Source organism: Microcystis aeruginosa NIES-4325 (assembly GCF_008974145.1).
Taxonomy (GTDB): Bacteria; Cyanobacteriota; Cyanobacteriia; order Cyanobacteriales; family Microcystaceae; genus Microcystis; species Microcystis aeruginosa_G.
On the sequence record NZ_BJKP01000008.1, the window covers coordinates 1 to 57,671 of the forward strand.

Annotated in this window: 44 protein-coding genes and 1 pseudogene; 18 read left to right on the top strand and 27 right to left on the bottom strand. The window is 44.7% G+C overall.

Annotated elements, in window-relative coordinates; genetic code table 11:
• Window positions 1–405 precede the first annotated feature (405 nt).
• The 9 genes from ppc to MiAbW_RS06120 all read right to left on the bottom strand — a co-directional run bounded on the left by ppc (window position 406) and on the right by MiAbW_RS06120 (window position 11,254).
• Complete coding sequence (ppc, locus tag MiAbW_RS06080; RefSeq protein ID WP_151695356.1) at window positions 406–3,462, bottom strand: phosphoenolpyruvate carboxylase; 3,057 nt, start codon at window positions 3,460–3,462, stop codon at window positions 406–408.
• Window positions 3,463–3,776: 314 nt separating this feature from the next.
• Window positions 3,777–3,965: a hypothetical protein gene (locus MiAbW_RS06085; RefSeq protein ID WP_151695357.1), complete on the bottom strand. Its 189-nt coding sequence runs from the start codon at window positions 3,963–3,965 to the stop codon at window positions 3,777–3,779.
• The gene (gene minE / locus MiAbW_RS06090; RefSeq protein ID WP_151695358.1) at window positions 3,962–4,249 is read right to left on the bottom strand and encodes a cell division topological specificity factor MinE; all 288 of its coding nucleotides are present in this window, start codon (window positions 4,247–4,249) and stop codon (window positions 3,962–3,964) included. The genes MiAbW_RS06085 and minE overlap by 4 nt, the downstream gene beginning before the upstream one ends.
• Before the next feature lie 29 nt (window positions 4,250–4,278).
• On the bottom strand, window positions 4,279–5,079 hold the full coding sequence (gene minD / locus MiAbW_RS06095) for a septum site-determining protein MinD (RefSeq protein ID WP_151695359.1): 801 nt from the start codon (window positions 5,077–5,079) through the stop codon (window positions 4,279–4,281).
• A 151-nt stretch (window positions 5,080–5,230) separates the two neighbouring features.
• Window positions 5,231–6,058: a septum site-determining protein MinC gene (gene minC, locus MiAbW_RS06100; protein ID WP_151695360.1), complete on the bottom strand. Its 828-nt coding sequence runs from the start codon at window positions 6,056–6,058 to the stop codon at window positions 5,231–5,233.
• A gap of 176 nt (window positions 6,059–6,234) precedes the next feature.
• Window positions 6,235–7,143 carry a LysM peptidoglycan-binding domain-containing M23 family metallopeptidase gene (locus MiAbW_RS06105; RefSeq protein WP_151695361.1) on the bottom strand — a complete coding sequence of 303 codons (909 nt, stop codon included), beginning with the start codon at window positions 7,141–7,143 and terminating at the stop codon, window positions 6,235–6,237.
• Between the two features lie 19 nt (window positions 7,144–7,162).
• On the bottom strand, window positions 7,163–8,461 hold the full coding sequence (locus MiAbW_RS06110; protein ID WP_151695362.1) for a homoserine dehydrogenase: 1,299 nt from the start codon (window positions 8,459–8,461) through the stop codon (window positions 7,163–7,165).
• A 141-nt stretch (window positions 8,462–8,602) separates the two neighbouring features.
• Complete coding sequence (locus MiAbW_RS06115; protein WP_151695363.1) at window positions 8,603–9,958, bottom strand: (Fe-S)-binding protein; 1,356 nt, start codon at window positions 9,956–9,958, stop codon at window positions 8,603–8,605.
• A 9-nt stretch (window positions 9,959–9,967) separates the two neighbouring features.
• Window positions 9,968–11,254 (bottom strand): FAD-binding oxidoreductase, encoded by a 1,287-nt coding sequence (locus tag MiAbW_RS06120; RefSeq protein ID WP_151695364.1) that lies wholly within the window; start codon window positions 11,252–11,254, stop codon window positions 9,968–9,970.
• A gap of 370 nt (window positions 11,255–11,624) precedes the next feature.
• On the opposite strand from MiAbW_RS06120, the gene MiAbW_RS06125 reads away from it, so the two are divergent.
• From MiAbW_RS06125 to MiAbW_RS06140, 4 genes are all read left to right on the top strand, one after another.
• Window positions 11,625–12,812, top strand: a complete 1,188-nt coding sequence (locus MiAbW_RS06125) for an aspartate aminotransferase (RefSeq protein ID WP_151695365.1) — start codon at window positions 11,625–11,627, stop codon at window positions 12,810–12,812.
• 97 nt (window positions 12,813–12,909) lie between these two features.
• Window positions 12,910–13,641: a RadC family protein gene (gene radC / locus MiAbW_RS06130; RefSeq protein ID WP_151695366.1), complete on the top strand. Its 732-nt coding sequence runs from the start codon at window positions 12,910–12,912 to the stop codon at window positions 13,639–13,641.
• Window positions 13,642–13,745: 104 nt separating this feature from the next.
• The gene (gene purM / locus MiAbW_RS06135) at window positions 13,746–14,771 is read left to right on the top strand and encodes a phosphoribosylformylglycinamidine cyclo-ligase (protein ID WP_151695464.1); all 1,026 of its coding nucleotides are present in this window, start codon (window positions 13,746–13,748) and stop codon (window positions 14,769–14,771) included.
• A 442-nt stretch (window positions 14,772–15,213) separates the two neighbouring features.
• The gene (locus MiAbW_RS06140) at window positions 15,214–18,216 is read left to right on the top strand and encodes an MGH1-like glycoside hydrolase domain-containing protein (protein ID WP_151695367.1); all 3,003 of its coding nucleotides are present in this window, start codon (window positions 15,214–15,216) and stop codon (window positions 18,214–18,216) included.
• A 94-nt stretch (window positions 18,217–18,310) separates the two neighbouring features.
• Here the strand turns inward: MiAbW_RS06140 and cofH are convergent, their stop codons facing one another.
• Both cofH and psb29 read right to left on the bottom strand, forming a co-directional pair.
• Window positions 18,311–19,447, bottom strand: coding sequence for a 7,8-didemethyl-8-hydroxy-5-deazariboflavin synthase subunit CofH (gene cofH, locus MiAbW_RS06145; RefSeq protein ID WP_151695368.1), 1,137 nt, complete (start codon window positions 19,445–19,447; stop codon window positions 18,311–18,313).
• 137 nt (window positions 19,448–19,584) lie between these two features.
• Window positions 19,585–20,271, bottom strand: coding sequence for a photosystem II biogenesis protein Psp29 (gene psb29 / locus MiAbW_RS06150; RefSeq protein ID WP_172967347.1), 687 nt, complete (start codon window positions 20,269–20,271; stop codon window positions 19,585–19,587).
• A 216-nt stretch (window positions 20,272–20,487) separates the two neighbouring features.
• Between psb29 and smpB the strand changes: the two genes are divergently transcribed.
• Window positions 20,488–20,952, top strand: a complete 465-nt coding sequence (smpB, locus tag MiAbW_RS06155) for an SsrA-binding protein SmpB (protein WP_151695370.1) — start codon at window positions 20,488–20,490, stop codon at window positions 20,950–20,952.
• Between the two features lie 118 nt (window positions 20,953–21,070).
• Complete coding sequence (locus MiAbW_RS06160) at window positions 21,071–21,619, top strand: DUF2808 domain-containing protein (RefSeq protein WP_151695371.1); 549 nt, start codon at window positions 21,071–21,073, stop codon at window positions 21,617–21,619.
• 90 nt (window positions 21,620–21,709) lie between these two features.
• On the opposite strand, the gene MiAbW_RS06165 is transcribed toward MiAbW_RS06160, so the two are convergent.
• Complete coding sequence (locus MiAbW_RS06165) at window positions 21,710–22,027, bottom strand: KGG domain-containing protein (protein WP_151695372.1); 318 nt, start codon at window positions 22,025–22,027, stop codon at window positions 21,710–21,712.
• A gap of 778 nt (window positions 22,028–22,805) precedes the next feature.
• Between MiAbW_RS06165 and MiAbW_RS06170 the strand changes: the two genes are divergently transcribed.
• Window positions 22,806–23,987: a cysteine desulfurase family protein gene (locus tag MiAbW_RS06170; RefSeq protein WP_151695373.1), complete on the top strand. Its 1,182-nt coding sequence runs from the start codon at window positions 22,806–22,808 to the stop codon at window positions 23,985–23,987.
• 219 nt (window positions 23,988–24,206) lie between these two features.
• Here the strand turns inward: MiAbW_RS06170 and pdhA are convergent, their stop codons facing one another.
• Window positions 24,207–25,241: a pyruvate dehydrogenase (acetyl-transferring) E1 component subunit alpha gene (gene pdhA, locus MiAbW_RS06175; protein WP_151695374.1), complete on the bottom strand. Its 1,035-nt coding sequence runs from the start codon at window positions 25,239–25,241 to the stop codon at window positions 24,207–24,209.
• A gap of 247 nt (window positions 25,242–25,488) precedes the next feature.
• Between pdhA and MiAbW_RS06180 the strand changes: the two genes are divergently transcribed.
• Window positions 25,489–27,732, top strand: coding sequence for an IMS domain-containing protein (locus MiAbW_RS06180; protein WP_151695375.1), 2,244 nt, complete (start codon window positions 25,489–25,491; stop codon window positions 27,730–27,732).
• A 268-nt stretch (window positions 27,733–28,000) separates the two neighbouring features.
• On the opposite strand, the gene MiAbW_RS06185 is transcribed toward MiAbW_RS06180, so the two are convergent.
• Window positions 28,001–28,750 (bottom strand): SIMPL domain-containing protein, encoded by a 750-nt coding sequence (locus MiAbW_RS06185; protein ID WP_151695376.1) that lies wholly within the window; start codon window positions 28,748–28,750, stop codon window positions 28,001–28,003.
• Window positions 28,751–28,890: 140 nt separating this feature from the next.
• A pseudogene (locus MiAbW_RS06190) lies at window positions 28,891–29,250 on the bottom strand (zinc ribbon domain-containing protein); the annotation flags it as partial.
• A gap of 133 nt (window positions 29,251–29,383) precedes the next feature.
• On the opposite strand from MiAbW_RS06190, the gene ffh reads away from it, so the two are divergent.
• Window positions 29,384–30,820, top strand: a complete 1,437-nt coding sequence (gene ffh / locus MiAbW_RS06195; protein ID WP_151695377.1) for a signal recognition particle protein — start codon at window positions 29,384–29,386, stop codon at window positions 30,818–30,820.
• Between the two features lie 3 nt (window positions 30,821–30,823).
• Here the strand turns inward: ffh and thiL are convergent, their stop codons facing one another.
• Window positions 30,824–31,792, bottom strand: coding sequence for a thiamine-phosphate kinase (gene thiL / locus MiAbW_RS06200; RefSeq protein ID WP_151695378.1), 969 nt, complete (start codon window positions 31,790–31,792; stop codon window positions 30,824–30,826).
• A gap of 39 nt (window positions 31,793–31,831) precedes the next feature.
• Window positions 31,832–32,503, bottom strand: a complete 672-nt coding sequence (locus MiAbW_RS06205) for an MBL fold metallo-hydrolase (protein ID WP_151695379.1) — start codon at window positions 32,501–32,503, stop codon at window positions 31,832–31,834.
• A gap of 104 nt (window positions 32,504–32,607) precedes the next feature.
• Here MiAbW_RS06205 and MiAbW_RS06210 point away from each other — a divergent pair, with 104 nt between their 5' ends.
• The 3 genes from MiAbW_RS06210 (at window position 32,608) to cax (ending at window position 35,998) form a co-directional block, all read left to right on the top strand.
• Window positions 32,608–34,092 (top strand): site-2 protease family protein, encoded by a 1,485-nt coding sequence (locus MiAbW_RS06210; RefSeq protein WP_151695380.1) that lies wholly within the window; start codon window positions 32,608–32,610, stop codon window positions 34,090–34,092.
• 157 nt (window positions 34,093–34,249) lie between these two features.
• Window positions 34,250–34,882: a YdcF family protein gene (locus MiAbW_RS06215; RefSeq protein ID WP_151695381.1), complete on the top strand. Its 633-nt coding sequence runs from the start codon at window positions 34,250–34,252 to the stop codon at window positions 34,880–34,882.
• 27 nt (window positions 34,883–34,909) lie between these two features.
• Window positions 34,910–35,998 carry a calcium/proton exchanger gene (gene cax, locus MiAbW_RS06220; protein WP_151695382.1) on the top strand — a complete coding sequence of 363 codons (1,089 nt, stop codon included), beginning with the start codon at window positions 34,910–34,912 and terminating at the stop codon, window positions 35,996–35,998.
• 2 nt (window positions 35,999–36,000) lie between these two features.
• Here the strand turns inward: cax and rsmG are convergent, their stop codons facing one another.
• The gene (rsmG, locus tag MiAbW_RS06225) at window positions 36,001–36,678 is read right to left on the bottom strand and encodes a 16S rRNA (guanine(527)-N(7))-methyltransferase RsmG (protein WP_151695383.1); all 678 of its coding nucleotides are present in this window, start codon (window positions 36,676–36,678) and stop codon (window positions 36,001–36,003) included.
• A gap of 100 nt (window positions 36,679–36,778) precedes the next feature.
• Complete coding sequence (locus MiAbW_RS06230) at window positions 36,779–37,426, bottom strand: ABC transporter ATP-binding protein (protein WP_002780686.1); 648 nt, start codon at window positions 37,424–37,426, stop codon at window positions 36,779–36,781.
• Between the two features lie 85 nt (window positions 37,427–37,511).
• Between MiAbW_RS06230 and MiAbW_RS06235 the strand changes: the two genes are divergently transcribed.
• A complete protein-coding gene (locus tag MiAbW_RS06235; protein WP_151695384.1) occupies window positions 37,512–38,426 on the top strand; it encodes a Sll0314/Alr1548 family TPR repeat-containing protein in 915 nt (304 codons plus the stop codon).
• A 263-nt stretch (window positions 38,427–38,689) separates the two neighbouring features.
• Window positions 38,690–39,730, top strand: a complete 1,041-nt coding sequence (locus MiAbW_RS06240) for a fatty acid desaturase (RefSeq protein ID WP_151695385.1) — start codon at window positions 38,690–38,692, stop codon at window positions 39,728–39,730.
• Between the two features lie 96 nt (window positions 39,731–39,826).
• On the opposite strand, the gene MiAbW_RS06245 is transcribed toward MiAbW_RS06240, so the two are convergent.
• Window positions 39,827–41,368: a serine/threonine-protein kinase gene (locus MiAbW_RS06245; protein ID WP_151695386.1), complete on the bottom strand. Its 1,542-nt coding sequence runs from the start codon at window positions 41,366–41,368 to the stop codon at window positions 39,827–39,829.
• A 628-nt stretch (window positions 41,369–41,996) separates the two neighbouring features.
• The gene (locus MiAbW_RS06250) at window positions 41,997–43,487 is read right to left on the bottom strand and encodes a UDP-N-acetylmuramoyl-L-alanyl-D-glutamate--2,6-diaminopimelate ligase (RefSeq protein ID WP_151695387.1); all 1,491 of its coding nucleotides are present in this window, start codon (window positions 43,485–43,487) and stop codon (window positions 41,997–41,999) included.
• A gap of 186 nt (window positions 43,488–43,673) precedes the next feature.
• Between MiAbW_RS06250 and MiAbW_RS06255 the strand changes: the two genes are divergently transcribed.
• The gene (locus tag MiAbW_RS06255) at window positions 43,674–44,420 is read left to right on the top strand and encodes a DUF4079 domain-containing protein (protein ID WP_151695388.1); all 747 of its coding nucleotides are present in this window, start codon (window positions 43,674–43,676) and stop codon (window positions 44,418–44,420) included.
• 40 nt (window positions 44,421–44,460) lie between these two features.
• Here MiAbW_RS06255 and MiAbW_RS06260 read toward each other — a convergent pair whose 3' ends face one another.
• Both MiAbW_RS06260 and MiAbW_RS06265 read right to left on the bottom strand, forming a co-directional pair.
• Entirely contained in the window at window positions 44,461–46,044 is a 1,584-nt protein-coding gene (locus MiAbW_RS06260) for a hypothetical protein (protein WP_151695389.1), read from the bottom strand.
• A 364-nt stretch (window positions 46,045–46,408) separates the two neighbouring features.
• Complete coding sequence (locus MiAbW_RS06265; RefSeq protein WP_151695390.1) at window positions 46,409–48,634, bottom strand: glycosyltransferase; 2,226 nt, start codon at window positions 48,632–48,634, stop codon at window positions 46,409–46,411.
• 185 nt (window positions 48,635–48,819) lie between these two features.
• Here MiAbW_RS06265 and MiAbW_RS06270 point away from each other — a divergent pair, with 185 nt between their 5' ends.
• Window positions 48,820–49,002 carry a hypothetical protein gene (locus MiAbW_RS06270; protein WP_002769951.1) on the top strand — a complete coding sequence of 61 codons (183 nt, stop codon included), beginning with the start codon at window positions 48,820–48,822 and terminating at the stop codon, window positions 49,000–49,002.
• Here the strand turns inward: MiAbW_RS06270 and MiAbW_RS06275 are convergent.
• On the bottom strand, window positions 48,995–49,534 hold the full coding sequence (locus MiAbW_RS06275; protein ID WP_151695391.1) for an NUDIX hydrolase: 540 nt from the start codon (window positions 49,532–49,534) through the stop codon (window positions 48,995–48,997). The genes MiAbW_RS06270 and MiAbW_RS06275 overlap by 8 nt on opposite strands.
• Window positions 49,535–49,695: 161 nt before the next feature.
• Here MiAbW_RS06275 and rpsN point away from each other — a divergent pair, with 161 nt between their 5' ends.
• Window positions 49,696–49,998 (top strand): 30S ribosomal protein S14, encoded by a 303-nt coding sequence (gene rpsN, locus MiAbW_RS06280; protein ID WP_151695392.1) that lies wholly within the window; start codon window positions 49,696–49,698, stop codon window positions 49,996–49,998.
• 345 nt (window positions 49,999–50,343) lie between these two features.
• On the opposite strand, the gene MiAbW_RS06285 is transcribed toward rpsN, so the two are convergent.
• The 3 genes from MiAbW_RS06285 to nifJ all read right to left on the bottom strand — a co-directional run bounded on the left by MiAbW_RS06285 (window position 50,344) and on the right by nifJ (window position 56,279).
• Entirely contained in the window at window positions 50,344–51,552 is a 1,209-nt protein-coding gene (locus MiAbW_RS06285; protein ID WP_151695393.1) for an ATP-dependent 6-phosphofructokinase, read from the bottom strand.
• Window positions 51,553–51,696: 144 nt separating this feature from the next.
• Window positions 51,697–52,722, bottom strand: a complete 1,026-nt coding sequence (locus MiAbW_RS06290) for a dihydroorotate dehydrogenase-like protein (protein ID WP_151695394.1) — start codon at window positions 52,720–52,722, stop codon at window positions 51,697–51,699.
• 2 nt (window positions 52,723–52,724) lie between these two features.
• Window positions 52,725–56,279, bottom strand: a complete 3,555-nt coding sequence (nifJ, locus tag MiAbW_RS06295; protein ID WP_151695395.1) for a pyruvate:ferredoxin (flavodoxin) oxidoreductase — start codon at window positions 56,277–56,279, stop codon at window positions 52,725–52,727.
• Between the two features lie 753 nt (window positions 56,280–57,032).
• Between nifJ and lexA the strand changes: the two genes are divergently transcribed.
• Window positions 57,033–57,647 carry a transcriptional repressor LexA gene (gene lexA / locus MiAbW_RS06305; protein ID WP_151695396.1) on the top strand — a complete coding sequence of 205 codons (615 nt, stop codon included), beginning with the start codon at window positions 57,033–57,035 and terminating at the stop codon, window positions 57,645–57,647.
• Window positions 57,648–57,671 lie beyond the last annotated feature (24 nt).

Here is a 57,671-nt window from a genome sequence, read left to right on the forward strand (position 1 = left end):
AGCCTTTAGTCAGATTACATTGCGAGACATCCATCACTGGTTTACCCATTGTTGCTATTGCGATACCCCTTTTAAAGAGCCTACCTAGTCATCCATGCTGTACCTCATTCAACTGAAACCCGCTATATTCCCCTTTTTGCATGAGTGCATGAGTAGAAAACGGGTTTCTCCGAGAAACCCGTTTTCTGTGCGTTACTCAACGGATTTAGTATTATAGCAAAGATCGGGGTGGTTAGGACAATCAATCGCTGAAACCCTTGACCGATAAGAGTTTGAAAATTGAAAGCGTCCTAAATAACCCATTTTTTACTATAGTAGAAGTTCTACAAAAAGTTGACAAATTCAAAAAATGGGGAGGATTACCTTCAAGATAACCACCCGAAAACTACCATTAATTATCTGTAATCAACCGGTATTTCTCATCCCTGCGGCAATACCATTAATCGTCATTAAAGCACCCCTTAATAACTCCTCTTTAGAATAGCGGAAATGAATCACACCGGATTGGGCTTGACTATTGTATTGACGTAAACGCTTCAGCAGAGACACCTGTAGGAAACCGAGGGGAACGATCGAACCGTTGCGTAACTGCACCGAGCGCTGTAAATTCGGATCATTATCTAATAAGTTTTTCTCGCCGGTGATCTGGAGAACAATCTCGCTAGTGCGATTATATTCCTCTTTGATCCTTTCAAACAGACGTTGAAAACGTTCTCGATCTTCCTGTTTAGAAAGTTCACTGACGTAGTGATAGGCCATCTGTAGATCCACCTTCGATAAAGTCATTTCTGCCTTAGAAATCACCATCTGGAAGAAAGGCCACTTGTGATAAAAATGGCGTAACAATTCCAAATTTCGGTTAGGAGAATCATCGAGAAACATCTGTAAAGCTGTCCCTAAACCATACCAAGCTGGTAAAAGAAAACGGGTTTGCGTCCAACTAAACACCCAGGGAATTGCCCGCAGGGTACTTAAATCCTGTTGACCACTTTTCCGGCGGGCTGGTCGGGAACTAATCTGTAAAAGACTAATTTCAGGAATGGGAGTTACGGACAGAAAGAAGTCTAAAAAGTCCGGTTCTTCATAAATCAAACTGCGATAGGTTTGCCGTGAACAGGTGGCCAAGTCCTCCATGATGCGATTCCAGGGTTCGAGATCATCAAAACCACTGCCCAGTAAACTTGCCTGTATGACTGCTGTCACGGCGGTTTCGAGGTTATACAAGGCCAATTCTGGTAAAGAGTATTTCGAGGCTAAAACCTCGCCCTGTTCGGTGATTTTAATGCGACCGTTAATGGTTCCCCGGGGTTGGGCGAGGATAGCGGCGTAGGCTGGACCCCCACCGCGACCGACGGAACCGCCCCGGCCATGAAAAAGACGTAGATCCACGCCGTATTGTTTAGCGGTTTTTTGTAAAGCCTTCTGGGCCTTATGAATTTCCCAATTACTGCTTAAAAAGCCAGAATCCTTGTTACTATCGGAGTAACCCACCATAATCTCCTGTAAATTACCCGGTTCTAGGATGGCCGGTTCCTGGGTCACGTCCTCCCCGTTTAAAGCCGCTAAATGGTCGTAACCGCCGGCTAGGGCTGCCCGGTAGAGGGGCAATTCAAACAAAGTCTGCATGATGCCGGGGGCGTGTTTGAGGTCATCGACGGTTTCAAAGAGGGGAACGATGCGGAGGGAACTGCGGCTAGTGGCGGGGTCGTATAAACCGGCTTCTTGGGCTAATAACAGCACTTCTAGCACATCGCTGGCCTCGTTGGTCATGCTGATAATGTAGGTTTGGCAGATTTCCAGACCGAATTCCCCTTGCAGACTTCTTAAAACTCGCAGGGTTTCAATGGTTTCGCAGGTTCTTTCCGAAAAGGGCATTTCCCGGGGAATTAAGGGCCGACGGGTTTTTAATTCCTCCACTAACCAGGCGATTTTTTCTGATTCGCTTAATTGGCCGTAGGGTTTGGGTAAAACTCCGAGATAGGCTGCGATTTCTTCGATACATTCGGCGTGACGGGTGGATTCTTGCCGAAAATCTAACTGAGTCAGGACAAAGCCAAAAATCTCCACTTGGGCGATCAGTTGATCGAGTTCTTGACAGGAAAGACCGGTTTGCAAGAGACTGCGCTGTAATAGCTGTAATTCGGCTAAAAACTCGGAACCTGAGCGATAGATGTTGGTTTCGTTGAGTTTAGTTAATAATTGTCGTTCTTCCGGATCATTGAGGCGATTATTGCGATCGCGGGTATTTTCTAGACGTTTTTGAATAAAGGCCAATTTGAGGCGATAGGGTTCCTGACGGTAGCGGATGGCTAACTGGCTATAGATTTCGGGCATTTGCTGTTTATCTCTGTCTAGGGAGTCCAGCAACTCCGGCAAGACGTGACACCAGTGCAGGGAGGCACTTAAAATACTGGTCAGGTCGCGAATAGCATCGAGATATTTTTTAATAACGAGATTGCGCTGATAACAGCAGGTTTTCCAGGTGACTTCGGGGGTAACGGAGGGATTGCCATCCCGATCCCCCCCAACCCAAGAACCGAAGCGACAGAAGTTATTTTTCGGCGCTTGTAAACGGGGGAAGGAGGATTGTAGGCTTTGCTGCAGACGCAGGGTTAACTGGGGTAGGGATTCAAAGAGAACTTCATCGAAGTAGTGGAGGGCATAATCTACTTCATCGACGACGGTGGGTTTAAATTGATGTAGTTCATCTGTTCGCCACCAAAAACGTATTTCTTCTTTTAACTGTTTGGTGACTGTTTGTGCTTCTCTGGAGTTATTTAACCCCATACTGCGAAAGATTTCTTCTGCTTGGTCGAGTTTTTCGAGAATGCCGGAGATGCGGCGCTGTTTAATGCGAATGGTATGACGGACAATTTCCGTGGGGTGGGCTGTGAAAACCAGACGAATATCTAACTGATCGAGAAGACGCTGAATTTCTTGGGGGGGGACGTTAACCTGTTTGAGATAGGGAAATAACCAGTGAAATAGTCCCGATTTTGGAGTGGAGTTATCGGACTCGTTCAGGGTTTTTTCTAGCCAATCGGCCCCGACAATGGTGGCTAAAATGCTTTTTTGCGGTGGGCCTGCCTTGGGACTTTCGTTTTCTTCCCCGATCACTGTCCTTCGGAGTAGTTGCTGGTCTCTTTGTTCGTAGTGTTGTTCAATGATATTGATTAACTGGAAATAGAGGGCAAAAGCGCGGGTAACTTTGATCGCTTCCCCTAGTTCCAAGTCTTCGATCATTTTGGTGATCGTTGCTTCGGGACTATCATCGGTCACTTGTCCCTCCTCAGAACAGAGATGGCGCAGTAATTCCAGTAAATCGACTAATTCTTGACCACATTCGGAGACTAAGACTTCTTTCCATAAATCTTCGATTAATTTCAGTCTTTGCTGCAGAAACAGGTTGGAAGTGCTGAAAATATCCTGTTCGGTTTCGGTCGAGGGGACAAGGACGTTCATAATTTCAGTAATCAGTAATCAGTAAACAGTAATCAGTAAACGGTAAACAGTAATCAGTAAACGGTAAACAGTAATCAGTGAAAAGAAAGCTCAGAACTTGCCCCTTAATACTATTCACTGAAAACTCAAATCTGATCATTGATAATTGATCGCTGATAACTGATCTATCGGGATTGGTTCTGTAGGGTTTGTCAGAAATGAGATTGTATCCCAAAGAATCACATTTTTGGCGATTTTTAACAAAAATTTCACTATTCTTGCCTCTTTTCAGGGGGCAAAAGGACTTTTTTCCTGGTAACTTTTTCCAGAAAAGATTATCGATCACTGTTTACCGGTAACTGATCGGGAATATTGAGCAGAGGCAAGCGATCGCCGCGAAACAATTCCTCACTTTCTTGGCCCAATTCAATTAACCCATGATTGAGGGAACGCAAGGCCAGATAAGAGAGAAGAAAGGGAGTAACCGCTAGACTAAGCCAAAGCTCGATCGGTTGAGTTTTCATGGCAATTTTTCGGTTAAAGGACGGCGTTTGATGCGACGAATCGGAAAATTAGCAATCAGGGCGGTAGTTCGTTGGTCACTTTCTAGGAGTAACTCGGTTTCCTCGGTGTCGATATCAAGATAACGACTGACCACTTCTAAGATTTCTTGACGCATCATATCGAGAAGTTCGGGACTAAGATCGGCGCGATCGTGGGCTAAAATAAGTTTTAAGCGTTGTTTAGCTTGGTCGCCACTTTTGCCCGAACCGCGCCATGCTAGAAGTTTATCGATCAGGTCATTCATAGTAGGTTAAGGGGTTGAGATGAGAGAGTTTAAGGCCCAAACAAGCGACGACGCAGACGAGTAAGAAAACCTTCCTGACCAGCCATTAAATCTAGAAACGGCACATCGCGACCCTGTAAACGTTGGGCAATGTTTCTAAAGGCCGTGGCGGGGAGAGAGGTCTTCTCCTCTAATACTAATGGTTCCCCTTTATTAGTGGAAATAATAATTCTTTGATCGTCGGGAATAATCCCCAACAGGGGAATTACCAAGAGGTCGAGAATATCCTCGACGCTGATCATCTGGTTAAGTTGGATCATTTCTGGCCGCAGCCGGTTGACAATCAGGCGGATACTTTTAATATCCTCGCTTTCTAGTAGTCCCACCACGCGATCGGCATCTCTCACCGCCGACATTTCTGGGGTAGTAACGATGATCGCTTCTTGGGCAGCTGCGATCGCATTGCGAAAACCCATTTCAATTCCTGCCGGACAATCAATCAATACATAGTCATAACTTTTTGACAATTGGGCGACTAAATCTTTCATTTGATCGGCAGTAATTGCCTCTTTGGTGCGATTTTGTGCCGCTGGTAATAAAACCAGATTTTCCTGTCTTTTATCCTTAACTAAAGCTTTATCAAGGCTACAATCTCCCGCCACCACATCGAGGGCAGTATAAACTATACGCTGTTCTAATCCTAACAATAAATCGAGATTTCTCAGTCCGAAATCGGCATCGACAAGGGCGACTCGACAGCCTAATTGAGATAAGGCTGAACCTAAGTTCGCCGTTACTGTCGTTTTACCGACTCCTCCCTTTCCCGATGTCACCACAATTACACGAGCCATAATTTATATCAGTTATCAGTTATCAGTTATCAGTTACTGGTTATCAGCTATCAGTTATCAGTTATCAGTTATTAGTTTGATAGAGTTTTTCGTTTCAACGCAGTTAATCCCTATTTTTACTGTTTACTGATCACTGTTTACTGGTCACTGCTCACTTTTTTTCGACCCATCCCACTTTATCTTTAAAGGTGTAGGTTCTGGAAAAATTATAAGCCCCAATGATGCGGATTCCTCCTTCGCTGATACAGGCGATTTCTGGTTCCATGCGATCGCTATCTAAAGCCGGGGCTCGTGCCACTAATTCCGCGATCCTCAGTTGAGTTAAGTCGATTCGCAGGGCCATAATTACCGCTGCTCGATCGCCGCGAAATCCGGCATGGGCTACACCGCGTAAACTCCCCCAAACTAATATATCGCCATCAGCGACGAGGGAGCCGCCGGGGTTGACATCGCCCATGATTATCACTGTACCGGGGTGACGGATTTCTACACCCGATCGCAGGGTGGTTTTTAAGTACAAAGGTTCAGCGAGGGGGGATTGGGGCGGTTGCCCCTCCCCGAAAACATGGGTATTCGAGCGCATTTGTTCGACATTGTAACCCATGGTTGCCGCTGCCACTGCGGTTTGTCTTCTTTGGGTTTGGATCGTGTGCAGGGGTAATTCGGCGCTGTCTAAAATTGTGGCGATCGCTTGTAGTTGGCGTGTATCCATCAGGCGATCGTTGGCCTGTAGGTGTACTGGTGTTCTAGCGGGGCAGTTTTGACCGCTATTACGGAGATAATATTTCAATCCTGTCAAGATATCTGTCCAATCCTGACTTGTCTCCCTGGCACTGGTTTTGGGCAAAATTAGCAGCAATTTCTCGCCCTCACTTTTTAGGTGGATTTGGGCGTATCTCGACCTTAGCGAGGCTGATGGCTCAATTTTTTCGGTTTCTAAGTCAATTTCTTGATTTAATTCGGGTTTAGTTTCATCCATAGAGATAATTTTTTACTTAAAAAAGACAAAGGGCAAAATAGAGATCAGCAAACCGACGGGAGCGGTAATCAGTGAAGTGCCCCATACAATTTTTCAAAAGTAATGGCAGATATGGTTAATACCTGCTACAAATCAAAATTCTCTCATTTCTGCCGGACTTATTGCCCTTAGTCGGGTTACTTTTGACTTGATTGCGGGTGGATTTGGGGCAAATGCAAAGCGGGATCCTGCGCTGTCCAACCGACGGGAGTATCTAAGCGCACTTCAAAATGAAGATGGGGGGGAATAATATCCGGTTGTCCCGTGGTGCCAACCGCACCGATAACGTCTCCTGCTCGTACCCTTTGGTCAATTCTAACTGTAACCCTGCTTAAATGGGCATAACGGGTCTGCCGGCGACCTAAATGATTAATTACTACCAAATTACCATAGGCCCCCTCCTGACCCACATAAATCACTAGACCATCCTCGGCCGCTAAAACACTTGTACTAATATTTGCGAGAAGATCAATACCACTATGAAAGAGATTTTTCTGTTCCGTGGGACTTTTTTGCCAACCGTAGGTTAATCCGACAGTGCTGGCAAAGGGTAAGGGATAAGAACTTAATCCAGTATAATCCGATCGCTTGTCCGTGGCTGACCAATTGCTGCCGGGTATAAAAACTATTGTCGGCCGACGACCACAACCGTTAAGCTCAAAGAGTATATCGGCACGAATACCATAGGCCGCTTCTAAATCGCGCCAAGTGGAACCCCGGGGTGCTTCGATGCGAATGCCGTTCATCGGGGGAATAAAGATTTCTTTTCCCACGGGGGCTAAACCATTTTTGAGAATAGTCGGATTGAGTTTAATTATCGTTGCCGGGATGAGAGCGTATTTTTCAGCGATGGAGGCGATCGTTTCTCCCGCTTGGATTTTATGGCGTTGTAACCTTGATAAAATCGGTAGGGGACAAACATTATCAGACCCTTGGGCAAAAATTAATTTTTGATTTAAGCCCAAAAAACCTAGACAAAAAAACAAAATTGTGCTGGTGAAACTTAGCCAAATTTTCCCACTTCTGATTCTCCGACCCATGACCATAAAAAAACCGATTTCTTAATTACAAAACCCGGAGAATACTAGGAATACTGTCAATAGCTTCTAAAGACTCTATGGCTGCTAAAGCGTCGCGGAAATTGCCCTCGCGTACATCGTGGGTAACAACGACAATTTCGGCTAAATCACCCCTAATACCAATTTGTACCACGGATTCTAGACTAACTCCATGGTCGCCGAAAGCCATACCTAAATGACCGATTACCCCCGGCACATCGCGACAGAGAAAACGAGCATAAAAACGGGTTGATAAATCCTCCATGGGGGCGATTTGACAATAATGCTGGTGAATACAGCTTAAAAGCGGGTCAAGTTCCTTGGTTTTGCCACTACTTTTTAAAATTCCGACGATATTCATCACATCCGATACTACCGCGCTGGCCGTCGGTCCGCTGCCGGCACCCGGTCCATAAAACATCACTTGCCCCAAGGGTTCCCCTTCGACCAGAATAGCGTTATAGACTCCGTTAGCATTAGCGAGGGGATGGGTTTTCGGTACTAGGGTCGGATGAACCCGCAACTCTAGGGTATCGGAATCTTCCTTAACCGTATCTTTTGCGATCGCTAATAATTTGATCACAAATCCCAGTCTATCAGCGTAGGCGATATCGACGGCGCTAACTTGCCGGATCCCTTCACAGTAAACATCTTCCCGTTTTACCCGACCTCCAAAACCCAGAGAGGCTAAAATGGAGATTTTATCGGCTGCATCGAATCCATCCACGTCCGCAGTGGGATCCGCTTCTGCATAGCCTAATTCCTGAGCTTTGGCCAGAACTTCGCTAAAATCTGCCCCTTTTTGGCTCATTTCGGTGAGAATATAGTTAGTTGTGCCGTTGACAATTCCCATGATGCTGCTGATGCGATTAGCGCCGAGGGATTGTTTTAAAGGTTTAATGACGGGAATGCCACCACCCACGGCCGCTTCTAGGAGGACATAAACCCCTTTTTCGTTGGCCTTGGCGTAGATTTCATCACCAAAACGGGCAATAACCGCCTTATTTGCCGTAACAACGTGCTTTCTCGATGCGATTGCTTGGAGAATTAAAGAGCGCGCCGGTTCCAAACCCCCCAATAATTCGACAATAATATCAATTTCGGGGTCAGTAACGATCGATTCTAGGTCAGTGGTCAACAGCTGGGGAGAAAGCTCGATTTCTCTCGGTTTATCTAGGGATCTAACTCCCACTCGTCCAATGGTAATCTCTTTGAGTACGGGATGACGACCAAAAGGATCGAGGAGGATTTTCGCTGTTCCCGTCCCCACAACCCCGAAACCGAGTAAACCAATCTTAAAGGTCACGCTTTTGTCTCCTGCTAGTCCGACGCAAAAAATACTAATGGGCAAGCCGTCGCCATTGTCGATTCTATCATTACAAGGTCTTTGTCTGTGGGGTTTTCTTTTGCTTCCCTGACACCACTAACACAGCTTAAATGGTGGGAGTTAGCCAATTTTCAGCCCGCGAATCGCATAATCTAATAATTCGATAGGATGAATAACGGGTGTATCTTTTCCCTGTAATTGCAGATGTTTTTTAATTTGTAGGGAACAACCTGGATTAGGAGAAGCAATCACCGCAGCCCCAGTATTTAATAAATTGCGGACTTTCTGCTGACCTAATTCATCGGCAGTATCTGGCTGTAGCATATTATAAACTCCGGCACTACCACAACACAGGGCCGCATCGATAGGTTCTTTTAAGTTAATATTGGGGATTTTTTGCAATAATTGCCGTGGCTGCACCGAGATTTTTTGTCCGTGTAAAAGATGACAGGCATCTTGATAAACTAGGGTTAATTCTGTCTCGGTAATCGGCGATAAATCAGCAGTTAATCCCACTGCGGCTAAAAATTCTTGAGCATCGCGTACTTTAGCCACAAACTCCTTAGCCTTATCTTTATATTCAGGATCGTCGGCTAAAATATGATGATATTCCTTGAGAGTATGACCACAACCCGCCGCATTGATAATAATATAATCAACCTCGTTTGCTGCGAAACTATCGATCATTTGTCTGGCTAAACTTTGCGCTTGTTTTTCCTGTCCTTGGTGTGCGGGTAAAGCGGCACAACAACCCTGGGTTTTTGGGATAACCACTTCACAACCATTGGCAGTTAAAACCCGCACTGTCGCTTCATTTACCGGTGAGAAAAAGAGTCTCTGCACACAACCTAAAACTACTCCCACCCGATAGCGTTTTTCCGTTTGGGAAGGAATAACATCGGGATAGTTTTTAAACAGAGAATTTAGGGTAATTTTGGGTAGAATTGATTCCATGGCCGCTAGACGGGGAAAGAGCATTTTTAAGATACCCGATTTCCTGACTAGGGTTTGTAATCCTAGGGTTTGATATAACCAGAGGAAGGGTAAAAATAATTTGAGACGGACGGGATAGGGAAAGAGATTAAAAATGAGAAAACGAATAATTTTATCTTTAAAACTGCGGGGTTGATTGCGTTCCACCTGCGGACGAACTGCGGCGATTAATTGATCGTATTGTACTCCCGATGGACAGGTACTAACACAGGCTAAACAACCTAAACAAGTATCAAAATGTTGGCTAGTGGTTTCGTCTAAAACTGCCTCCCCTTTGTTGATGGCATTCATCAGATAAATTCTGCCCCGGGGAGAGTCCATTTCCTTGCCAATCACTCGATAACTGGGACAGGTAGATAGACAAAAACCACAGTGAACACAACTATCGATTAATTCTTGGGCAGGGGGATTTTTGGGGTCAAATCCTTGATTTTTTTGGTCGATTAATTCTTGAAAGTTAAGGGAATGTTCGGAGGCTTGCATAATTGTTAATTAGATTTTGTTAAGAAAGCGTTCAGGACTAAAAATACCGTGAGGATCGAATTTAGTTTTTAGGGTTTTCATCATGGTAATCGCGTTAGCTGTATAACCCCAAGGTTCAATTTTTTCCTTTAGCGATGGAGGTGCGGTTAACACCGTTAGATAACCCTGATTGGCACTGCACAAAGAGCGAATTTTTTCAAGATTTTCCTCCGATTTTAAGATAACTTTACCCACGCCGCTACTAATATTAATCGAGGCTAGTCCGTTAATTTGGTCGATCACTAGAGCTAAACTGCTAGGTAATAATCCTATTTTGCCGAAAAAATTGCCCTCTTGGTCATAATTATCCATTGTTTTTCGGTATCTTTGCCATAGAAAAACTTCTTCCTCATTCCGATAATAATTAGTCTGACAGTCTAACTGTTGTCCTAAATAACTCACCTGTTGCGATTGTTCGCTAATACTTTCGGGAATGCTTTGAAAACGAAGCAGTAAAGCGACTTTTTCCCCTAATCCTAGTGCTTGCGTCATCCCTGGGTTTAAACATTCAGCCACGGTGGGAGTTAAGGCCGATTGCCGAATAACTTGACTCAATTTGCTAATATTTTCGCTATTTCCTCTGATTATCAGGGTTTCTGAGTTAGCGGTTTCGGGATACAGTCGCAGGGTAATTTGATCGATAATCCCCAAAGTGCCATAGGAACCCGTAAATAGCTTCATCATGTCGTATCCCGCCACATTTTTCACCACACGCCCTCCCGCTTTAGCAATCTCGCCATCGTGACGGATAAAGGAGAATCCTAGGATCAGATCCCGGACTCCACCGTATCTTTGCCGCCATGTTCCCGCGTCGGCCGTGGCCATAATACCGCCAATCGTGGCATTATGGGCATAACTGGGATCTAGAGGAAGAAATTGACCGCTAGGAGCCAAAAAAGCCTGTAAATCAGCCAGTTTAAGCCCAGCTTCCACGGTTATAGTTAAATCTCCCCTAGCATGGTCAATAATCCGGTTGAGATTTTGGGTACTGACTAAAATATCGGGTGACTGGACTAATCCACCCCAATCTAATTTACTGCCTTGACCGTAGGCCAATAAAGACAGACGATTTTCGTTGGCAAAACGCACCAGAGAGGCTAAAGCAGCTGTATTGGCGGGATAGACTAGAATTTCAGGACTTTTGCCCCTAATTGCCCTTGATAATCTTTCTTGTTCCTCTTTTGGCACTTGTGGCCAAGGCATAACCGTGGTGTCGGGGGGTAAAATAGAAGTTATCTGGGCAGCGATCGCAGTCATATTTTACAAAAGAATTGAGGAGTGAGGACTTACCGGCGGATAATGGCGAAGAATGGGGGTAATGCTGGGGCTAATCAGTAATTTTCAGCCTCTATTAATTAGATTACCTTAGTTTGGCTCTCCATCTCCCATGTCGGGCAATTCTAGCCATACTGAGGCACCAAAAAAGCTCTCTTGCATAAATCAAAAAATTTTCGGCAAATGTAGGGAAAAAGCGAAAGGTTAAAGGGAAAATTATCCTTTTGCCTCTTGCCTCTTGCCTATTGCCTCGTCTCAACAAGCAATTTAAATTACGAACAGCTTAACTGCTGAATTAGCCATACACTCGTGCGATAATGGTAGATTACCTCGATCAGTAAGCCAAGAAGTAATGAGTGTAGATTGGACGAATAGCCGCGCCAAGCGATTAAGTGCCTTACCCCCCTACGTTTTCGCCCGCTTGGATGAATTAAAAACCTTAGCCCGCAAAGAAGGACTAGATTTAATCGATTTAGGAATGGGCAACCCGGACGGTTCTGCGCCGCGTCCAGTTATCGAAGCGGCCATTCAAGCTTTTGAAACGCCCCAATTTCACGGTTATCCCCCCTTTGAAGGAACCGCCAGTTTCCGAGATGCGATCGCTAAATGGTATTATCGCTCTTATGGTGTGGAACTCAATCCCGATAACGAAGCTTTGCCGCTGCTAGGTTCCAAAGAGGGACTATCTCACCTGGCCTTAGCTTATGTTAACCCCGGCGATGTGGTCTTGGTTCCCAGTCCTGCCTATCCCGCCCATTTTCGCGGTCCATTGATTGCTGGGGCGACGCTATACCCGATCATTTTAAAAGCGGAACAGGATTGGCTAATAGATATCGATTCTATCCCCGAAGATGTGGCTAAACAGGCGAAAATCCTCTATTTTAACTATCCCAGTAATCCCACCGCCGCCGTTGCCCCCCGGGAATTTTTTGAAAAAATCGTTGCTTGGGCCCGGCACTATGAGATTATGCTCGTCCACGATCTCTGTTATGCTGAATTGAGTTTTGATGGTTATCAGCCCACCAGTTTATTAGAAATTCCAGGGGCAAAAGAGATTAGTGTAGAATTTCATACCCTCTCGAAAACCTATAATATGGCTGGGTGGCGCGTCGGTTTTGTCGTGGGCAATTCCGATATTATTCAAGGGTTACGCACCCTGAAAACTAATCTCGATTATGGCATCTTTTCCGTCATCCAAAAAGCGGCCGAAACCGCCCTACAACTGTCGGATGAATACGTCAAACAAGTACAGGAAAGATACCGGCAGCGACGAGATTTTTTAATCAAAGGTTTGGGACAATTAGGTTGGGATATTCCCCTCTCTAAGGCGACAATGTATCTCTGGGTTCCCTGTAGCGTCGGTATGACTTCCACGGATTTCGCCCTTAGCGTCCTGCAAAAAACCGGTGTCGTCGTCACTCCTGGCAATGCTTTTGGAGAAGGAGGGGAAGGTTATGTGCGCGTCAGTTTAATCGCCGATATCCCGCGGTTGGGGGAAGCTTTACAGCGCCTCGAAGATGCGGGAATTCGCTATCGGTAAAGAGAATTTTTCCCCTTGATTTATCGGCCAAATCCCTCTAGGCGCTGACTAAAATTGCGATTATGATGGAATTTTATCGCGGTAGCTTGCCACTTCCATGACCTACAGCTTAAGAATTGCCGATATTCCCGTCAGTGAAAGACCCAGAGAACGTTTAATCAGTGTCGGGGCGAAAAACCTCACCGATGGTGAATTATTAGCGATTTTATTGGCTACAGGTCAAGGTAAGGGGAAACTCTCGGCAGTGGGTTTAGGACAGCATATTCTCAACGAATTGAGTAAATATCGCCGGGATCCTTTGGACGTTTTGAGAGATATTCACCCCCATGAATTAACCGCTATTCATGGCATTGGACCAGCTAAGGCCACTACTATTCTAGCGGCGATCGAATTGGGAAAACGGGCTTTTCAACGACGACCGACGGAAAAAATGGTTATCGATAGTCCCGATACCGCTGCCGCTATCCTTGGCCATGAACTAATGTATCAGTCTCAGGAACGTTTCGCCGTTATTTTACTCGATGTCAAAAATCAGTTAATTGCGCTAAAAGTGATTACTATCGGCACAGCCACGGAAACACTGGTACATCCGCGAGAAATCTTTCGAGAAGTAGTTAAACAATCAGCTACTAAGTTAATTATCGCCCATAATCACCCCACTGGGTCACTTGTGCCTAGTCAAGACGATATTTTACTCACAGAACAATTATTACAGGGGGCCACCTATCTAGCTATTCCTCTCCTAGATCATTTGATACTCGGTAATGGCAACTTCCAAAGTCTTCGCCAAATCACGGATCTTTGGGAAAAATATCCCCAAGAAGATTAGACCTCTTGTAAAAATCAAAAATTGTTGTTAGGTTTAGCTGGAAAAGGGAGCGAGTGCGACCGAAATCCGGGTAAAATTTGAGAGATACAATCGGTCAATTGGGCATGGATTATAAAGAAGCTGGCGTGGATGTGGAAGCGGGACGCGCTTTTGTCGAGAAAATTCGCCAAAATGTGGAAAGTACCTTCCGTCCTGAAGTTATCGGCGGTTTAGGCGGTTTTGGTGGCTATTTTCAGTTACCTTCCGGTTATCGGCAACCGGTGTTAGTATCGGGAACTGATGGCGTAGGAACCAAGCTGAAAATTGCCCATAGTCTCAATTGCCATGATACGGTGGGAATTGACCTGGTGGCCATGTGCGTCAACGATGTCTTAACCTCCGGGGCTGAACCTTTATTTTTCTTGGATTATCTGGCCACCAGTAAACTGGAAGCGTCACAGTTAGCGGCGGTGGTGTCGGGAATCGCTAGGGCCTGTCGTGATAGTGGTTGTACTCTTTTGGGAGGGGAAACGGCGGAGATGCCGGGGTTTTATTCGGCAGGAGAGTACGATTTAGCGGGTTTTTGCGTCGGTATTGTCGAAAAAAGTCAATTACTCGACGGCAGTAGGGTGCAAATCGGCGATGTGGCTATTGGTTTAGCCAGTAGTGGGGTTCACAGTAACGGTTTTAGTCTTGTTCGTAAGATTATCGACACCCAGGGCTTAAATTGGCAAGATTGCCCCGAAATTTTGGCCGGCTCTAGCTTAGGTGAAGTTTTGTTAACTCCCACTAGACTTTATGTCAAACCTGTGCTAGAACTGCTGCGCTCTGGGTTAGATATTCACGCCATGGCCCACATTACCGGGGGTGGCATCCCGGAAAATTTGCCCCGCTGCTTAGGTAAAGGGCATTCTGTGCGGATTTACCGCGAAAGTTGGCCAATTTTGCCGATTTTTCACTGGTTAGCCCAGATGGGATCGGTTAATGCCGAAGCCATGTTTAATACTTTTAATATGGGTATCGGTTTTGTGATCATTGTCCCATCAGATCTGGCTCGATCGACTATTAATCAACTACAATCCTCTGGGATTAATGCCTACCAAATCGGCGAAGTGATTGCCGGCAAGGGAGAAATTGTTGGGCTTGATTAAAGTTAGTTCAGGCTAAGAAGATTTTGCCATCAATTCCACCAAAAAATCAGGTTGACTGGCTGGGATAGCAGCAGCGTTTCGGCTTATCCCCAACCCAATTTATATTAAGTTTTTTTACTTAAGTAGTTATACTTAGTTTGCTTCTCGATAGAATTAGGTCAGAACCTGATAAGACACTTTTTCAGAGAAAAGGAGGTTATGGCCATGCAAGAAATGCCTATCTCCCAACTCTTAGGGTAGCGGTGGTCTGGGGAAAAAGTGCTGGTGACTGGAGCTTCGGGATTTAAAGGCAGTTGGTGATTTGACGCTCCCCGAAGCGCTCATGGGGGGGATTCTTGGTTCAACAAGTCCACCATACCAAGTACCTAAGTACAGGACAAAAAATCTAAGGACTGCAAAAAGCTAAGTACAGGACAAAAAATGAAGATAAAGGAGAAAAGTCATGTTGACAACTCAAGATACCCAAAAAGATAATTCCTTCGCAGAAGCTCGGAAGCAAACTGAAGAATACAAACGCTTGCAAGAAGTCCGTGAACAAAATATCCCTTGGAAAAAATGGGGTCCCTATTTAAGCGATCGCCAATGGGCAACTGTCCGAGAAGATTATAGTCAGGATGGTAGTGCTTGGAGATATTTTGATTACGAGCAATCTCGTTCTCGTGCCTACCGTTGGGGAGAAGATGGAATATTGGGAATTTCTGATGAGCGTCAGCGTCTATGTTTTGCCCTAACCCTTTGGAATGAAGAAGATGAGCTTTGGAATGAAAAAGATCAGCATTCCGAAAAGCATCTCAAAGAAAGATTTTTTGGTTTAACAGGATTCGATAGCTGGCCTAATCAAGGAAATCACATGGAAGATGTCAAGGAATATTACTTTTATCTAGATAATAACCCCACTCATTCTTATATGAAGGCATTGTATAAGTATCCTTATGAATTTCCTTATAAGAAGCTCATTCAAGAGAATAATAAACGAGGAGATGCTAAGTATAGTCGAGGAGAGGAACACCCTGAATATGAGCTAATTGATACAGGTTGCTTTGACAATAATAGTTACTTTGATGTTGTTATTGAATATGCCAAGAAGACTCCTGAAGATATTTTAATTAAAATTACTGTTTGGAATCGAGGCTCTGAAGCTCATCCACTACATATTTTACCTACTCTCTGGTTTCGTAACACTTGGTCTTGGTTGGGAGATGCAGAAAGGGAAAAACAAAAACCAAGTTTGCAGAAAGTTGCCAATAATGTAGCTACTATTAAAGCCCATCATAGTGAGTTAGGTGATTATTATCTCTATTGTCAAGGAGATACTCCTCTGTTATTTACTGAAAATGAAACTAACAACGAACGCATTTTCCATACTGCTAATGCGAGTCAATATGTTAAGGACGGAATCAACAATTATGTCGTTAATCAAGAGCTAGATAAAGTCAACCCTGAACAGAAAGGGACAAAAGCAGCCGCTCACTATAACCTCACTATTGAAGCTGATAAACCTCAAGTGATATGGTTGCGCTTGACAGATGTTGCGCCAGATCAACTACCTGATGCTAATCCTTTTGGAAGTGATTTTGAGAAGGTTTTTGACAAGCGGAAAGAAGAAACTGACGCATTTTATCAAGCTATTACTCCTTCAGATTTTCCAATTTCAGATGAGGAACGACAAGTTCAAAGACAGGCATTTGCAGGAATGCTATGGAACAAGCAATTTTATTACTATATAGTTCAAGATTGGCTCAAAGGAGATCGGTCATATCAAGATAGAAAGTGGCATAAAATATATCCCCCACGAAAAACATCTGAACACATCAGAAATAACGACCGCAATAAGAAATGGACTCACTTGCACGGTGAAGATATAATTTCCATGCCAGATAAATGGGAATATCCTTATTTTTGTGTCTGGGATTCAGCTTTTCATGCGATTACCCTTGCTTTAATCGATCCAGATTTTGCTAAAGAGCAAATATTGCTTTTTACTCAACCATGGTACAGCAAAGATAATGGGCAAATTCCGTCTTGTGAATTTGGTTTTGATGAAGTAAACCCTCCCATTCTTGCTTGGGCAGCTTTGAAAGTTGACGAAATAGAGCATGACATATATGGCTCTCCTTGCGATCAAAAATTTTTGCAATTAATCTTTGATAATTTGCAAAAGACTTTAGATTGGTGGCTAAAAAATAACAGGCTACCTAAACAATCAGGAGAAACAAAAGAGAAATATGTTTTTAAGGCTGGATTTTTAGGATTAGATAATATATCTATAGTTGATCGAAATCAATTCCTCACCCAAGAAACAGTCACAATAGAACAAATTGATGCCACAAGTTGGATAGCAATGTTTTATTTGAATATGTTGACAATAGTTACTAAGTTAGATGTAGAGAAGCAAAAAGAGCGTGAAAATTCTGCAAAAGATTTCCTGAAAAACTTCATATTAATTGTCCATGAAATAAACGAAATTGTTGACAAAAATCAAGTTGCTTTTTGGGATAGCAATGATAACTTCTACTATGAAGTTTTGAAAATTTCTCTGGAAAAATTTTCCTTAGAATTACCACTAAAATATCGCTCCATTCTTGGTATTGTTCCTTTGTTCACTGTGGAAACTTTTGGGAAAGAAACAGAAACAGATTTAACTAGGAATTTAAGAGCAAGCTTTTATAATCCAGAATCTTGTTTTGCTAGGTTTAGGAATGAGGAAGAATTCAAGTATTTACTGGGAGAAGAAGAATGTGTTGATATTCGATCAGATTTACATGAGTGCCTAGATTTATTTTTATCAATTGTCAACAAGAAGAAATTACAAAATATCATTGATAAGCTTCTTGACGAAAAGGAATTCTTAAGTGATTATGGAATTCGATCTTTGTCTAAATTTCATGAAGAACACCCGTATCAATTGGATGGTATGATAAAAATTGTATGGCATCCTGAAATTAAGGCAAATCCAGATGTGCAGCCTTTTCCAATTGAAATGAAATACGAACCTGCTGAAACAAAAACTCCTGTACATACTGGAAATTCTAATTGGCGTGGTCCGGTATGGTTTCCCATGAATTTTCTGATTATTGAATCTCTGAAGAAGTTTCATAAATACTTCAATGTCTGTTTAAAAGAAAAAGACTTTGGAGTATTATGTCCTTCAGTATCGCACCACAAAATTAGCCTTGAAGAAGTTTCAATTGAACTATCTAAGAAACTCATTAAGATTTTCCTGCCTGATTGGTCAGGGAAACGACCAGTTTACGGAGATAACCCAAAACTTCGTCAGCTTTTCAAAACCCCTGATGGCCAGGATTTAATACTGTTCTACGAATATTTTCACGGAGATACAGGTCAAGGACTGGGAGCAAGCCATCAAACAGGTTGGACAGGACTCGTAGCTAATTTGATCTATCAGGTCGGAGAATATAACTATCTCAATAGCGCACCTTCTTAATACTCAATTAACTTCAGTCGGACGGGAGAAGGAAAGTTTTAACCCGGGACAGGATCAAGCTTTCAGCTAATCCAGGATTCGGGTTAAATAGACTCTAATAGATTGTATCCCGTTGACGGGCGGGGCGATCGAGGGATTTAATCGCCGTTGCTAATTCCTCGACGGTCAAACAAGTACCGCCCAGGGCCCCGGCCATAGTGGTAATATGTTCTTCCATGAGAGTACCACCGAGATCGTTGCAACCCCAGTTCAAGGCTTCTGTCGCCCCCTGTAAGCCCAATTTTACCCAACTGGGTTGATGATTTTTAATGCTATTGCCCAAATAAATCCGCGCCACTGCTGTTAATTTTAATGTATCGGCTAAAATTGGCTGATCTCGTCCGACTCGATTTCTCAGGGGTTTGGGGGCCGATTGTCCCACAAAAGGCAATAAAATAAATTCGGTGATTTTAGCCAGATAATTATTTTCTAGGGCGATTTCTTGCTGTTTTCTAATTTTTTCAAGGTGCTGCACCTGTTGGCTAGGGGTTTCAATATGACCGCAGAGCATGGTACTGGTGGTATGTAACCCTAAGCGATGGGCAGTACCGACTATTTCTAACCAAGTGGCGGCATCGATTTTTTCTGGACAAATTACCCGTCTCACCTCATCCACTAACACCTCGGCAGCCGTCCCCGGCAGAGAATTGACTCCTGCTTCTTGCAGGGAAGCGATAACTTTTTCGTAACTTAAACCGTCTTCTCTAGCGATAAATTGGACTTCTTGGGGCGAAAAAGCGTGTAAATGCAGGTCAGGAAAGGCTTGTTTCAAGTTTTTAACAATTTCGAGGTAATAGTCTAAGGAATTGCCCTTAATCTTGGCTTTTGGGTTTAATCCTCCCTGCATACAAATTTCTGTCGCCCCACGATGGACAGCATCCGCCGCTTTAGCGATAATTTCCTCTAAATTAAGCCAGAATGCTCCCTCTTCATTTTCATCGCGTCTGAATGCACAAAAACTGCAATGCTGCTCACAAATGTTACTAAAATTAATGTTGCGATTGATCACGTAGGTGACGGTATCTCCCACCTGTTGATGACGCAAAAAGTCTGCCGTTTCCCGAATCTGGGCAATTAAACGGTTATCGGTAGTTTCTAGCAAGATAATCGCTTCTTTTGCCGATAAATTTGCCCCTGACCGCGCTTTTGCCAAAATATCGGTTACGGGTGCGGTGATGGAGGAATTAGTCACGGGAAATAAATATTGAGGGTTGGCGATCCTAATTGTAGAACGAGGTCAGAAGGAACAGTAAAGAAAGAGAGCCGATTTAATCCTTTTTCTGTTCCCCATTCCCTTGTCTGCACGCGGTAATTTCCGGTTGAGAGCCTTTATTGCAGGGTGGTTTGTTTTTCCTGTTCTTTTTGTTGACGTTTTTTCTTTTCTGCTTCTAGGGCATCTTCGATAACCTTGAGCAGCTGATCCATTTTATCAAGATTACCGCGATAAACATCGAGGTCTTTTTGCAGTTTCTCGCTGGAGAGATGGAGAATTTCTGAGAACTTTTGCAAAATTGGTTCGCGTTTTTCTTTTTCCTTGATCATGTCCGGTTGTGCTTCGGCTAAAATTGTATAGAGACCGATGGCAAAGAGGCGACTATACTTAAACTTAGGCGCGTTGATCACCGAAACTAAACTATCAGACAACTGATTGTTACCACCTAGAGCCTGGTTTTGCAGTTGGGAGAGCAAGGAATCAATATTAATTTCTTTGGCAATAGCGATCATATTTTCGGCATCACGACGATAGACTTCGGGATTACCATTAACCGCTTGGCACAAAGCATTAAAAATATTCGGTTTATCTTCCTCCGGACGATAGCCTTCCATGAACTTCTCGAAAGAAGTAACCACACCAAGGGCATAAATTGGATCATAATGGAAATCTACATTAACGGAGAGCAGGTGCATCTCAACTAATAATTCCTCAACCACGCGCCGATATACCGAATTGATGGGGCGGGTGTGGCGAGTATAAAAATCACGCTTACTATCGGAAACAGTACGAATTTTGTCCACAGAACCAAACTTCATAAAAATTTAACACTGCTCTCATTTTCCCCCTTCTGGTTCCCCCTGACAAGGCCGGTGATCACCAAAGAGCCGCCAGCAGTCAGTCCAGAGAGAGCAAAAGAGCGAGTAAGATATAAAGATATGGAAACGGGAAAATCGAGATAATTAGCCGATACTGCCTCTACCAATCGCTTTTTTACTTTTCACTTTTCATTTGACTATATGGCTAATCAAGACGACAAAATCAAAATTATCAGTGATAACCGGCAAGCGCGCCATCTCTACGAGATTTTAGAGACTTTTGAAGCGGGGGTGCAGTTGCTGGGGACCGAGGTTAAATCTGTGCGCGCTGGTAAGGTGAACCTGCGGGATGGTTACGTTTTACTCCGCAATGGTGAAGCGGTGTTAATTAATGTTCATATTTCCCCCTACGAACAGAGTAGCGAATATTTTAATCACGATCCGCGCCGGACAAGAAAATTGTTGATGCACAAAAAGGAAATCAGCAAACTCATCGGTCAAGTGGAACAGAAAGGCTTAACTCTTGTGCCGTTGAAGATGTATTTTAAAGGTAGTTGGGTAAAAATCAGCATTGGCCTCGGTAGAGGCAAGAAATTACACGATAAACGCGAAGATTTGAAACGTCGTCAGGATCAACGGGATATGGCACGAGCGATGAAGCGTTAACCAAGACACTTATCGGACTGGCAAAGGTCTAGGTAAGAAACGATCGAGTTTTGTTACAGTTGAACTGTATTAAGCCCCTTGCGGCCGTCACCATCCCCCTCACCTTGGGTTAAAATTTATGTTAAAACTCTTGACAAAAGTAATTAAATATGCTAAAGCACCCGCTTTGATCGCTCTATCCTTAGCTGTAGGTGCAGGGATTGTTTTACCAAAAATAACTTTAGCCAATGGCAACCCTGGCCTAACAATTTTTAGCGGAGTCGATCGCAAGGATGTCTTAGATTATTTTTTGCAATTTGGCGGTCGTCCCAAGCAAATGGATCGTTATAAACTCTATATTCCCGCGAAAAAACTCTCCCAAGGAGCTTCAGCTTTTTTTATTTCCTATCCCGATTATTTTAACGGCCAGTTTGACACCAATAAAATCGAGGTACGCATCAACGGCAAATCTTTACCTTTAAAGGAAGTGGTTTGGGATAAGGATAGTCGCGTTATTCAAATTATCCCCGAACAAGCGATCGATCCGACCAGCAAAGTTGAAATCGTCATGTCTAATGTCAGAAATCCCGAATTAGGCACTTATTACTTTACCTGTGATGTGACTGCCTCTGGCAATATTCCTGTCCGTCTCTACGTTGGCACTTGGATTGTCAGTATCGAACCTTAAAGTATTTATTGGGGATGGGGAAATGGGGAATTTCAACTAAAAACCCCAACACCCCAACACCCTGTTAGTCCGAGAAAGAGTCAACCCAAGTCAACTATTTGCTTCCGAGTTGCCAAAATCTGGGGAATTTTCACCTATAGACTCGTTGGTTGGGTAATTTTCCTCCGAGTTTAAGTTTTTGCGACTGCCTTTGTGGGAATTTCTGCCCCCTTCCCGTCCGATGGCTGCCATGTGGGCGCGATCTCGGCTAACCGCTTCACCACCTTTTCGTCCCGCTTCCCGGGCTTCTTCCGAGGTAAATTCGTGGGCTGTACCTTTTTGATGAGCAGCCTTACCACCTTTACTAGCGATTTCCCGTTGTTTAGCTTGATCCATAGAGGCAAAACCGCGTTTACTCTTACCTGTCATAATATACCTCCTTGTGAATGCTGATTTTAAAAGTTCTTAAAGACTTACGCGAGATTTTTAAAACATCAAAATCATGGTCTTGTCGCTGGACAAAAAATTGAGATTGCCCCGCTTTTTTCCTCTAAGAACTATGGATCACTACCTAGTATCATAACTCATTAGCTTGACTTCTAGGGAACCAATTACAGCGATCAAAGATCGTATTTTATGTTAAAAAATATTAAGCGAATTGAGCAGTTAGTCAGTCTCAAGAACTATCAGTTATCTTAATGGTGAGGTACAAAGTTGGCCTTTTGGGGAGTCGGTCTTCAGTGATCAGCTTCTGAAGGCAAGAGGCAAAAGACAGTATCTGGCAATTCTCCTACCTAAAAAGATCAGTATTCAGGAGATTGCTTTTATTTATTCTCCCTGCTCCTCTCTCCCTGCTCCCTTCTCCCTGTTCACTGATTACTGTTCACTGAAAAATCCCCACTTTCCGCTGCCCACTTCCCTTACTGCATGGGAATTCTCAGAAAAAAATGACAAGCCGCCACTGGGTACATTTTCCCCTTGAAAATGGCTGTATCGGAGAAGGGATCGGGTTGTTAAAGTTGGATTGGCAATTAATCATTATGATTAAAAACGGATTTGGTATCATAGATCATAACTACTCTAGAAGAGCCGAAAAAATTTACTTGGCAGATACAAAGTACCATCTTCGTAAATCGCCTTCAGTTTTTCCGTCATAACCATTAGCGGTAAGTTTACCTGCACTTCCTGATCCCCGCACGCAAAAAATATGTCTCAAAAGCCGATTTATCTAGATTGCCACGCTACGACACCGCTCGATCCACAAGTTCTGGCGGCGATGTTGCCCTATTTTACCGAACACTTTGGTAATGCCAGTAGTATTAATCATGTCTATGGTTGGACAGCCGAGGCCGCGGTTAAACAGGCAAGAGAAACAATCGCCGCTGCTATTAATAGTAGCCCCGAAGAAATTATTTTTACCAGTGGGGCAACGGAGGCCAATAACCTGGCTATCAAAGGGGTTGCCGAAGCGTATTTCGCCAAGGGGCGGCACCTAGTCACGGTGGTGACAGAACATCGCGCCGTTTTAGATCCTTGTCATTATCTGGAAAAAATGGGTTTTGAGGTGACAATTTTACCCGTCGGTGCTGATGGCCTAATTGACTTGGAATTACTAGAAAAATCTCTGCGTCCTGAGACGATTTTGCTGTCAATTATGGCTGCTAATAACGAGATTGGGGTGATTCAACCTTTAGCGGCAATTGGGGCGATTTGTCGCCGCTATCAGGTACTTTTTCATACGGACGCGGCCCAAGCAATCGGGAAAATTCCCCTAGATGTGGAGGAAATGAATATAGATCTAATGTCCTTAACTGCCCACAAGGTTCACGGACCGAAGGGAATCGGTGCGCTGTACGTCCGGCGCCGGGGGCCTAGAGTCCGTCTCGCCGCTCAAATTCAAGGGGGAGGCCAGGAAAAAGGACTGCGATCGGGGACAATATTTACACCACAAATTGTCGGTTTTGCCAAGGCGGTGGAATTGGCTATCAAAGCGATCGAAGAAGATACTAGGTACTTAAATCAATTAAAAGCCCGTTTATGGGAGATTATCAGTCAATTAGACAGAATCTATCTCAATGGTCATCCTAGTCAAAGATTAGCCGGAAATTTGAATATTAGTATTGAAGGGGTGGACGGTGCGGCCTTATTGTTAGGATTACAGCCAATAGTGGCGCTTTCCTCCGGTTCTGCCTGTTCTTCTAGCCATACCGCCCCCTCTCACGTTTTAACTGCCTTGGGTCGCTCCGAATCTCTCGCCTATGCTTCCCTGCGCTTCGGGTTGAGTCGTTTTAATACTTTAGAAGAAATTGAACAGGTGGGGGAACAGGTGGTTTTAACGGTTAATTCCCTCCGCAAAGCCAAAAATTTTAATTTTTGCTCAGACCAGTAATATCAAATCCTGTTCTAATAAAATGAGTAAAGACGCAGAGATAAAATAGCCAAAAAAGCCTAATTAGCCGAATATCTAAGTTGAAAGCCACTGAAAAACAGATACAGAACCAGTCAAGATTTGCTGGAAAAAAGAAGATGGCGCCTGTTGTGTCAAATATCTTGAGGAGGGACAATAACTAATAACTAATCACTGATAACTGGTAACTGATCACTAAAATTACTCGTCTTCGGCAAAAATAAAGCGAGTTAGTTCACTAGGATCGGGTTCGGGGCTAGATTCAGCAAATTTAACCGCTGCCTCGATTTCAGCTTGAATTTTCTGCTCTATTTCTTTTAATTCCTCTCTCGTGGCCAGATCTCGCTCGTAGAGGTAGGCGGCAAAGCGAGTGATCGGATCTCTTTCACCCCAGAATTGTTTCTCGTCAGCGCTGCGTAACTCGTCCGGATCTGCCAGAGAGTGACCCCGGAAACGATAGGTTAACGCCTCTATTAAAGTCGGTCCCTCACCGGCGCGGGCGCGGGCTACAGCTTCTCTGGCGGCGGCATGAACGGCCACCACATCCATACCGTCCACTTCCACACCTACCATACTAAAAACACTGGCTTTTTTATAGATTTCCGGTTGGGAAGTGGCTCGATCGTGGGCCATACCGATCGCCCACTTATTATTTTCCACCACATAGATAATTGGCAACTTCCAGAGGGCGGCCATATTCAGACACTCAAAAAACTGGCCATTATTACTCGCCCCATCCCCAAAGAAACAGGCCGTTACCTGATCGGCACTGGCATCAGCCATGGCTTCGCGACGGTATTTACTCTGAAAAGCCGCCCCAGTGGCGACGGGAATCCCCTCGGCCACAAAAGCGTAACCCCCTAAAAGCTTATGTTCGGCGGAAAACATGTGCATGGAGCCGCCCCGTCCTTTACTACAGCCGGTAGCTTTGCCGAATAACTCCGCCATTACCTCTTTGGCGGGAACTCCGGCACTGAGGGCGTGGACGTGATCGCGATAGGTACTAGAAACGTAATCTTCTCCCTGACGCAAGGCTTTAATAATACCGCTAGATATCGCTTCTTGACCGTTGTAGAGGTGGACAAAACCGAACATTTTGCCCCGATAATACATTTCGGCACATTTATCTTCAAACATCCGCCCCAAAACCATATCTTCGTATAGGCGAAGACCTTCAGCTTTGGTAATAATGATGGAAGCAGGATTAAAGGTTGGTAAAGTACGTTCGGAAATCATAGGGTCTGTAGTATCATTTAGACAACAAAAAGGCAAGGGGAGAGGAAGCGGTAGATTTTTCGAGAATTCTGGCAGTGAATTTTTTAGTCTTAAACCAGTTAGTTCTTGGTATTTTCTCTCTCAAATCTAGTCTTAGTCAGTCAGAGATTGGCTAGGATAGAATGGTATCTTGTTATTTTACTCGCTCCGCTCTCACTTACATCATTTAATTCACTAAGGACTCTCCAGAGTTGAGGTACAGCTAACCGTGCGAATTCCTCTTGACTACTACAGGATATTGGGAATCCCCTTTCAGGTGAGTGCCGAGCAAATTGATTTGGCCCACGCCGATCGGGGACGGCAATTGCCACGTCAAGAATACAGTCAAACAGCGATCATTGCCCGTCAGCACTTGTTAGATGAAGCTTACCAAGTGTTAAGTGCTGCGGATCGCCGTCGTGATTACGATGCCCAATTTTTCGACCCCAATCCCCTGCTTCTCAACCCAGAAAGCAGCACCGAAAACCTTGATTCTCAGGGTGGGGAGGCGGCGGCGACTTCCGCAGAATATCTCACCCCCCAGATTACCATTGCCCCCGCCGATCTCGTGGGAGCTTTGCTCATCCTGCAAGAGTTGGGAGAATACGAGTTAGTGATTCGTTTGGCTGAAACTTATCTAGATTTAGAGCCAACTACTCGCCCAGACATGATCTTAACCTTGGCTTTGGCCTACGGGGAATTAAGTCGGGAATATTGGCAGGATAAAAATTATGAACAGGCGGCCAGCACCGCGGCTAAAGCCTTGACTTGGTTGGAACAAGAACAAATGTTCCCAGAAGTGGCCAGGGAGATTCGCCATGATTGCGATCGCCTGCGTCCCTACCGGATTCTGGAATTGTTATCCCAAGAAAAAAAACCTAGTCTTGCCCGTCAGCGCGGCTTAAATCTCTTGGAGGAGATGTTAGAAGCTCGCGGCGGCATCGATGGCCAGGGCGACGATCACTCTGGGTTGGGGGTGGATAATTTTTTACGCTTTATTCAACAGTTACGGGTTTATTTGACTCAGGCTGAACAGGAGAAAATTTGGGCAAAAGAGGCACAACGCCCCTCGGCGGTGGCTAATTATCTGCTGGTCTATTCCTTAATTGCCCGCGGTTTCGCCCAAAAACAACCCGCCGCTATTGTCGCAGCCAGCGAGCGCCTACAGCAATTACAAAAACATCAGGATGTCTCCCTAGAGCGATCGATCTGCGCCCTACTGCTCGGTCAAACCGAACAAGCAAGCACAATTTTAGCAAAAAGTCAAGAGAAAGAAATATTAAATTATATTAAGGAACAATCCGGGCAATCTCCCGATCTTTTACCTGGGTTATGTCGTTACGGTGAGCGTTGGTTACAAACAGAAGTTTTCTGCCATTTTAGTGATTTAGTTGAGGGGAAAGCCTCACTCAAAGAGTATTTTGCCGAGGAAGAGGTACAAAATTATTTAGAAGAATTGTCAGGTTTTCCTGATGAAAAAGTTCCCGTGCCGGTTCGAGAAAAGCCCAGCGAACCTTTAGAATCGGAAGTAAATGTTCTCAAAACCCACACCCCCCCCACCCATTTAAACCCAGTGCCAGGAGCGACACCGATGAGGGAATCTGCTTATTCTTCCCACTCTCGTCCCCAAAAACCGTCTTTAGCTAGAGCTAACGGTGAGCGGACAAGCACTGCTGTACCTGCCCTGAGAGCCACCGCCCAGGAGGAAACTCTTACCCCCTATACTCAGGGTACTGTGGTGGTGACAGCAGCCCATCGTCAACCGGCACTTAATCCCCGCCGTCGTCGTCCTAGTCGCTCCCGTACCCCAGCAGCGGGCAACTCCCAGCAGGCAGCCCTAGAAACGGTAAAAACTGCCGTAGTACCACCGAAACGGAGACGACCGGCCCGCAGAAAACTACGACTCGATCGAGTGGCAATATTGGGGGTAGGATTAGTGGGAACGCTCGCGGTTTTGTCCTTAGGGGTAAAGGCAATTGTCGATAGTCAATCTCCTTTGGCAGCCCTGCAAGGGGAACAGTTACCGATTTCTTTAAATACTCCCATCCTAGAAATTCCTTCGGCTAACGCGGAAGTGATGGAAGGGATTCCCTTAGACAAGGAAACGGGCAAGGAGACGATTCAAGCTTGGTTAGGGGCAAAATCGGCCGCTTTTGGCAGTGAACACCAAAAAGAGCAATTGAAAGAGGTTTTAACAGGTTCAGCCCTGGAAATTTGGCAAAAACGGGCGGCGGCTTTAGGGGGAAATAACTATTGGCGCTATGATCATCAGGTGGATGTGCGATCGGTTACTAATAATGGGAAAAACCCTAATTTAGCGACGGTGGAGGCGATAGTCAACGAAAAGGCCATGTATTTTCATAATGGCAAGGAAATTGTCGAGCGTTCCTATAATGAGTCCTTGAAGGTGCGCTATGATTTGGTACGGCAAGGAGATAAATGGTTGATCGAAACAACCCAAGTCGTACCCTAATTATGTTAGTGGGTTTGGAACGAGCAAAAGCGCAATGCAGAGTCGTCTGGCTGTACCACACTCGCGAAGTATGAGGCAATCGCCATCGACAAAGAAGCCTCGGAAACTCCACTTGATCGAGTAGCGCAGTGGAGTGGTTCATAAATTACATCTTTGAGCCAATGTAACTGATTTTCTATTTTCCCACCCAAACAGAGGTTCTCTGTCTGCTGAAATTACTATGCAGAGACGATCCACTGTCTGGAAGCAGTAAGGAGTGTGTTGTCCTTCACTCGATCCCGAACGTCACCGAAACGACTGCGGTAATATCTTTATCGATCGAGGAAGTGTCGTAAATTCCCGAATCGCTCACGTCGGTGGAATTGCGCGAGGTGATCTGAAAAACTCCTGTTTTCGCATCGCGCACCCTTCCCACCCGACTGCCGGTACTACTGGCGATCGCTTCAGCTCTCGCTCTTGCGTCTTTGGTCGCCGCAGCTACCATTTCCACCCGCAGTTGATCGAGTTGGGTGTAAAGGTATTGCGGGGGTTCGGAGACGAGGTTAATTCCCTCCTCGATCAATTCCGTTACCTGCCTAGAAAGTTCCGTGTAACGGGCCACATCGCTGCCTCGGATCTCGAAGCGTTGGCTGAGGCGATAGGCGAGAATTTGCCCGGTTTCCTGGCCGTTAGCTGTTACTTCAGGAATCGCCATCGTCTCGATCGCGTTGGTGGTGATTGCGTCGTCGGGAACTTGTTTTTCTTTGAGATAAGCTCGTATCCGCTCAGTTTGCCGGATCAGATCGCGGTAGGCATCACGAGCGGTGGGTTGTTGACTGGAAACCGATAAACGCCAGAGAAGATAATCCGATGTAATCGCCTTTTTTGCCGAACCAGTCACGACAAAAACATCGCTGGCCCGTCTCACCGCTAAGAGGGAGCGCGCCGCTATCCAGGAACTGAAGACGAGAGCGATCGATAGCGCCGATAAACCTGCGAATACCTGCGGGAAACGTGGGAATATAGAACTGTCTTTCATCGTCACCCCTCCCAGAAATCCGATGTTTCTATCCTATGCTAGTAGCGAGCGGGTTGAAACTATTATTTACAAAAATCAATTTTTCTCGCCTCAGGTCGATGGGCTGTGACAGCGAAAATTATTCAGCCCTTACTGGATTTTTAGGGCAATAGTGACTCATTGACACTTCCGTCGCGCTCATGGGAGGGATTCTTGGTTCCGCTGAGTCGCTGAGTTTCTTTAGCCTGACAGGACGTATCCAACCAAGCCAGAGGGAATCTCTCCCCAAGCGTAGTAGTTTCCGTGTGTCCCACGGTACTTAGTCCCTTTTTGAGAATGTTGATAGGGGCGTTAATATCTCTATCTTCTACATAGCCACAGTAAAGACAAATATGGGTTCTTGTCGATAGAGATTTAGGGACTTTTTGACCACAATTAGAGAAATTTTGACTCGTGTTATGGGGTGATACTGCTACCGTAGCCTTACCATATTTAAAACCAAAATATTCTAACCATTGCTTGCTTCGGCAAGGTTTAATTTATACTTCACCTTGACGAGAAACTCTGTAGTCAACAGCTGACAGGGTGAGAGCGGGGGTCTTCAGCCCGACATTGAGATAAAATCGATCTAGTTAAAAATTTAATTCCGAAACTATGTTCGACGCACTGGCCGATCGCTTAGAAGACGCATGGAAAAAGTTACGAGGTCAAGATAAAATCTCCTCGGCCAACATACAAGATACCCTCAAAGAAGTCCGGCGGGCTTTACTGGAAGCAGATGTTAACCTACAGGTAGTCAAGGGATTTATTGCTGAGGTCGAGAAACAAGCCCTCGGCGCTGAAGTTATTTCCGGAGTCAATCCCGGCCAGCAATTTATCAAAATTGTCTATGATGAATTGGTCAAAATTATGGGGGAAAGTAACGTTCCCCTAGCCCGGGCCGATAAACCCCCCACCGTAATTTTAATGGCCGGGTTGCAAGGGACGGGAAAAACCACCGCCACCGCCAAATTAGCCCTATATCTCCGCAAACAGTCCAAAAGCTGCCTGATGGTGGCTACCGATGTTTACCGTCCGGCGGCCATTGACCAATTAATCACCCTCGGTAAACAGATAAATGTTCCCGTCTTCGAGATGGGTTCTCAGGCCAATCCCGTCGATATCGCCCGTCAAGGTGTGGAAAAAGCCAAAGAATTGGGCGTAGATACCGTTATCATCGACACCGCCGGTCGTTTGCAGATAGATACCCAGATGATGGGCGAACTAGGACAAATCAAGAAAATTGTCAAGCCCGACGACACTTTATTAGTGGTGGATGCGATGACTGGTCAGGAAGCGGCCAATCTCACCCACACTTTTCACCAACAAATCGGCATCACAGGGGCAATTCTCACCAAACTCGATGGCGATACTCGCGGTGGGGCAGCCCTATCAGTGCGGCAAATATCGGGACAACCGATTAAATTTGTTGGGGTTGGCGAAAAAGTAGAAGCTTTAGAGCCATTTTATCCCGATCGCCTTGCCAGTCGCATCCTCAATATGGGTGATGTCCTGACGCTAGTGGAAAAAGCTCAGGAACAGTTAGACCTAGAAGACGCGGCCAAAATGCAGGCCAAGATTTTAGAGGCTAAGTTTGATTTTAATGACTTCCTCAAACAGATGCGGTTGTTAAAAAATATGGGTTCCCTGGGGGGAGTCTTGAAGTTAATCCCCGGTCTGGGCAAACTGAGCGGGACAGACATCGAAAAGGGCGAAAAAGAGTTAAAACGCACGGAAGCGATGATTAATTCCATGACCACGGAGGAACGCGCTAACCCCGATTTATTGGCTAAGTCTCCTAATCGTCGTCGTCGCATTGCCAAGGGTTCGGGACATCCGGAAACAGAAGTTACCAAACTAATTGCTAATTTCACCAGAATGCGATCGATGATGCAACAGATGGGACGGGGACAAATGCCCGCTATGCCGGGAATGCCCGGTATGGGTGGCGGAATGTTTGGGGGGGGCAATCAACCGGGGTTCCGCGGTCAGGGTGGCAGCCCGAAAAAACCGAAGAAAATCAAGAAAAAGAAAGGTTTTGGCGATTTATAGAGGCTAAAAATGTTGAAATCCGGAGCTTAAACTGAGGTGTCTTCCGTCGGCCAATTTTATCTCTTTCTCCCGGACAATTTGACCGATTATCGCCCCCTCTTCCCCCACTTTCTCCAGCAATTCTCTGGCACTGTCCGGGGGCAAAGACAAAACTAACTCAAAGTCTTCACCGCCGTATAAAGCCCATTCTAGAGCTTTTTCGGCTCCTACATATTCTTTCAGGGTTGGATGCAGGGGAATCCTCTCGATTTCAGCACCAACCCCACTACAGCGACAAATTTGCATGATGGCATCTGCTAACCCGTCACTGCTATCCATGCCGGCGATGGGAAATTGCTTGACAATTTTTTGTAAATGTGGTATGCAATCGAGTCTCGGTCGCGGGCGTTGATGGGCTTGGATTAATCGCTTTTTTTGAGCGGAATTTAAATTCCTCCCGGTTTCAGGGTGCAAGAGTAACTCTAATCCAGCCCGCGATAAACCGTGATAACCAGTAATAAGAATACTATCGCCAACTTGTGCGTTAAAACGTCTAATTTCTTCATTTTTTGCCACTTGTCCCAGGGCAGTGATGCTGATGTTAATCTCCGTAGCCCGACAGACATCGCCACCAACGATCGCCGTCTGATATACTTGCAGACAAGAGCTAAGACCCCGATAGAGTCCTTCTAGCCAATCGATGGCTAGATTGGGAGTTAAAGCCAATCCTACCGTAATTCCCAGGGGTTCTGCCCCCATAGCCGCTAAATCCGATAAATTAGCCGCCGCCGCTCGCCAGCCCACATCTTCCGGAGAGGTGGTAAGATCGCTAAAGTGGACGTTATTAACTAAAACATCAGTGGTGACGACGAGAGAGTAACCCTCTTTGAGGGATAAAATTGCGCCATCATCACCGATAATCTCCGCAGGACAATATTTTTGCAGAATCGGTAGCAATCCCTGTTCACCCAAGTCTTTAACGGTTAAATTCATAATTTCTGGGAATTGAACGATGCAGCTTCTAAAAAGTCTTTAGTTAAGAGAATTGGTGCTGATTTTTTCGTAGGCGCGATCGATAATTCCCCGACCGCGCAAAAAGCCGGTATTAGCCCCCGGACAAAGATAGGAGAGGGTTTCTGGACTAAAACGGTCTAAAATAGCCTTTTGTGACCGCAGTTGTCGCGGCCAGTGGAAAGTTTTCGCGGTCTGTAGGGGGTGCGGTTGACCCTTAGTGTCGGGGAGAAGATGACGACCGGTAAATAAAACCCCCCCGTGACGCTGCCAGTAAAGACAGGAGGAACCGGGAGAATGGCCGGGAGTCCAAAAACCGCTACAAGTGGGAGATAACTGGATTTGCTGCTGAAAAACGGTAATTTGACGGTGAGGAAGTAGATAAGCTTCCTGTTCCTGTAAAATAATCTCACAATCAAGTAAACTTTGCAGAGAATCGCTCTGTTTACCCTGACCCCCGCGATGGGTAAAAAATAGGTAACGGACTCCCTTTTCTCGGAGAAAATCCCGCTCGCTCTCGTCACAGCCAGGACAATCCACCAGAATATTACCAGTATTTTCTACAATAAGATAAGAGGTTCCCCCTAGGGTTTCCCGATTAGGCGAGAAAGCGTATAAACCTTCTAGAATTAATCGAGGGGGTTTTGTAGTTTTGCTAACCTCTAAAGGAGACGATTCGGTTTCCGATCGCATGGTTTGCCTATCCAAATCACAATCAATGCGGTTTATAACTTAGCACGATCAATGACCGGGCCGGCTGAAATTAGCCGCTTTTTATTCAAGAGAAAAGATCCGATATGGAAATGTGGTTGTTATTAGGGATTCTTGGCGGTTTCACTTATTTTATCGTCAAGCGTAGCGTGGCCAAAATCACGACAACACCAATTTGGTTAATTTGGTTAGTCCTGATGACTCCGGCTCTAATTTGGACGGGATGGACGTTAATCTATGGAGAGGATACCCCCATGCCGGCATTTTTGCTCATCAGTCCCTTTGTGATCTGCCCTTTTTTGTACTGGTGGCTAGTACAAAAGGGTCGAGTTACTCCCCAAGAAGGCCCCCCATCACCAGAGGAAAAAGCGAATTTAGTCCTAGAAAATATTGATAATCCTGCACCTAAAAATAATTTAAAACCGATCACTGCCGAAGAGGAAAAATCCCTAAGAGATTGTTTTCCCTGGAGTATTTATTATCTGCAAAATATCGATTATCGTCCCCAGGCAATTCTCTGTCGGGGGAAATTGCGAGCGGTTCCCGAAGAAGCTTATCAAGTGATTAAAAACAATGTGGAAAAGGTTTTTGGTGATCGCTTTTTATTGCTTTTCCAAGAAACTTTTCAGGGACAACCTTTTTTCGCTCTTGTGGCCAATCCCTGGCAGCAAAAAACAGAAAATATAGAAACTGAAAAAGTTACTCGCCCCCTTCTTGCCTTGGGTTTATTGTTATTAACTCTCTTAACTACCACGGTTATCGGTGCGGGATTAAGTGGCATTACCGCCCGACAATTAGAAAATAATTCTAGTTTATTATTGCAAGGTTTACCCTATAGTTTAGGCTTAATTGCTATTTTAGGACTGCACGAATTCAGCCATTATTTTACAGCAGTTAAATATAAAATTAAAACTACTTTGCCCTATTTTATCCCCATTCCTTTCTTCCTAGGCACCTTCGGAGCTTTCATTCAAATGCGATCGCCTGTACCCACCCGCAAAGCTTTATTTGATGTGGCAGTGGCCGGTCCGTTGGGCGGTATAATTATCGCTATTCCTCTACTGTTTTGGGGATTGTCCCTCTCGGAAATAGTTCCCCTAACTAATCAAAGCAGTTTATTAAATTTTCAGGCCTTAAATCCGCAGTTTTCTTTTTTCTTGTCTATCGTATCTAAACTAGCCCTCGGCAGTAATTTAATCGCGGGAAAAGCCATCCATTTACATCCTTTAGCGGTAGCTGGTTATGTGGGAATTATCGTTACAGCCCTAAATTTAATGCCGGTGGGTCAATTGGATGGTGGTCATATTGTTCACGCCATGTATGGGCAGAAAACCGCCATAATTATCGGTCAATTAACTCGATTATTCATGTTTATTTTAGCCCTAGTGCAGCCAGATTTTTTACTCTGGGCGATTATTCTCTTATTAATGCCAGTCAGCGATCAACCAGCTTTAAATGATGTGACCGAATTGGATGATAAACGAGATTTATTAGGTCTATTTTCCCTGGCTTTGTTATTAAGTATTTTGCTGCCCCTTCCCGAAGCGGTAGCCCGTTGGTGGGGGATGTAAGCGACTGCATCAATCAACCTGAGTTCCGGGAAAATTATCGGTCAGTTGGGGAATAAAATCGCCATCTCCTACGTCAATGTGAGTTCGATGATCCTCACCCTCGATCACTTTAATCCACAAAGCTGAAGGCTGACAACCCCTCAGCGATCACTGTTATATGGTTCTCAAGGCTAATTCTCGCAGAAAAAAGCGAGTTTCTCCGAAAGGGAAGTTAGGCAAATCTAGGTTAAAATTGCTGGCTATTCCGCTAATTTTGGCGAGTTTAGGCTGGTTATATCACGATTTACGTCAGCAGTGGCTAAAACCAGAAGCGATTTTTGTTTTGGGAGGTCATGCCGATCGAGAACGTTTTGCGGCAAAATTAGCTAAGGAATATCCCGATCTACCGATTTGGGTGTCTTCCGGTAGTCCGCGGCAATATGTGAAAAAGATTTTTAAAAAAGCGGGAATTCCCCTAGAACGTCTCCATCTCGATTACAATGCGCGAGATACTGTCACTAACTTTACTAGCCTAGCCGATCAACTGAAAGCTCAAGGTATTGATAGTGTCTATCTAGTCACTTCCGATAATCACATGAGAAGGGCGCGATTAGTGGGAGAAATTGTTTTTGGTAGTCGCGGAATTGTGATTAAACCGGCGACTGTTCCCTCCCAATCACCCCCCGAACCCCTAGAAAAGTCACTCAGAGACGGTTTTAGGGCAATATTATGGATAATAACCGGTTCTACTGGGGAATTTTGGCTAAAATCCGATTCTAGTCCCCCTCAATTCCCAACCAAATCAAAATAAAATTATCTTGACAAAATTCCCGACTTTATGTTAAGCAAAAACACCATTTTCGCCATCCTATTGATTTTTGTGCCGCTATCGATCGCCGGTTCCCTGTTACACTGGGGCGGAACGGTAGTTTTTATCACCGCTTGTCTAGCCATTATCCCCCTAGCGGCCTATATGGGGGAAGCCACGGAAGCGATTGCGGTGGTGGTTGGGCCAAATATTGGCGGTTTGATGAATGCCACCTTTGGCAATGCCACAGAATTAATTCTCGCCTATGTCGCTTTGCGGGAAGGGTTCATCGATGTGGTAAAAGCGACGATTACTGGCTCAATTATCGGTAATTTACTCTTAGTTATGGGATTATCGATGTTTTTAGGCGGTTTACGCTTCAAAGAACAGGAATTTCAGCCAATAACTGCCCGTTTAAACGCTTCAGCTATGAATTTAGCGGTGGTGGCGCTCCTTTTACCAACTGCCGTGCAATTTACCTCCACGGGAGTCGGGGAACCAGTCCTACAGCGTCTATCCGTGGCCGTGGCAGCGGTGTTAATTTTCGTCTATGGTTTAAGTCTCTTATTCTCCATGAAAACCCACACCTATCTCTACGATGTCGGGATTGCTGGTATCGAGGAGGAAAGCACTGAAGAAAACCCCGCAAAGCCGAAAATCTGGTTTTGGTCTTTGATTTTATTGATCGTTACTATCGCCGTGGCCGTAGAATCAGAGTTATTAGTGGCATCCCTAGAGGAGGCTACGGAACAGCTAGGTTTAACGGCACTGTTTACCGGGGTGATTCTTTTGCCTATTATCGGTAATGCGGCCGAACACGCTACGGCTGTCACCGTCGCTCTTAAGAATAAAATGGATCTATCGGTATCTGTGGCCGTCGGTTCCAGTATGCAGATCGCCCTGTTCGTGGCTCCAGTTTTGGTTATCATGGGTTATATTATCGGTCAGCCCATGGATCTAAATTTTAATCCCTTTGAGTTAGTGGCAGTGGCTGTAGCGGTGTGGTTGGCTAATTCGATTAGTAGTGATGGGCGATCGAATTGGTTGGAAGGAATGTTACTCTTAGCTACCTATGCTATTCTGGCCTTGGCTTTCTTTTTTCATCCTCTCACTGCTTAAAGTTATCCCTTGGAGATATATAGACAATGACGGATGCTTTGGCTTAAGGGAGTGGTAAAACTGGCAATTTCGAGGATTTTACCGCCATTTTTCCCTAGATTCTCCTCTAAACTTAAACTATCCTGCGCGGACCACTGACCACGATAGAGAATAGCGATTCCGGTCTTTTTCAGGAAAGGCAAAGCATAGTTAACACAAATGTCCACATTAGCTACCGCTCGCAAACAGACGATATCGTAAGCACAGTTATGTTTAAGGTTTTTCCCGACGATTTCCGCCCGACCTAAACGAGTTTTCGTGTTATTTAACTCTAATTTGTCAATAACTTCTTCAAGAAAATTAATCTTTTTTTGGGTGGAATCTAAGAGAGTCACCGACCAATGGGGATATGCGATCGCAATTGGCACACCCGGAAATCCGGCCCCCGTCCCCAAATCAATGACTGATAGGGATTTTGTCAATAGATATGGCTGGGATTTTTTTAACCAAGCTAAACCCGATAAAGAGTCCCAAAGATGTTTTTCCCAAAACTCCTCTGGTTGAGTAATTCGGGTGAGATTAAAACGTTGATTACCCTCTAAAATCAACTGATAAAGTTGTTGAAATCGCGCTTGTTGGGCCCCATCGGGTTGCCATTCTAGGGTTTCTTGCCAAAGGTCAAATAATTCGGGAAGGATCATTAATTCAGTTATCAGTTATCAGTAATCAGTAATCAGTTATCAGTTATCAGGTATGAGGAGAGTGGGGAAATTTCAACTAATACCGCAAAACCGTAAAATCTCAACTATCTGTTTTTTCACTTTTTAATTCCCTCAAATGTCCTTGTTCAATTTTCCAGTGACGGTCAGCAATAGGCAATAATTCCCCAGCATCGTGACTAACTACTAATAAAGTCCAGTGTTGTTTGAGACTAGCGAGAAGTTTAGCCAATTGACGACGCATCGACCAATCTAAACCGGCCGTAGGTTCATCGAGAAGTAACAGATTAGGCTGCCGGATTAACTGAACAGCGAGGGATAAACGACGCTGTTGACCTCCACTAAGATTGTGGGGAGAAGTATCCAGGGGAATGTTTTCTAATCCTACCTCCTTTAAGGCCGCTGTTAGGCGATCGCTTTTAATCTCCGGATGACCGAGACGCAACTCCTCAAGGATGGTTTTACCGCAAAAATGACGTTCGGGAAACTGAAAAACGATTCCCCCTAATTGTTGCAGGTGCAGCACCGTTAATTCTTGGTCGCGCCAGTGAATTGTCCCTCCTGTTTTATCGGCAAAGCCTGCTAGAATTTCCAAAAGAGTCGTTTTTCCGGAACCACTGGGGCCAACAATCAGACCTAATTCTTGGGGGGCTAATTCGAGATTAATCCCCTGTAAAATGGGATTGAGGGCAGCGGGAGGATGATAAACCACATCTTTGAGATAAAGCATTGACAGGAAAATAACTGGAAATTAAGTCTAGAAACCCGTTTCTATTGTGACAGATTTTTTCATTCGCTCAAGGAGACTTTTGATCATGGTGCTGAGCTTAGGTTTAACCAAAAAAATGGCGATCGGTGCTTCCCTGGCTATTATGGTAATGGTTAACTGGATTGGTCCCGGGTTAGCCGGAGATCCTTTCCGCAAAACCAATCCCCGACCGATTGGTGATAAGACCGAGGCCGCTTTTAACGCTATTTTTAAACAAGGTAACTATCTAGAGGCAAAAAAATTAATTGTTGAGGCCACGGAAAAGGAACCCCAAGAACCTTTGGCCCATGCTATGCGCGCCTCTCTTGCTTTTACTGACCAGGATTGGAACACCCTCAAAACCTACTCGGAAAAAACTAAGGCAGCGGCCAAACAAATGCAGGACAGCGACCCTTTAAGGGGAAATTTGTATCTAGCGGTGGGGAGTTTTTTAGAGGGAACCTACGTTTTCCAAACCGAAGGAGCAGTATCGGCTATCCCCAGATTACAACAGGTGTTTCAGTATTTGGAAACCGCAGAAAAGGCTAATCCTACGGATCCGGAATTGAACCTGTTAAAGGGTTATATGGATTTGATTTTAGCGGTTAATCTACCCTTTTCTAGTCCCCAAGAGGCAATTCAACGGCTAGAAACCTACGGAAGTCCCGATTACTTGGTCGATCGAGGTATAGCTCTAGCTTACCGGGATTTAAAGCAGTATGATCAGGCTTTGCGGTTTATCGATAACGCTCTGAAAGCGACCCCCGATAATCCAGAATTAATGTATCTGAAGGGTCAAATCCTGAGAATTCAAGGCAATACGGATAAAAATACTGGCTCTTTGAAACTGGCATTAGATTACTTTAATAATGCCCTGAAAAAACAGGAACAACTCCCCGAATCGGTCAAAAAACAGTTAAATCGCGAACACCGTAAGGTACAGGAGGAGATTAAATCCCTAGAAAACACCGCTAGTCGTTGAAAAAAGCCTAAAAATAGTCAGTATTTGGGCTTTTTATCAGTTATCAGCTTCTGAAGGCAGCCGGCAGCGGTCAAATTTTGCCAAAACAGAAAATCTCCTCTTATGGTATATAAAGTAAAGGATTATTAAGCTTCGCGGAAGTTTATTAATTAAAGTTAAAAATATATTGACAAAAAAATTGGCTTGTGGTAGGGAGCAGAATTTAGCCAAACCTCCTAGCTGATTTCTTGTCAAGGGTTCACCTAAGTGTAATTGGAGATTTCATGACGGCAACGACGGATAAATTGCATGGGGAGTTGATCACCTCGATCGAGCCAGACTTTAAACTGAAAGATATTATTAAAACCATTCCCAAAGAATATTTCCAGAAAGACCCGGTTAAAGCTTGGTTTGGCGTGATTACGAATATTTTGGCGGTCATTGCGGGTTATGCAATGCTAGTGTATTCTCCCTGGTATTTACTGCCTTTAGCTTGGATTTTCACTGGTACAGCCTTAACGGGATTCTTTGTGATCGCCCATGATTGTGGTCATCGGTCTTTTTCTAATCGACGCTGGGTTAATGATCTTGTCGGTCATATTTTCCTCTTACCCCTTATCTATCCCTTCCACTGCTGGCGTTTCCTGCATGATCGCCACCATGCTAAAACTAACATGGTAACTATAGATAATGCTTGGGATCCGTGGGAATTAGAAGCTTTTAACTCGGCCAATCCCTTAGTGCGTCTCTTTTATCGCGGCATTCGCGGACGTTTCTGGTGGCTCGGTTCGATCGCCCACTGGGCTATTCTACACTTCAACATCGAACAATTCAAAGAGAACGAACGGGAAAAAGCGCGCTTTTCGATGATTGTCGTCCTAGTTTTTGCCGCTATTTTTTTCCCAACCCTCATTTTCTACACTGGTGTCTGGGGATTGGTTAAATTTTGGGTGGTACCTTGGTTTGTCTATCATTTTTGGATGAGTACCTTTACCCTTGTCCATCACACAGACCCCGATATTCAATTTTCCTATCCCGAAGACTGGAATCAAGCTTTAGCGCAACTAGAAGGAACAGTTCACTGTAGCTATCCCCGTTGGGTAGAAATTCTCTGTCACGATATTAATGTCCATATCCCCCATCATATCTCGACGGCGATTCCTTCCTATAACCTCCGCAAAGTTCACGCTAGTCTCAAAGAAAATTGGGGTAGTCACCTAAAAGAAACCAATTTTTCTTGGGCATTAATGAAGCGAATCGTTGATTATTGTCATATTTTCGACTCCGAAACCGCCTACAAAACCTTTAAGGAAAGCCGCAGTTAAATCAGTTATCAGTTATCAGTTATCAGATTTGAGTTTTAAGTATTAAATAGAAGTTTCCTAGTGTCTTTTCACTGATTACTGTTTAATGAAAAAAGATTACCAGGAACCGCGTTTGCCACTGGGCATAACTGTTAACCAATTGGTTTTTGCTAGGGCGATTTGTTCTTGAGTTACTTGGACATCAGAGAGATTAGCCCCGCAAAGATTAGCACCTTTGAGATTAGCATGGCGAAGATTGGCTCCGGTGAGATTAGCCCCGCGTAAATCGGCCTTTTCTAGGTCTGCATAAGCGAGATAGGTATTATTTAAATTAGTATTTTTGAGAATAGCATGACTGAGATCAGCCCGGCCTAGATCTGCATTAGACAGATCTGCTCCTTGTAAATTAGTTCCTGTTAATTTGCATTGATAGAAATTTACCCCCAAAAGTTTTACTTTGGCCAGATTGAGATTCGGTAATTCCTCTTGGGAAAAATTGCGCCGGCCGTTATTGTAAGCATCGAGAATTGCTTTTGCATCTAAGCGGGGTTTTTTCTTCAGTAAGGTTATATCTATGGTGCTGCGGTCTTTACTCCTACCCCCCAGCATATTATCTGGAGAGACAACCGGATTTTTGGGGCGCAATTTGGAACTTAGAGGGGCAGAAACGGAGGAATTGGCTATCAGACCTGAATCTTCTGGGGGTGTCGGGGAAGTGACCACTGGAGCCGTGATTAGACTTTGGTTTAGACTATCGGCATAATCCGTCATTTCTAAAGCATCCATTACCTCTTGGGCGGATTTGTAGCGATGACGGACAGAGACTTCCATCATGGTTTTCAGGACTTGGGCAAACTGGGGACTCACCTTGACTAATTTTTCCCAGAGTAATTCACCTGTATTTATATCTACTTCGATATCTTTAGGAGACCTGCCCGTGAGTAGATAGAGACAAGTGACTCCCACCGAGTAGATATCACTAGCGTAAACGGGACGCATGGCCATCTGTTCAGGAGGGGCAAAACCTTCGGTCCCCAAGGCAAAATTAGTGAAAGCGTTTTGAGAGTTGGCATTAGTAATCATAGTGTTAACTTGATTTGTAACCGCCCCAAAGTCAATTAGAACCAATTTTCGGTCTGTTTGCCGACGAATTAGGTTAGCGGGTTTGATATCCCGATGAATTACCTTTTCTTCGTGGATATATTTCAAAATCGGCAAAAGTTCGCTTAAAAACTGTTTGACTCCCGCTTCGCTAAAGGGACCGCGTTCTTTTACCTCTTGTTGTAGGTTATAACCTTTAACGTATTCTTGAACTAGATAAAACTGTTGATTATCTTCAAAATAGTCTAATAATCGGGGAACCTGCGGATGAATCCCGACTTTACCTAGGGTTTCCGCTTCTCGCTCGAACAGTTCTTTGGCCATGCGAAAAATCTTAGGATCATTAGTGGAAGGTCGCAGTTGTTTGACGACACATATTGGTTTACCCGGTAGGGACAGATCCGATGAGGCAAAAGTTGCCCCGAACCCCCCTTTTCCTAAAATACCTAGGATTTGATAGCGATCGTGCAGAAGCAGTTTAGAACCGCAATTCTGACAGATTGACGCTGTAGGGGCGTTTTTCGGTTGAGAACAGGATGGATTAACGCAGTAGCTCATTGAGAGTCACCAATTGACCTTATGGGGGGTTTTCATTCCTATAGCGGCAGGCATTTAGCCCTTCGCTATCGGCAAATTTTTGCTCTATCTTCCTTTTTGGTTGGGGGAGATGTTTTAACTTCAAAGCATCGTGTCATAACTTTCAGAAGCGGAAGACTGGTAATGGGACAATTGCCAATCTTGATTCCTCAATCTCAACACAGGGAAAAACTGTGATCTCAAACGATGTCAACAAGCGATCGCTAGTTCTCTCAGTCTTTCTTTAGTTTATGATTCCCTAAAATTGCCGAAAATTAACAGGGAGTGGCTTGAAAGGAAAAAGTCAAGAAAGAGGGACAGAGAGACTAAGGAGGTATCTCATAGTTGTGACCTTCTCTCACTTATGGTGAGTAGCAGAAGTTGTTAAGAGAGGGCAAGTGCAATTTGCCCCTACATTAATATTAATGCGCCAATGGCAGGGGCGCACCGCCTAGTCCCAAAATTTATATACAGCAGTTATCTTAATGGTCAGATAGGAACAATGCCAATTGAGATGCACCCGATACTAAAGTAAAAATTCGCCTATTGCCTGTTCTTTGGTCTCTGATGACTGGTTACTGGTCACTGATAACTGTCTCCTATCCCCTAATCACTTTCTCACTTTCACCAAGGCAGCCCGGGCCTGTTCGCGGTCATCGAAATGGATTTTTTCCGTCCCCAAAATTTGATAATCTTCGTGGCCTTTACCCGCAATAATTACTCCGTCTCCCGGTTGTGCCGCTTGAATAGCCGTGTCAATGGCCAAAGCGCGATCGCTAATTACCTGCACAGTAATTTCTGGAGGAATGCCAGCGATAATATCCTCAAGTATTCGTTCGGGAGACTCTGTGCGGGGATTATCGGAGGTAACTATGGCTAAATCTGCTAATTCTGCGGCTATTTTACCCATTAACGGTCGTTTTGTCCGATCTCGATCGCCGCCACACCCAAAAACACAAATCATCCGACCGGAAATAAAGGGCCGGGAAGCTTTTAAAACATTCTCTAAACTGTCGGGAGTATGGGCATAATCGACAATGACACTGATATCTTGGTCGGGAGCGATGCTAACCCGTTCCATCCGCCCCGGTACTCCTGAAAACTGGGGAATTTGACCGATTACTGACTCTAAATCTACACCATATTCTAACACTGCCGCCACCGCCGCTAACAGGTTAGCTAGATTATATTGACCCACTAGAGGAGAAGCAAAGGCTATTTCTCCTTGAGGAGTCACCATCACCCCTTCCACTCCCGTGGGTTGATAGTGTAAATCTTTAGTATAAAAATCGGCACTAGCATCGGACACACTATAGGTTAAAACCTGTTGGGGAGACAGGGAGGCCGCTAAACGTTGACCATAGGCATCATCAAGGTTAATAATCGCCTTACCTTGCAGATAATCGGCACTAAATAATTTAGCTTTAGCGGCAAAATAATCCTCCATATCGAGGTGATAATCGAGATGGTCCCGGGTGAGATTAGTAAACACCGTCACGGGAAAAGTACAACCCTGTACCCGTCCCTGGGCCAGTGCATGGGAACTAACTTCCATGACGGCGATTTCATTGCCGGCGCTCACCGCTTTGGCTAAACTAGCTTGTAACTCATTAGCGAAAGGGGTGGTATGATTAGCGGTTTCTTGGAATCCTTGCCAACGGGTGTAAAGAGTCCCGAATAAAGCGGTGGGAATCCCTGCTTGGCCGAGAAAATATTCAATTAAATGGGTGGTGGTGGTTTTGCCGTTGGTTCCCGTCACACCGATTAATTTTAGGGTAAGGGCCGGATAATGATAGAATTTAGCTGCGATCGCAGCAGTGGCAGTAACTAAATCTTCCACAACCATTACCGAAGCATCCTCCGGAGGGGGAAATTTAGCGGCGGCTGCCGGGGAGATAATCGCCGCTACGGCCCCGGTTTCCAAAGCGGAACGCCAAAATTCCCCCCCATCCACCCGCGTTCCGGGTAAACCGATAAATAGATATCCCGGTTGACAAGCATGGGAATTGGTGGAAATTCCTGTAATCTCGGTTTCTAAAGCGATAGGAGAAGAAATCGGGGAAACCGGGGTGATATTTGTCAAAAGTTCTTGTAGTTTCATGGTCAGGATTGAATCTAGGGATTGCTGCTTTTAGATTAGCCGATAATCAAAGAGGTTCCTAGGCTATTAATTTAACGATAAAAAAACTCAGCAGTAAGGATATCAACCGCGATAAGCTAAAAAAAACAAGGCTATAGCTTGTCAACTATTGAAGATTTTCTGCTTACTATTTTCGGGATACTTAATATGCAATTCGTCGATTTTCTGACTCTCATTCATCCTGTCCTAGCGATAGTGGTCGTTTTCCCCATTATCGGCCTCGTAGTTAACTTTGCTTGGCAAACCCGTCAACGTCGCTTAGAAAACGCTGCGGGAAATAAAAGTAAAATTCCGCCAGTGGTCGGGCCGGAACATCTACGCTTAGGCCGCTGGTTAACGGGTACAGTGGTAGGGGTTAACCTGTTAGCACTAGCTTACTCGGTCGTTTACGGTTTTAATGGTTTTGTCGATAAACAAAAAGATGGAAAATTAGACTCCTTTCAGGTCATTTTTGTGATTTTGATGTTTTTTGTCACCATTGCCTCTTTGGTCTGTCTCTACCGCGCTAGACAAGCTCTCTGGCGCGGAATTTTTGCCACTTTGACTGGCATCGGTTTAATTATTATCGGTTCTCAGGATGGGGTCTGGCGACTCTCGGCCCAATGGTACTGGTCTCACTACTATATCGGCATGGCGGCATCATTACTGATGATTTTCTCTCTGGCCATTGTCGAAGATATCTATAAAGACCGTTCCCATCGTTGGCGCATTGCCCATACAGTCCTCAATTGTATCGCTCTGGCTCTCTTTCTGGGACAAGCCATGACAGGTTCGAGGGATTTGCTGGAAATTCCCCTCAGTTGGCAAAAACCAGCAATTTATCGCTGTGATTTCACCAATAAAACCTGTCCTGAACCGAAATCCTCAACCCCCCTTATCAACCCGATAAGTTAAACTTTTTTAGGGACTGGGAGAGGGAGAGGCAGTCGCGAAATTAAGGTACACACTCAGATGCACCCGCAGCGGTATCGATGGGTTCTTCACACCAATTGGCAATCTCACCAAGTTGGGGCAAAGTGTTTACGGGGGCTGGTTTCAGGTTTGTGATTAAGTCAGTCCATTCTACCCCTTGGGTAACAGCCACAGCATTGTCAGGTGAGGCACAGCCTGAAATTTTGCCCCAATTTTTACCCCAGGCGGCACCGACGAAAGCACCGTTACCGCTTTTACCGAGGGAATAGGCAGGAGCAAAGATAAACGCTTCTAGTCTTTGGTCTCCTCTCAGACAAATTTGCGGCGCAGCGGCACCTAAAATAGTAGGGTGATTATAGGCATAAATTTGTAGATTGCCCGGTCTACAGCCGTCCTCACCATTGCAATTGTGTTCGATGGCACCGTTAATATTACCTCTAACATAAAAAACCACCCGTTCCCCCAGAGTAATGGTAATCTTCTCGCCATCATCCAAGTTGATATTATCAACGATATACTCGTACGCTCCGCTGGGAGATGGGGTGTCTCCCGGTCGGGGAAAAGTTTCGGAACTGGCAAGTTCTAGGTCTTGCTGCTCAGGGCGAAGGGTGGCTGCAATGGGAATTTCTGGTAAATTGCGGAAAGCCACACCGACAAATTGCGCTTTGTAGGGGGTACTGGGTGCAGGTATGGGCTGTTGAATTTTCTGCGTGTTAATAATACATTCTAGATCTGGTTGCAAAGTTGCTGTCACCTCAACAAATCCCGTCGCCGCCGTGGTGCCGCTCATCACCACATCCCCCTGAAAGTTAGCACCGCCAGAATAGTCGGCACTACCGACCGTAATCTGGGCAGTTTGACCCGCATTTTCCGTGGCTCCCTCGCTTACCCATAAAGCCGGGACAGTGGTGCGAGTGAATGCGAGGGGAAGAGAGGGACGAATCGGGATACTGACCACCACACGGTTACGGGAGGCGGCATTGTCGCCACTATCTCTATTTATATCAATGTTAGTTAGGTCTGTTTCGGCACTTTTGCGGGAACGCCCTTCGAGGGTGAGAACTCCCAAACCCAGAACATCGGGGTCGACTACGTCGTTATAATCGTATCCAACCACGCGATAATAACGATTATCATTCAACTGGAACTGAAACCACTCACCACTAGCTAAATCTCTTAATCCTGGGCTTGCTGCTCGTTGTCCTGTGGGTGCGAGGATTTTGTTGGCAATTTCGTTATTACGATCGGGATTACCACAGGCGGCGGCAATGGCTAATTTTTTTAAATCTGTTTGTAAACCTGGACTGGGATTACCAGTAGGTACTTGGGCGTTCTGCCAACAATCGCCAGAAGTACACTTACTATCAACCGTCGCCATAACTCGAACGCTATTGAGTAAATCTTGTACACGCGTCACCCCAGCTTCGGAACTTCTTAAACCATCAGCCCTGGCGTTTTGGGCAATTACTTTCGATTGGTCTCCCTGGGCGCGTATGATCATAGTCATTCCTGTTCCCATCATGATGAGTCCAATTAACACGGCAAGAGGCAAGGCAAACCCTTTTTCCTTATTAGCCATCAGGTGAAGGCATAAACGATTTTTCATGGGCTAGTCCATCTAAGAATGGTTACTTCTATTATAATACTGTCAAGTTTTGGTCAAGTGACAACCGTGATATAGAGTTTCTCGTAAAGGTAAAGTACAAAATAATCTTTGCTAATCAAATATTTCAGCTGCCAGAACGAACCTCATTTATCTAAGAAACGCTGTCAACAGCCGGTAATTGTTCGATAAGTATTTTCGACTTTTGGCCCTCTTAGGTTCGGTGGGTAAAATGTATTCTAAGATACAGTCCTGCGGGCGAGCGCGTGGAAGGAACCACAGGGACACAGAGGACACCAAGATTGATCGCTTTTATAGTAAGTTAAACTGATCACACAAAGAATAAGAGAGCCGACTTTTGACTTAACTAAAGGGCTGTTTTTCGATTCAAAAATGCCCGCCAAATCAAGCCTATTCCACGACAAAAGCTGATAATTAACAACCAAAGTGATTGTAATTCTCCCGCCGTATTTTTCAGTGGCCAGCGCTGGGGACGACAGAATAGAAAAGTAATTAGTTTTCTCTGCTCTGATAGGGTAAGTGGCTGGAATTTAAGGGTTACTTGCCAGATTTTTCCTCGTTTTTCTAGATTGACTAGATGAGCAGATAGGCGCAAATCTTCGCCTAAAATATCTAGGAGTAATTTTTCTGAGTAGATAGGTTCACTTAGGTTAATTTCTGCTCCTATTTCTGAAAGGTTTTTCAGATTGCCCTGTATAACTATATCCGATTCTGTTATCAAGTTAACGGGAGATTCCAGCACTTGGTATTGAGTTTCTAGGGTGAGGGGAGCTTCCAATAAAGCCACTAGAGCAGTCATGATAATAACCACGTTATATATGGCCAAAATCAAGCCAAAATTTAGGGGACTTTCTTGATAATTGTGATGATTTAAATTAAAGAAAATACTAATTAAAGTAATGGTGAGAAAAAAGAGTAATGGGTAGGATAAGTGCCAATTATATTGATAATTTTGGCGAGCAATTCCCTTCGGTGTCACCTGAAATCCTTTGTCAAAGGGTTTCCAAAGAACATGGAGAACTGTTAGGGATGTAGGTACACAAATAATCATCGATAGTACCTCAGAAAAAATAATTGAGCGCGAGCGAGAATTTAACCAGTGATAAGTGGCTAACTGCAGCATCATGTAGGGTAAAAAGATATAGATTGTCTCATCGATGGTAATATTAAAAGGTACGATATAACCAAAGGTATAAAGGAGAGGAATAAGCAGAGAAAATAAACGAGCTAAGGGAGAAAACCAAGATAAAAGTCCTTCTAAGTGTGCCAATCTTTGGGGTAGAGTTAGTCCCGCAATTTTCAGGGGATTAGCTTTGATAAAAAAGGCCTGTAAAGTTCCCCTTGCCCAGCGCAATCTTTGCCGTAAATAAGCTGATAAACTTTCGGCAGATAAACCAGCGCTGAGTTTTTCATTTAAGTAAATAACTTCATAACCTTTCGCTGAGATAGCAATCCCAGTGAAATAGTCTTCACTAATAGATTCTATATTAAAGTAGTCCACTTCCTCTAATGCTTTTCTTCTGACAATAAAAGAAGTGCCAGCACAGACAGGACTACCTACCCCATCTTTAGCTGGTTGGATATGACGATAAAATAATTCTTCGTCGGGAGTAACGAGATTTTCTAAGCCTAAGTTATGGGCGATAGGATCGGCGTTATAAAAGCTTTGGGGAGTTTGCACTAAGGCAATTTTAGGGTTTTGAAACCAGCCAACAGTTCTTTCTAGGAAGTTCTGACAAGGAATAAAATCTGCATCAAAAACCACCACTAATTCCCCTTGAGTTTGTCTGAGCGCATGGTTTAAATTACCTGCTTTAGCGTTTTTTCTATCCTCACGAGTCAGATAATGACAATTTAATTTTTCTGCCAATTTATCAATTTCTGATCTCTGGGTATCATCGAGAATATAAATATTTTTATGGGGATAATTCAGGGCTTGACAACCGATAATAGTTCTTTTTAAGATGAAGGCTGGCTCATTATAGGTGGGAATCAGGATATCTACCGTCGGTAAATACTGTTTATTGATCACTGCTTGGCTATAAAAATCAGCTTCTTTGCGTCTATTTTTTGTGGTCAAGACTAAAACTAACTGAATTATGCTACTACTTAAAACTATCATCTCAATGCCTAAAAGTAGTAAACTAAAAAAGCCATTGAGAGGAGTAGAAAGATTTAAGGTTTCCAGAATTCTCCAGAGTAGATAGCGCAGGGTGATAGCTAGAGTGATAGAAATAATGACTAATCTTGACCAAACTTGCGGATGCGGAGACAAGAAAATGAAGAACTGCGTAAAAATTAGCAGGATAACTGTGGGTAATAATAATTGATAGCTATTAGTAACTGTGGGAACTTTGATCCAAGCAAAGGGGTTAAAAAAATCTTCTACTAAGCCAAGTAGTAATCGATAAATATTGTGTTCCGGCCAACATAATGATAAACTGACCATCATTAGCCCGCCGATCACTGCTAACATAATTAAGATAACTGATATTATCGCTAAAATCGACTTGAATAGGGAGGAATATGCTGGTTTTTGAGGTAACGGAAAAATCGTTTCTTGGTTAGACATAAATCCCCTTCTGAGCAAATAAATCTAAACTATATTTTACAATTCTTAACAAAAACCTGTACATTTTTGGCAATGACAGGATCGCTCTCCACCAAAATGCTAAATTTTGTATCAAACCAGATGAAACTAGCCAGAAAAAGTCTAGAAATAGTATACTTTGGTTAACCGTGAGGAAAAATTAATCTATGATAGCCGTCAAAATCGCCGTTGTTAGCGCTCTCGTTTTAGTTGTGGTCAAATTCGTCGCTTCTGTTCTAGGCAAAGGCAATATACCCCTACTTAATCAGGCTGTCACTGTGATTTTAAGCCTTTTCATCGGTTTTGAGTTGATTCAACTAGGACAAGCGGTGATTGAAAAGATTAATTAAGGGCTAAACGGGCTAGATAGAAGCTAGTAATAGTTTTAGCATCGATCGATTCTCCCCTTGCGATCGCTGATTCCATTTCCTCAAAACTCATAAAAACCACTTCTAGATCTTCATCGGCATCTTGATCGGGGGGCAAGCTTAATTTTTCCAGATCCTGTGCCAGAAAAGCATAGATGTATTCATCGGAATAACCTGGTGCCAGGGCAAATTTACCCAAAGATTGCCAATTATGCGCCCGATAGCCCGCTTCTTCCTCTAATTCTCGTTTTACCGTCGTAGCGGGGTCTTCTCCTTCATCGATCGTTCCGGCGGGAAATTCCAGAATTCGAGCTTGCAGACTAAATCGATACTGACGTACTAAAACTAATTGACCTTCGCTGGTGATCGGAACTGCTAAAGCGCCTCCCGGATGACGCACACATTCCCATTCTCCCTCGACACCGTTAGGTAAACGGAGTTTCGAGACTTGAAATTGAAAGACGCGACCTTGATAAAAAAGACGTTGTTGGAGAAATTGAGGTGGTTCAGACATAGGAAATTTCAACTAGGACTTTAAGAATTAATATCAAGAAATGTTACCTTTGTCACCGGTGTTAGGGATCGGGCAGAATTATCGTCTGACGGCCGAGGAGAGATTCAGGTTATAATGGGAAATGCTGTCTTTACAGGTTAAATCTTTTTCGAGAAACCCCCATGGCAAAAAAATCGATGGTAGAACGCGAGAAAAAACGCGATCATCTCAGACAAAAATACGAAGCTAAAAGAGCGGAACTAAAAGAACAATTCCGCACCGCCGAAGATTTTGAAGAAAAACTGGCAATTCACCAAAAATTACAGGAATTACCCCGCAATAGCGCTCCCAGTCGTCACCGCAACCGTTGTTTAGCCACGGGCAGACCGAGAGGATACTATCGCGATTTTGGTTTATCGCGCAACGTTTTACGGGAATGGGCGCACCAAGGTCTTTTACCCGGTGTAGTCAAGTCTAGCTGGTAGTCAGAAACAAAATCCTCGCAAAAATCCTGTGATAGAGGTGTGTTGACATCTCCCCGCTTGCAAAAGACGGGGATTCTCATCAGTAAAATCGAGCAGGGTTGAAACCGCGCTCGATCTCGATGACAATCTATTTTAGGAAGCCTGTCTAATAAGCGAAGAAGGGTTTATTCTTAATTCTTAGTTAGGGTCATTAAAAAAAGCTGGGATTATCATTAAAGTAGTCCGAAGCCTGATCCTGATTTTATGGCTGTCAGTATCTCTCGTAATTGTAGGGTTGAGAAATACCCAATCTTAACCAATGAACAGAGCGAGAAGGTATGAGCAACCCTTCTCGCTTTATTATAACTAAACTAACACCTCCACAGCTTGCGGAACTACTGCCGTCTCGGTCGTGGTATTTTCCCCTAGGTAAATTCCCAAAGAACGGGCGGTTTTGACGATGAAACCCTGGGGATCGACGGGATAGGCACAGCGATGCTCTTGATGACATTGTTTGATAATTTTGATCACCGGTTTCAGGGGCAGACTACGCACTTGTCCCCCGCGCCAAATCACCACGCGATCGAGTTTACCCTGTTCGATTAATTCTACGGCCTTAATGCCGAAAGCCGTCGCCAACAGTCGATCCATAGCTAAAGGAGGACGACTTCTTTGCAGGTGTCCCAAGGACATGGCGCGCACATCCATGGAATTGAGATAACAGAAGACGGGATCGGTAACGCACAAAGAGCGAGTTTTGTCAACTATCAATTTTTCTAAATAATCGGCAATATACTTCTCTTTTTGGTTATTTTCGTCCTTAACGCCCTCAGAAATTACAATGAGAGCGAATTGACGACCTTGAGCGCGTAATTGTGCCAAATGACGACAACAACCGTCGATAATTGCGGGAGTGAGAGCCGGGGTTAATTCGGGAATAAAAATCGCATCGGCCCCCCCGGCAATTCCGGCATGAAGGGCCAAATGACCAGCATCTCTACCCATCACCTGCACAATCATCACCCTTTCGTGACTAGCGGCGGTAAAGGTGAGATCATACAAAGCTTGAGTGACGATATCCACGGCAGTGGTAAAACCGACGGACCATTCCGTATAGGGAACGTCATTATCGATGGTTTTGGGAACTGCGATAATATTCCAATTGCCTTTCTGGGCCAGATCGTAGATGATATCGACGCTCCCATCGCCCCCGACGACGATCAGGGCATCTAATCCCAGCATTTCGTATCCTTGCAGGATTTTCGTGGCAATTTCTGGGTTTTCGGGATGTCCTTTGCTCAAAGAACCCAGTACACTACCACTAAGAAACTGCAAAACGTCTAATCCTTTCAATATCCCGGGTAGGTCATAGCCATGCTGAGTCAGGATCAAATCTTGGGGGTGATATTTCCCCTCAGCAATCTGCATAAAACCGTCGGTCCCGTAGGGAATGCCGTACACATCCCAACCCTTGAGTTTTGATGCTTTCACCACGGCACGAATTACCGCATTTAACCCCGGGCAATCGCCACCACTGGTCAGAATACCGATTTTTTTGTTTTGATTCTCGTTCATGGTTATATCCTCCGGGATTTTTTTTGTCAGGAGTCGGATGGGTGTTGGGGATTTCAGTGATCACTGATCAGATGTAAGTTTTCAGTTCACTGATTACTGTTTACTGATCACTGATCACTGAAAAAAGCTTCCCACTCCCCACTTTTATTTGCTGGTGGTTTGAAAACGTTTCCAAACAGGTTCGTAACTTTGCAGGGCCCTCATATACTGTACCCGTTCAAAAGCGCTCGGATCTGGGCAATTCATTTGACTCATACTGCCAATTAACTGCTCGATCGATTCGTACTCATTTTCTTCCAACCAATGCAATAAACCCTGTTCGATCTTAATAATTTCCTCCAAACCGTGGCGTAATAAAACACTAACTAACATAGTCGCTTTTGCCCCCACCATCATCATTTTGATCACGTCGATGGCGTTATGAATACCACTGGTAGCGGCAAAATCCGTCGGTACACGACCGTAAAGCATGGCAATCCAGCGCAGGGGTAAACGCATTGCTTGGGGATTACTGAGGATAATATTGGGGTGAACATCTAAGGTGTCTAAGTCGATATCCGGCTGATAGAAACGGTTAAATAATACCAACCCATCGGCCCCCGCTTCCGCTAATTGTTTAGCCATATTGGCCGTATTGCTAAAGTAGGGACTTAACTTCATCGAGACGGGAATTGATACCTCCGATTTGACAATTTTGAGGATATCAACATAGTTTTGTTCGACGTGATTTCCGGTTAATTCTAGGTCGTTGGGAACATAGTAAATATTCAACTCCAAAGCATCAGCACCCGCTTGTTGAATTTGAATGGCATACTCCAACCATCCCCCAGATGTCTCACCGTTGAGACTGGCAATAATAGGAATATCGACCATTTCTTTGGCTTTGCGAATATGGTTAAGATATTCGTCGGAACCAACGTGAAAAACCTCCGGTTCGGGAAAATAAGTCAAAGCTTCCGCAAAACTCTCGGCTCCGTGGGTAAAATGATGGTGTAGAGCCAGTCTTTCCTGTTTAATCTGCTCCTCGAAAAAGGAGTGTAAAACCACGGCAGCGGCTCCAAAGTCTTCCATTCTCTTGATATTGTCGATATCCTCGCTCAAGGGTGCGGCCGCACCGATGACTAGCGGCGATCGCAATTGTAAACCCATGTAGGTAGTGTGTAGATTCATAACTATTCGTTGCCTCCTGTACCTTTTGCTGCTAAATACTGATACATTTGCCAGCGCGTATCCACATCTGCTTGTGCTTCTTTGAGCAGACGTTTAGCTTCCTCCGGCTTACTGGTGGCCAACATCTTAAAGCGATTCTCCGAGTAGAGAGTTTGCGCTACGGTAAGCTTAGGCGCACGGCTGTCCAATTGTAGGGGATTTTTGCCTTCTTTAGCTAAATCGGGATGATAACGGTACATTAACCAGCGACCGCTTTCCACCACTTCTTTTTGATGGTTCATGGCGGTGGTCATGTTGATCCCGTGAGCAATACAGTGAGAATAGGCGATAATTAACGATGGCCCGTTGTAAGCTTCCGCTTCTAGGAAAGCTTTGATCGTTTGCTCGTTTCTTGCCCCCATAGCCACGCTGGCCACATAGACGTTACCGTAGGTCATGGCCATTAAACCGAGGTCTTTTTTCGGCCCCGGTTTGCCACCAGAAGCAAATTTAGCTACGGCGGCGCGAGGAGTCGCTTTCGAGGCCTGGCCGCCCGTATTCGAGTAAACTTCCGTATCCATGACCAAAATATTCACATTGCGACCACTGGCTAAAACGTGATCTAAGCCACCATAACCGATGTCGTAGGCCCAACCGTCACCCCCGACAATCCAGACGCTTTTCTTAACCAGATAATCGGCCACGGATAACAACATTTTCACCTGCGTGGTCGGGGTTAACTGCCCTAAACGGGATTTTAGGGCCTCTACCCGTTGCCGTTGTTCGTAAATTTCCGCTTCATCCACTTGGTGACAATTGAGAATATCTGCCGCCAGACTTTCTCCGATTTCACTAGCGAGGGTTGCTAACAGTTCGGCGGCAAATTCTGCCTGTTTATCGATGGAAACCCGGAATCCTAAGCCAAATTCGGCATTATCTTCAAAGAGGGAATTCGACCAAGCTGGACCGCGACCTTCGGCGTTAACTGCCCAGGGTGTTGTCGGTAAATTACCTCCGTAGATAGATGAACAACCGGTGGCATTAGCCACTATCATGCGATCGCCAAATAGCTGACTGACTAATTTAACGTAGGGAGTCTCACCACAACCGGCACAAGCACCGGAAAACTCAAAGAGAGGCTCCTGCATTTGCTGATGGTTAATTTTATTGAGATTTAAGCTTAATCGGTCTGGATTAGGCAAATTAAGGAAGAAATCCCAGTTAATTCGTTCCTGTTCCCGCAGGGGCAATTGGGGAGCCATATTAATCGCTCTTAGACGTGGTTGCGATTTGTTTTTAGCGGGGCAAACATCAACGCAGAGACCGCAACCGGTACAATCTTCGGCGGCCACTTGGATGGTGAATTTTAGCCCTTTCCAGTCGTGATCCTTAGCATTAGCGACTTTAAAGGTTTCCGGGGCCGTGGCTAATTCGGCCTCATCATAGACTTTCGAGCGAATAACGGCGTGGGGACAAACAAGAACGCATTTACCGCACTGAACACAGACATCTGCATCCCAAACGGGGATTTCTTGGGCAATATTGCGTTTTTCCCATTGGCTAGTGGCGGTGGGATAGGTCCCATCGTTGGGAAGGGAGCTAACGGGTAGTTGATCCCCGTGACGGGCGATAATTTTGCCGAGGACTTCTCGGACGAAAGCGGGTGCGGTGTCGGGAATTGGGGGTCTTAATTCAAAAGCTTCGGGGGTGACAGTGGCGGGAATTGGCACTTGATAGAGGTGTTCTAGGGCAGAATCCACAGCTTTGATGTTCATCTGCACGATTTCTTCTCCTTTCTTGCCGTAGGTCTTGCGAATGGCTTTTTTGATTTGTGCGATCGCATCTTCCCGAGACAAAACCCCCGCTAGGGCAAAGAAACACACCTGCATCACGGTATTAATCCGGCTGCCCATCCCCGCTTCTTTGGCCACTTGAGTGGCATTAATCGTATAAACTTGCAGATTTTTGTCGATGATAGTTTGCTGGAGATGGCGGGGTAAGTGACTAAATACCTCCTCCGGTGGATAGGGACTATTGAGGAGAAAAATTGAGTTCGGTTTAGCGGTTTCTAGCAGGTCAAATTGTTCGATAAATTCCCACTGATGACAGGCGATAAAGTTAGCATCAGTGATTAAATAGGTAGAGCGAATCGGCTCCAGACCAAAGCGTAGGTGAGAAACGGTGACGGAGCCAGATTTTTTGGAATCATAGACGAAATAACCTTGGGCATAATTATCAGTATCTTCACCGATAATTTTAATTGAATTTTTGTTAGCTCCCACCGTACCATCGGAACCTAAACCGTAGAAAACCGCCCGCACTACTTTGTCTGGTTCGGTGGAAAAACAGCGGTCATATTCCAGACTAGAAAAGGTAAGATCGTCAACAATACCAATAGTGAAATGATTTTTGGGTTTGTCGAGACTTAAGTTATCAAATATACCAGCAACCATGGCTGGAGTAAATTCTTTGGAAGATAAACCGTAGCGTCCTCCGACAATTTTCGGCAGCTTGCCTTCGTAGTCTTCCATAAAGGCATTTACCACGTCTAAATATAGCGGATCGCCCCCGGCACCGGGTTCTTTACAGCGATCTAAAACGGCTATTTTTTTCACTGTGGTGGGCAAAGCTGCCAGTAATTTGTCGGCGGCAAAGGGACGATAGAGACGAACTTTTAACACCCCAACTTTAGCCCCATTTTGATTGAGATAATCAACGGTTTCATGGACGGTTTCTGCTCCCGATCCCATTAAAATAATCACTCTTTCGGCATCGGGCGCACCGTGGTATTCATAGAGATGGTATTGCCGTCCTGTTAATTGGGCAAAACGATCCATAATTTTTTGGGCGATATCGGGACAAGCATGATAGAAAGGATTGACGCTTTCCCTTGCTTGGAAATAAACATCGGGATTTTGTGCCGTGCCTCGTAAAACCGGTCGATCGGGAGTTAAAGCTCTTTGACGATGGGCAATAATTAGGTCTTCATCTATCAGTTCTTTGAGAATTTCATCGCTAATTAATTCGACTTTTTGCACCTCATGACTGGTACGAAAACCATCAAAAAAGTGCAGAAAAGGAAGCCGCGTTTCTAGGGTGGTAGCTGTGGCGATTGCTGCCAGATCATGAGCTTCTTGAACCGAATTAGCCGCTAACATAGCCCAACCCGTACTTCTGGCAGACATGACATCACTATGATCCCCAAAAATTGACAACCCTTGGGCTGCTAAAGCACGAGCTGCCACATGGACCACTGAAGAGGTTAATTCCCCCGCAATTTTGTAGAAGTTGGGGAGCATTAATAGTAATCCCTGGGAGGAAGTAAAAGTGGTAGTTAAAGAGCCTGTTTGTAGCGCTCCGTGCAGGGTTCCCGCTGCCCCACCTTCGCTCTGCATTTCGATTACGGAAGGAATGGTTCCCCAGAGATTAGCTCTGCGTTCGGCAGCCCAACTATCGGACCATTCACCCATAGGCGAGGAGGGAGTGATAGGATAAATAGCGATTACTTCACTGAGACGATAGGCAACGCGCGCAACAGCTTCGTTACCGTCTATGGTTGCATAGGTTTTTGTGGTCATGTGTTCCCCTTAGTTTTTACGATATTTGTCGGGATTTTAAGTTTTTTTACGGCTCAATTTCGCACTAAATATCCTCTCGTTTCCCTGACAACCGAAGGACTTTCTTGAGCGTCGCTTTTGACTCCCTATCTACTATTGGACGCTTACGGCAGACAGGCTTAAGTAGAGCAATTTTTCTGTCTCCACCTCGATCATTATCCAGATTCTCGGCTTTCTAGCAATTCGTTATTTTTTCTTAATACGCTGCTGAGGTTGCCAGCAACCGACAATGGGATTAACTAATATTCAGAATTGAGATAAAAATTAATGATACTTTTTTAAAAAAAGTGCTGGGTCAGAAGATAAGCTATTGACCATCCAAATTACTCGTTAAGACTGTCTATGAGCAGGGAGAAGGAATTATGAATTATTAATTATGAAGTGGGCAGAAGGGAGACTTTTCAGTTATCAGTAATCAGTAAACTGATACGGCATTTCTCGTAAAGGTGAAGCACAAATTAACCCTTGCTAATCAAGTATTTTAGCCGCAAGAACGAACCTCATCTATCTGAGAAACGCTGTAACTCGCATCTGATAACTGATAACTGATTCAAGGCTGACGACCGACTCCTAACCAAACACGACAATTTTGGATTTTTGCAAGAGCTCTAATAACCAGTTGATTTAGTCAGCCGATGAAGTTAAGATGTACTAGGTTAAACACAAATGAACTAAAGTACAAATTATCTTAACCCAAGGATAGGAAAATAGATCATGACTAACCTCGAATCCCTGACTCAAGCGCAACAGGAGTTGTACGACTGGCTAATTGAGTACATTCGCACTACGCAACACGCCCCTTCCATCCGGCAAATGATGCGAGCAATGAATTTACGCTCTCCCGCACCGATTCAAAGCCGTTTAGAACGTTTACGCACCAAAGGCTATATTGATTGGACAGAAGGAAAAGCACGCACCCTGCGGATTCTCAAACAACCAGTGCAAGGTTTACCGGTTCTAGGTGCGATCGCTGCTGGTGGTTTAGTGGAACCCTTCACCGATGTGGAAGAAAAACTCGATCTTTCTAACCTGTTGCAACGCAGTCAAGACTGTTATGCTCTGCGCGTTTCCGGAGACAGTATGATCGAGGATCATATTGCCGATGGGGATCTAGTGATTATGCGTTCTCTCACGGGTAATGAGGCGGTGTCCAATGGGGAAATCGTCGCCGCTAGAGTCGAGGGCCACGGCACTACTTTAAAACGTTTCTACCAAGAAGGAGAAAACATCACTCTCCAACCCTCCAATCAAAAATATCAACCAATTACAGCCAATACCGAACAAGTACAAGTACAAGGGGTTTTGGTTGGTGTTTGGCGCGGTTATTAGTCAAAATGGGGGCGCACTTAAGCG

Bases quoted from the DNA above. Each gene is read 5' to 3' on its own strand.
- rpsN (WP_151695392.1), top strand. From the start codon at position 49,696: ATGGCAAAAAAATCGATGGTAGAACGCGAGAAAAAACGCGATCATCTC.
- purM (WP_151695464.1), top strand. From the start codon at position 13,746: ATGGATTATAAAGAAGCTGGCGTGGATGTGGAAGCGGGACGCGCTTTT.
- MiAbW_RS06245 (WP_151695386.1), bottom strand. From the start codon at position 41,368: ATGAGCTACTGCGTTAATCCATCCTGTTCTCAACCGAAAAACGCCCCT.
- MiAbW_RS06240 (WP_151695385.1), top strand. From the start codon at position 38,690: ATGACGGCAACGACGGATAAATTGCATGGGGAGTTGATCACCTCGATC.
- MiAbW_RS06085 (WP_151695357.1), bottom strand. From the start codon at position 3,965: ATGAAAACTCAACCGATCGAGCTTTGGCTTAGTCTAGCGGTTACTCCC.
- MiAbW_RS06140 (WP_151695367.1), top strand. From the start codon at position 15,214: ATGTTGACAACTCAAGATACCCAAAAAGATAATTCCTTCGCAGAAGCT.
- ffh (WP_151695377.1), top strand. From the start codon at position 29,384: ATGTTCGACGCACTGGCCGATCGCTTAGAAGACGCATGGAAAAAGTTA.
- pdhA (WP_151695374.1), bottom strand. From the start codon at position 25,241: ATGATTTCCGAACGTACTTTACCAACCTTTAATCCTGCTTCCATCATT.
- cax (WP_151695382.1), top strand. From the start codon at position 34,910: ATGTTAAGCAAAAACACCATTTTCGCCATCCTATTGATTTTTGTGCCG.
- MiAbW_RS06210 (WP_151695380.1), top strand. From the start codon at position 32,608: ATGGAAATGTGGTTGTTATTAGGGATTCTTGGCGGTTTCACTTATTTT.
- MiAbW_RS06115 (WP_151695363.1), bottom strand. From the start codon at position 9,958: ATGCAAGCCTCCGAACATTCCCTTAACTTTCAAGAATTAATCGACCAA.
- MiAbW_RS06290 (WP_151695394.1), bottom strand. From the start codon at position 52,722: ATGAATCTACACACTACCTACATGGGTTTACAATTGCGATCGCCGCTA.
- MiAbW_RS06185 (WP_151695376.1), bottom strand. From the start codon at position 28,750: ATGAAAGACAGTTCTATATTCCCACGTTTCCCGCAGGTATTCGCAGGT.
- MiAbW_RS06235 (WP_151695384.1), top strand. From the start codon at position 37,512: ATGGTGCTGAGCTTAGGTTTAACCAAAAAAATGGCGATCGGTGCTTCC.
- MiAbW_RS06285 (WP_151695393.1), bottom strand. From the start codon at position 51,552: ATGAACGAGAATCAAAACAAAAAAATCGGTATTCTGACCAGTGGTGGC.
- minD (WP_151695359.1), bottom strand. From the start codon at position 5,079: ATGGCTCGTGTAATTGTGGTGACATCGGGAAAGGGAGGAGTCGGTAAA.
- MiAbW_RS06230 (WP_002780686.1), bottom strand. From the start codon at position 37,426: ATGCTTTATCTCAAAGATGTGGTTTATCATCCTCCCGCTGCCCTCAAT.
- MiAbW_RS06215 (WP_151695381.1), top strand. From the start codon at position 34,250: ATGGTTCTCAAGGCTAATTCTCGCAGAAAAAAGCGAGTTTCTCCGAAA.
- MiAbW_RS06125 (WP_151695365.1), top strand. From the start codon at position 11,625: ATGAGTGTAGATTGGACGAATAGCCGCGCCAAGCGATTAAGTGCCTTA.
- minC (WP_151695360.1), bottom strand. From the start codon at position 6,058: ATGGATGAAACTAAACCCGAATTAAATCAAGAAATTGACTTAGAAACC.
- ppc (WP_151695356.1), bottom strand. From the start codon at position 3,462: ATGAACGTCCTTGTCCCCTCGACCGAAACCGAACAGGATATTTTCAGC.
- nifJ (WP_151695395.1), bottom strand. From the start codon at position 56,279: ATGACCACAAAAACCTATGCAACCATAGACGGTAACGAAGCTGTTGCG.
- MiAbW_RS06250 (WP_151695387.1), bottom strand. From the start codon at position 43,487: ATGAAACTACAAGAACTTTTGACAAATATCACCCCGGTTTCCCCGATT.
- smpB (WP_151695370.1), top strand. From the start codon at position 20,488: ATGGCTAATCAAGACGACAAAATCAAAATTATCAGTGATAACCGGCAA.
- rsmG (WP_151695383.1), bottom strand. From the start codon at position 36,678: ATGATCCTTCCCGAATTATTTGACCTTTGGCAAGAAACCCTAGAATGG.
- MiAbW_RS06160 (WP_151695371.1), top strand. From the start codon at position 21,071: ATGTTAAAACTCTTGACAAAAGTAATTAAATATGCTAAAGCACCCGCT.
- lexA (WP_151695396.1), top strand. From the start codon at position 57,033: ATGACTAACCTCGAATCCCTGACTCAAGCGCAACAGGAGTTGTACGAC.
- MiAbW_RS06205 (WP_151695379.1), bottom strand. From the start codon at position 32,503: ATGCGATCGGAAACCGAATCGTCTCCTTTAGAGGTTAGCAAAACTACA.
- minE (WP_151695358.1), bottom strand. From the start codon at position 4,249: ATGAATGACCTGATCGATAAACTTCTAGCATGGCGCGGTTCGGGCAAA.
- MiAbW_RS06120 (WP_151695364.1), bottom strand. From the start codon at position 11,254: ATGACTGCGATCGCTGCCCAGATAACTTCTATTTTACCCCCCGACACC.
- MiAbW_RS06105 (WP_151695361.1), bottom strand. From the start codon at position 7,143: ATGGTCATGGGTCGGAGAATCAGAAGTGGGAAAATTTGGCTAAGTTTC.
- thiL (WP_151695378.1), bottom strand. From the start codon at position 31,792: ATGAATTTAACCGTTAAAGACTTGGGTGAACAGGGATTGCTACCGATT.
- MiAbW_RS06260 (WP_151695389.1), bottom strand. From the start codon at position 46,044: ATGAAAAATCGTTTATGCCTTCACCTGATGGCTAATAAGGAAAAAGGG.
- MiAbW_RS06275 (WP_151695391.1), bottom strand. From the start codon at position 49,534: ATGTCTGAACCACCTCAATTTCTCCAACAACGTCTTTTTTATCAAGGT.
- MiAbW_RS06270 (WP_002769951.1), top strand. From the start codon at position 48,820: ATGATAGCCGTCAAAATCGCCGTTGTTAGCGCTCTCGTTTTAGTTGTG.
- MiAbW_RS06265 (WP_151695390.1), bottom strand. From the start codon at position 48,634: ATGTCTAACCAAGAAACGATTTTTCCGTTACCTCAAAAACCAGCATAT.
- MiAbW_RS06165 (WP_151695372.1), bottom strand. From the start codon at position 22,027: ATGACAGGTAAGAGTAAACGCGGTTTTGCCTCTATGGATCAAGCTAAA.
- MiAbW_RS06170 (WP_151695373.1), top strand. From the start codon at position 22,806: ATGTCTCAAAAGCCGATTTATCTAGATTGCCACGCTACGACACCGCTC.
- MiAbW_RS06255 (WP_151695388.1), top strand. From the start codon at position 43,674: ATGCAATTCGTCGATTTTCTGACTCTCATTCATCCTGTCCTAGCGATA.
- radC (WP_151695366.1), top strand. From the start codon at position 12,910: ATGACCTACAGCTTAAGAATTGCCGATATTCCCGTCAGTGAAAGACCC.